This is a genomic window from Comamonas fluminis, assembly GCF_019186805.1.
Lineage (GTDB): Bacteria > Pseudomonadota > Gammaproteobacteria > Burkholderiales > Burkholderiaceae_C > Comamonas > Comamonas fluminis.
Genome location: NZ_CP066783.1, coordinates 942,689 through 998,880 on the forward strand (window position 1 = coordinate 942,689; position 56,192 = coordinate 998,880).

At 60.6% G+C, this 56,192-nt stretch carries 50 protein-coding genes and 2 tRNA genes (2 of these 52 running past the window's edge); 24 read left to right on the forward strand and 28 right to left on the reverse strand.

All coding sequences use genetic code 11. From position 1 onward, the window contains the following. The 3 genes in view from rapZ to JDW18_RS04690 are tightly spaced (at most 4 nt apart) and all read right to left on the reverse strand, a layout consistent with a single transcriptional unit that may run on beyond the window. Positions 1-449, reverse strand: the start of a protein-coding gene (rapZ, locus tag JDW18_RS04680) for an RNase adapter RapZ (RefSeq protein WP_218242554.1). It extends 466 nt beyond the left edge of the window; 449 of the gene's 915 nt are visible here — the first part of the coding sequence; its start codon is at positions 447-449; its stop codon lies beyond the left edge, outside the window. 4 nt (positions 450-453) lie between these two features. Continuing rightward, positions 454-2,196 carry a DNA repair protein RecN gene (gene recN / locus JDW18_RS04685; RefSeq protein WP_218242555.1) on the reverse strand — a complete coding sequence of 581 codons (1,743 nt, stop codon included), beginning with the start codon at positions 2,194-2,196 and terminating at the stop codon, positions 454-456. 2 nt (positions 2,197-2,198) lie between these two features. Then, positions 2,199-3,098, reverse strand: coding sequence for an NAD kinase (locus JDW18_RS04690; protein WP_218242556.1), 900 nt, complete (start codon positions 3,096-3,098; stop codon positions 2,199-2,201). Between the two features lie 29 nt (positions 3,099-3,127). Between JDW18_RS04690 and hrcA the strand changes: the two genes are divergently transcribed. The 4 genes from hrcA (at position 3,128) to JDW18_RS04710 (ending at position 5,396) form a co-directional block, all read left to right on the forward strand. Then, positions 3,128-4,135, forward strand: coding sequence for a heat-inducible transcriptional repressor HrcA (gene hrcA, locus JDW18_RS04695; RefSeq protein ID WP_218242557.1), 1,008 nt, complete (start codon positions 3,128-3,130; stop codon positions 4,133-4,135). A gap of 52 nt (positions 4,136-4,187) precedes the next feature. Then, positions 4,188-4,264, forward strand: a tRNA-Ile gene (locus tag JDW18_RS04700). 204 nt (positions 4,265-4,468) lie between these two features. Then, positions 4,469-5,212, forward strand: coding sequence for a histidine phosphatase family protein (locus JDW18_RS04705; protein ID WP_218242558.1), 744 nt, complete (start codon positions 4,469-4,471; stop codon positions 5,210-5,212). A gap of 107 nt (positions 5,213-5,319) precedes the next feature. Further along, positions 5,320-5,396: transfer RNA gene (locus JDW18_RS04710), tRNA-Arg, on the forward strand. Between the two features lie 98 nt (positions 5,397-5,494). On the opposite strand, the gene JDW18_RS04715 is transcribed toward JDW18_RS04710, so the two are convergent. The 5 genes from JDW18_RS04715 to JDW18_RS04735 form a co-directional block, all read right to left on the reverse strand. Beyond that, positions 5,495-7,828, reverse strand: a complete 2,334-nt coding sequence (locus JDW18_RS04715) for a CHASE2 domain-containing protein (RefSeq protein WP_218242559.1) — start codon at positions 7,826-7,828, stop codon at positions 5,495-5,497. Positions 7,829-7,944: 116 nt separating this feature from the next. Beyond that, the gene (locus JDW18_RS04720) at positions 7,945-9,657 is read right to left on the reverse strand and encodes a FecR family protein (RefSeq protein ID WP_218243768.1); all 1,713 of its coding nucleotides are present in this window, start codon (positions 9,655-9,657) and stop codon (positions 7,945-7,947) included. 110 nt (positions 9,658-9,767) lie between these two features. After that, positions 9,768-10,472, reverse strand: a complete 705-nt coding sequence (locus JDW18_RS04725) for a response regulator transcription factor (RefSeq protein WP_218242560.1) — start codon at positions 10,470-10,472, stop codon at positions 9,768-9,770. Positions 10,473-10,559: 87 nt separating this feature from the next. Beyond that, positions 10,560-11,861 carry a tryptophan--tRNA ligase gene (locus JDW18_RS04730; RefSeq protein ID WP_218242561.1) on the reverse strand — a complete coding sequence of 434 codons (1,302 nt, stop codon included), beginning with the start codon at positions 11,859-11,861 and terminating at the stop codon, positions 10,560-10,562. A gap of 42 nt (positions 11,862-11,903) precedes the next feature. Further along, positions 11,904-12,572 (reverse strand): site-2 protease family protein, encoded by a 669-nt coding sequence (locus JDW18_RS04735; protein WP_218242562.1) that lies wholly within the window; start codon positions 12,570-12,572, stop codon positions 11,904-11,906. 171 nt (positions 12,573-12,743) lie between these two features. Here JDW18_RS04735 and JDW18_RS04740 point away from each other — a divergent pair, with 171 nt between their 5' ends. Further along, a complete protein-coding gene (locus tag JDW18_RS04740; RefSeq protein WP_218243769.1) occupies positions 12,744-14,006 on the forward strand; it encodes a methyl-accepting chemotaxis protein in 1,263 nt (420 codons plus the stop codon). A gap of 1 nt (position 14,007) precedes the next feature. Here JDW18_RS04740 and JDW18_RS04745 read toward each other — a convergent pair whose 3' ends face one another. Genes JDW18_RS04745 through JDW18_RS04755 form a run of 3 tightly spaced genes read right to left on the reverse strand, consistent with a single transcriptional unit; the run spans position 14,008 to position 15,848 of the window. Then, on the reverse strand, positions 14,008-14,325 hold the full coding sequence (locus JDW18_RS04745) for a hypothetical protein (protein ID WP_218242563.1): 318 nt from the start codon (positions 14,323-14,325) through the stop codon (positions 14,008-14,010). Beyond that, the gene (locus tag JDW18_RS04750) at positions 14,322-14,966 is read right to left on the reverse strand and encodes an L-threonylcarbamoyladenylate synthase (protein WP_218242564.1); all 645 of its coding nucleotides are present in this window, start codon (positions 14,964-14,966) and stop codon (positions 14,322-14,324) included. Before JDW18_RS04750 ends, JDW18_RS04745 begins: the two co-directional genes overlap by 4 nt. A gap of 18 nt (positions 14,967-14,984) precedes the next feature. Then, the gene (locus JDW18_RS04755; protein ID WP_218242565.1) at positions 14,985-15,848 is read right to left on the reverse strand and encodes a 3',5'-nucleoside bisphosphate phosphatase; all 864 of its coding nucleotides are present in this window, start codon (positions 15,846-15,848) and stop codon (positions 14,985-14,987) included. A 152-nt stretch (positions 15,849-16,000) separates the two neighbouring features. Between JDW18_RS04755 and JDW18_RS04760 the strand changes: the two genes are divergently transcribed. Continuing rightward, complete coding sequence (locus tag JDW18_RS04760; RefSeq protein ID WP_218242566.1) at positions 16,001-17,734, forward strand: methyl-accepting chemotaxis protein; 1,734 nt, start codon at positions 16,001-16,003, stop codon at positions 17,732-17,734. 45 nt (positions 17,735-17,779) lie between these two features. Here JDW18_RS04760 and JDW18_RS04765 read toward each other — a convergent pair whose 3' ends face one another. From JDW18_RS04765 to JDW18_RS04775, 3 genes are read right to left on the reverse strand one after another with little or no spacing between them, the layout of a single operon-like run. Then, a complete protein-coding gene (locus JDW18_RS04765; protein ID WP_218242567.1) occupies positions 17,780-18,436 on the reverse strand; it encodes a DUF799 domain-containing protein in 657 nt (218 codons plus the stop codon). A 1-nt stretch (position 18,437) separates the two neighbouring features. Next, positions 18,438-18,815 (reverse strand): DUF4810 domain-containing protein, encoded by a 378-nt coding sequence (locus JDW18_RS04770; protein ID WP_218242568.1) that lies wholly within the window; start codon positions 18,813-18,815, stop codon positions 18,438-18,440. Next, entirely contained in the window at positions 18,812-19,447 is a 636-nt protein-coding gene (locus JDW18_RS04775) for a CsgG/HfaB family protein (protein ID WP_218243770.1), read from the reverse strand. Before JDW18_RS04775 ends, JDW18_RS04770 begins: the two co-directional genes overlap by 4 nt. Positions 19,448-19,949: 502 nt before the next feature. Between JDW18_RS04775 and JDW18_RS04780 the strand changes: the two genes are divergently transcribed. Then, positions 19,950-21,743, forward strand: coding sequence for a methyl-accepting chemotaxis protein (locus tag JDW18_RS04780; RefSeq protein ID WP_218242569.1), 1,794 nt, complete (start codon positions 19,950-19,952; stop codon positions 21,741-21,743). Positions 21,744-21,779: 36 nt separating this feature from the next. Here JDW18_RS04780 and JDW18_RS04785 read toward each other — a convergent pair whose 3' ends face one another. From JDW18_RS04785 to JDW18_RS04795, 3 genes are all read right to left on the reverse strand, one after another. Next, entirely contained in the window at positions 21,780-22,580 is an 801-nt protein-coding gene (locus JDW18_RS04785) for a DUF4274 domain-containing protein (protein ID WP_218242570.1), read from the reverse strand. A 59-nt stretch (positions 22,581-22,639) separates the two neighbouring features. Further along, entirely contained in the window at positions 22,640-24,379 is a 1,740-nt protein-coding gene (gene recJ / locus JDW18_RS04790) for a single-stranded-DNA-specific exonuclease RecJ (RefSeq protein ID WP_218242571.1), read from the reverse strand. Between the two features lie 97 nt (positions 24,380-24,476). Further along, complete coding sequence (locus JDW18_RS04795; RefSeq protein WP_218242572.1) at positions 24,477-25,457, reverse strand: phosphoglycerate mutase; 981 nt, start codon at positions 25,455-25,457, stop codon at positions 24,477-24,479. A 164-nt stretch (positions 25,458-25,621) separates the two neighbouring features. Between JDW18_RS04795 and JDW18_RS04800 the strand changes: the two genes are divergently transcribed. Both JDW18_RS04800 and lolD read left to right on the forward strand, forming a co-directional pair. Further along, entirely contained in the window at positions 25,622-26,875 is a 1,254-nt protein-coding gene (locus tag JDW18_RS04800; RefSeq protein WP_218242573.1) for a lipoprotein-releasing ABC transporter permease subunit, read from the forward strand. After that, positions 26,868-27,557 carry a lipoprotein-releasing ABC transporter ATP-binding protein LolD gene (gene lolD, locus JDW18_RS04805; protein WP_218242574.1) on the forward strand — a complete coding sequence of 230 codons (690 nt, stop codon included), beginning with the start codon at positions 26,868-26,870 and terminating at the stop codon, positions 27,555-27,557. The genes JDW18_RS04800 and lolD overlap by 8 nt, the downstream gene beginning before the upstream one ends. A gap of 81 nt (positions 27,558-27,638) precedes the next feature. Here the strand turns inward: lolD and JDW18_RS04810 are convergent, their stop codons facing one another. Then, positions 27,639-29,003, reverse strand: coding sequence for a methyl-accepting chemotaxis protein (locus JDW18_RS04810; RefSeq protein ID WP_425514793.1), 1,365 nt, complete (start codon positions 29,001-29,003; stop codon positions 27,639-27,641). 195 nt (positions 29,004-29,198) lie between these two features. On the opposite strand from JDW18_RS04810, the gene JDW18_RS04815 reads away from it, so the two are divergent. From JDW18_RS04815 to JDW18_RS04855, 9 genes are all read left to right on the forward strand, one after another. Further along, on the forward strand, positions 29,199-30,035 hold the full coding sequence (locus JDW18_RS04815) for a TatD family hydrolase (RefSeq protein WP_218242576.1): 837 nt from the start codon (positions 29,199-29,201) through the stop codon (positions 30,033-30,035). An 83-nt stretch (positions 30,036-30,118) separates the two neighbouring features. Continuing rightward, on the forward strand, positions 30,119-30,658 hold the full coding sequence (locus tag JDW18_RS04820; protein WP_218243771.1) for a DNA-deoxyinosine glycosylase: 540 nt from the start codon (positions 30,119-30,121) through the stop codon (positions 30,656-30,658). Positions 30,659-30,673: 15 nt separating this feature from the next. After that, positions 30,674-31,549, forward strand: a complete 876-nt coding sequence (locus JDW18_RS04825; RefSeq protein ID WP_218242577.1) for a class I SAM-dependent methyltransferase — start codon at positions 30,674-30,676, stop codon at positions 31,547-31,549. Positions 31,550-31,617: 68 nt separating this feature from the next. Next, complete coding sequence (locus tag JDW18_RS04830) at positions 31,618-31,968, forward strand: FlxA-like family protein (RefSeq protein WP_218242578.1); 351 nt, start codon at positions 31,618-31,620, stop codon at positions 31,966-31,968. Positions 31,969-32,074: 106 nt separating this feature from the next. Beyond that, positions 32,075-33,886 (forward strand): type IV pilus assembly ATPase TfpB, encoded by a 1,812-nt coding sequence (gene tfpB / locus JDW18_RS04835; RefSeq protein WP_218242579.1) that lies wholly within the window; start codon positions 32,075-32,077, stop codon positions 33,884-33,886. Positions 33,887-34,122: 236 nt separating this feature from the next. After that, positions 34,123-34,611, forward strand: a complete 489-nt coding sequence (locus JDW18_RS04840) for a tripartite tricarboxylate transporter TctB family protein (RefSeq protein ID WP_218242580.1) — start codon at positions 34,123-34,125, stop codon at positions 34,609-34,611. Positions 34,612-34,626: 15 nt separating this feature from the next. After that, positions 34,627-36,138, forward strand: coding sequence for a tripartite tricarboxylate transporter permease (locus JDW18_RS04845; RefSeq protein ID WP_218242581.1), 1,512 nt, complete (start codon positions 34,627-34,629; stop codon positions 36,136-36,138). A gap of 199 nt (positions 36,139-36,337) precedes the next feature. Next, positions 36,338-37,642, forward strand: a complete 1,305-nt coding sequence (locus JDW18_RS04850; protein WP_218242582.1) for a DUF3422 family protein — start codon at positions 36,338-36,340, stop codon at positions 37,640-37,642. 97 nt (positions 37,643-37,739) lie between these two features. Then, positions 37,740-38,537 (forward strand): SDR family oxidoreductase, encoded by a 798-nt coding sequence (locus tag JDW18_RS04855; RefSeq protein WP_218242583.1) that lies wholly within the window; start codon positions 37,740-37,742, stop codon positions 38,535-38,537. A gap of 43 nt (positions 38,538-38,580) precedes the next feature. On the opposite strand, the gene JDW18_RS04860 is transcribed toward JDW18_RS04855, so the two are convergent. Continuing rightward, on the reverse strand, positions 38,581-39,480 hold the full coding sequence (locus tag JDW18_RS04860) for a DMT family transporter (protein ID WP_218242584.1): 900 nt from the start codon (positions 39,478-39,480) through the stop codon (positions 38,581-38,583). Positions 39,481-39,589: 109 nt separating this feature from the next. Here JDW18_RS04860 and JDW18_RS04865 point away from each other — a divergent pair, with 109 nt between their 5' ends. Beyond that, positions 39,590-40,393 carry an NUDIX hydrolase gene (locus JDW18_RS04865; RefSeq protein ID WP_218242585.1) on the forward strand — a complete coding sequence of 268 codons (804 nt, stop codon included), beginning with the start codon at positions 39,590-39,592 and terminating at the stop codon, positions 40,391-40,393. Between the two features lie 58 nt (positions 40,394-40,451). Further along, the gene (locus JDW18_RS04870; RefSeq protein ID WP_218242586.1) at positions 40,452-41,339 is read left to right on the forward strand and encodes a DUF5672 family protein; all 888 of its coding nucleotides are present in this window, start codon (positions 40,452-40,454) and stop codon (positions 41,337-41,339) included. 6 nt (positions 41,340-41,345) lie between these two features. Here the strand turns inward: JDW18_RS04870 and JDW18_RS04875 are convergent, their stop codons facing one another. The 3 genes from JDW18_RS04875 to phnA form a co-directional block, all read right to left on the reverse strand. Next, positions 41,346-43,013 (reverse strand): Na/Pi cotransporter family protein, encoded by a 1,668-nt coding sequence (locus tag JDW18_RS04875; protein ID WP_218242587.1) that lies wholly within the window; start codon positions 43,011-43,013, stop codon positions 41,346-41,348. 141 nt (positions 43,014-43,154) lie between these two features. Next, entirely contained in the window at positions 43,155-44,150 is a 996-nt protein-coding gene (locus JDW18_RS04880) for a Bug family tripartite tricarboxylate transporter substrate binding protein (protein WP_218242588.1), read from the reverse strand. A 100-nt stretch (positions 44,151-44,250) separates the two neighbouring features. Then, positions 44,251-45,513: a phosphonoacetate hydrolase gene (gene phnA / locus JDW18_RS04885; protein WP_218242589.1), complete on the reverse strand. Its 1,263-nt coding sequence runs from the start codon at positions 45,511-45,513 to the stop codon at positions 44,251-44,253. A 119-nt stretch (positions 45,514-45,632) separates the two neighbouring features. Between phnA and JDW18_RS04890 the strand changes: the two genes are divergently transcribed. Both JDW18_RS04890 and JDW18_RS04895 read left to right on the forward strand, forming a co-directional pair. Beyond that, the gene (locus JDW18_RS04890) at positions 45,633-46,535 is read left to right on the forward strand and encodes a LysR substrate-binding domain-containing protein (protein ID WP_218242590.1); all 903 of its coding nucleotides are present in this window, start codon (positions 45,633-45,635) and stop codon (positions 46,533-46,535) included. Positions 46,536-46,590: 55 nt separating this feature from the next. Then, positions 46,591-47,313: a hypothetical protein gene (locus tag JDW18_RS04895; RefSeq protein ID WP_218242591.1), complete on the forward strand. Its 723-nt coding sequence runs from the start codon at positions 46,591-46,593 to the stop codon at positions 47,311-47,313. A gap of 63 nt (positions 47,314-47,376) precedes the next feature. Here the strand turns inward: JDW18_RS04895 and lspA are convergent, their stop codons facing one another. From lspA to JDW18_RS04910, 3 genes are all read right to left on the reverse strand, one after another. After that, positions 47,377-47,889, reverse strand: coding sequence for a signal peptidase II (gene lspA, locus JDW18_RS04900; protein WP_218242592.1), 513 nt, complete (start codon positions 47,887-47,889; stop codon positions 47,377-47,379). A 119-nt stretch (positions 47,890-48,008) separates the two neighbouring features. Next, positions 48,009-50,864, reverse strand: coding sequence for an isoleucine--tRNA ligase (gene ileS / locus JDW18_RS04905; RefSeq protein ID WP_218242593.1), 2,856 nt, complete (start codon positions 50,862-50,864; stop codon positions 48,009-48,011). 105 nt (positions 50,865-50,969) lie between these two features. Continuing rightward, entirely contained in the window at positions 50,970-52,031 is a 1,062-nt protein-coding gene (locus tag JDW18_RS04910) for a bifunctional riboflavin kinase/FAD synthetase (RefSeq protein ID WP_218242594.1), read from the reverse strand. 202 nt (positions 52,032-52,233) lie between these two features. On the opposite strand from JDW18_RS04910, the gene JDW18_RS04915 reads away from it, so the two are divergent. Together JDW18_RS04915 and JDW18_RS04920 are read left to right on the forward strand one after the other, a co-directional pair. Beyond that, positions 52,234-52,791 (forward strand): HNH endonuclease, encoded by a 558-nt coding sequence (locus tag JDW18_RS04915; RefSeq protein WP_218242595.1) that lies wholly within the window; start codon positions 52,234-52,236, stop codon positions 52,789-52,791. Between the two features lie 121 nt (positions 52,792-52,912). Then, positions 52,913-53,860, forward strand: a complete 948-nt coding sequence (locus JDW18_RS04920; protein ID WP_218242596.1) for a bestrophin family protein — start codon at positions 52,913-52,915, stop codon at positions 53,858-53,860. Between the two features lie 95 nt (positions 53,861-53,955). Here JDW18_RS04920 and JDW18_RS04925 read toward each other — a convergent pair whose 3' ends face one another. The 3 genes from JDW18_RS04925 to JDW18_RS04935 all read right to left on the reverse strand — a co-directional run. Further along, on the reverse strand, positions 53,956-54,450 hold the full coding sequence (locus JDW18_RS04925; RefSeq protein ID WP_218242597.1) for a nucleoside deaminase: 495 nt from the start codon (positions 54,448-54,450) through the stop codon (positions 53,956-53,958). Positions 54,451-54,572: 122 nt separating this feature from the next. Beyond that, positions 54,573-55,688 (reverse strand): acyl-CoA dehydrogenase family protein, encoded by a 1,116-nt coding sequence (locus JDW18_RS04930; RefSeq protein WP_218242598.1) that lies wholly within the window; start codon positions 55,686-55,688, stop codon positions 54,573-54,575. A 130-nt stretch (positions 55,689-55,818) separates the two neighbouring features. Then, positions 55,819-56,192: the 3' portion of an acyl-CoA dehydrogenase family protein gene (locus tag JDW18_RS04935; protein ID WP_218242599.1), read on the reverse strand. Its footprint extends 808 nt past the window's final position; the window shows 374 of its 1,182 coding nt (coding positions 809-1,182); the start codon falls outside the window, past its right edge; it ends in the stop codon at positions 55,819-55,821.

Sequence of the window (56,192 nt, forward strand, 5' to 3'; positions counted from 1 at the left end):
TGTGCGGACTTGAGATCGCTGGTATCTATGACGGTGGATTGATCGCGCAGCGAACCCAGCAGCTCGCGTTCTTTCTCGATGTCCTGCCCCAGAGCCTGACGCTCTGCGGTTACAGCACCGGGAGACAGCGGGTGACGCCTGCGTGTTTCAGAAAAGCGCCGCACCAGCGTGGAGGTGCCAGCATCGAGAAACACCAGCTTGGGGGTGATGCCTTGCTTGCGCAGGCGATCGAGCTGGTCTGGGAGCTGGGGCAGGCCCTGGGCGCTGCGCGCATCCATGGCAATGGCCACTTTGTCATTGCTCTGGCTGAGCTTGAGTTCGACAAAGGATTGCAGCAACTCGGGCGGCAGATTGTCCACGCAGTAATAGCCTGCGTCTTCCAGCGCATGCAGTGCAACGGATTTCCCCGATCCGGACATGCCACTGATCAGAACAAGCTCCATAGACATGATTTCACACTCCTTTGACTTTGCTGCCAGTTTTGCGGGTGGCAGTTGTCGATTTTCTATCCCGGGTGCCGGGTGTATTCGGGTTGGGGCTGGATGCCAATCTTGCCATGCCCAGCATTTCTCGGGCATGTGCCATCGTTGCATCGGATAAGTGTTCGCCGCCCAGCATGCGGGCCATCTCCATCTCGCGCTCCTCTCCCATCAAGGGGTCAACGCTGCTGATGGTGGTGTTGGATTTGGGGCGTTTGGTCACGCGGTAATGCTGATCGGCATAAGCGGCAACCTGCGGCAGGTGGGTGACGGCCAGCACCTGGCGCGAGGCGCCCAGCGAATGCATGAGGCGGCCCACGGTTTCGGCCACTGCACCACCCACGCCGGAGTCCACCTCGTCAAAGATCAGCGTGCCCGCCTGGCCCAGTTCGCTGGTGGTTACGGCAATGGCCAGCGAGATGCGGGATAGCTCGCCACCAGACGCCACCTTGGCGATCGGTTTAGGTGTGGCACCTGTGTGACCGGCGACCAGAAACGTAATGCTGTCTGTACCTGCAGGGCCGGCGTTTTGCCCATGCTCCAGCTGAACCTCAAAGCGTCCGCCCTTCATGCCCAGGGTCTGCATGGACTGGGTAATGGCCCGGGAAAGGCGTGGCGCGGCCAGTGCACGTTGCTGCGAAATCTGGCGAGCCTCGGTTTGAAAGTGCTGGTGTGCAGCTTGCTCTGCAGCGCGCAGACTATCCACATCCACAGCGGCATCCAGCTGACGCAGCTCCTGCTTCCAGCCCTCCAGCAAGGCGGGCAGTTCCTCTGGGGTGCGCTTGTAGCGGCGTGCCAGTTGCATCCATAGCGACAGGCGTTCATCCAGATGTGTCAGAAGTTCCGGGTCCAGATCGGCGCGACGCAGATAGGCCTGCAAAGAGTGGCGTGCATCATGCAACTGAGCCACGCAGGAGCCCAGCACGTCGGCGATGTTTTGAAACTCTGGCTCCAGGTGCTCCTGATCTTGGAGCATATGGTGCGCTCTGCCCAAGGGGTTGGCGGCACCGGCATCATCATCTTCCAGCAGTTGCAGGCAGGTCTGGGCGGAATCCATCAGCGTCTGTGCATGCGACAGGCGCGTGTGCTGGGCGTTGAGTTCATCCCATTCGTCAGCGCGTGGCGAGAGCTTGTCCAGTTCGGAAATCTGCCATTGCAGTCGTTCACGCTCACGCTGCAGATTGTCCTGGGCGGAAAGGGCTTGCTCCAGTATCTGGCTGGCTCCATGCCAGGCGCTCCACAAAGTCTTGAGCGCGCTGGTATCGATGCCGCCATAGGTATCCAGCATGGCGCGGGCCGAATCCGGTCGAGTCAGGCTTTGCCATGCGTGCTGGCCGTGAATATCGATCAGCTGTTCACCCAGATGGCGCAACTGTGTGGCCGTTGCGGGCGAGCCATTGATCCATGCACGGCTGCGGCCCTGGCTGTCTATGACCCGGCGCAGCAGCAGCTCAGGCTCTTGCGCAAAGCCAGATTCTTCAAGCCAGGGCTGCAGGTGCGCGGGGCAGTCAAATTCGGCGCAGATATCGGCTTGGCTACAACCCTCACGCACGACTTGAGCGTCCGCACGGGCGCCCAGCACCAGTTGCAGGGCATCCAGCATGATGGATTTGCCCGCGCCGGTTTCTCCGGTCAGCACGGTGAAGCCCGCCTGCCAGTCCAGATCAAGTGACTGGACGATCACAAAGTCCTGAAGGACGATGCGCTTCAAGGCCATGATCAGGAGCCTCCCTCGTTCCAGCCCAGCTTTTTGCGCAGCGTGGCGAAGTAGTTCCAGCCCTTGGGGTGCAGAAAGTGCACGCTATGGTCGGCACGCTTGACCAAAATGCGGTCGCCATGCTGCAGCGATGCCAGCGACTGCATGTCGAAATTGGCACTGACATCGCCTCGCCCGCCCACGACCTCAATCGTCACTTCCTGAGTGTCTGACAGAACAATGGGGCGGTTTGACAGGTTGTGTGGCGCAATCGGTACCATGACCCAGGCCGGAATCGACGGGTGCAGCATGGGGCCGCCTGCGGACAGGGCATAGGCCGTCGATCCCGTAGGGGTGGCCACAATCAGTCCATCAGCGCGCTGGTTGGAGACGAACTGGCCTCCCACTTCTACGCGAAGCTCCACCATGCCCGAGGTCGATCCACGGTTGACCACCACATCATTCATGGCCTGCGCTTCAAAGACACAGACGCCATCGCGCATGACGCGAGCGTGCATCAGCGGGCGCTCATCCTCTTCGTACTCGCCCTGAAGAATCGAGGTGATGGAGGCTTCGAAGTCCTCCAGCGCAATATCGGTCACAAAGCCCAGGCGCCCCTGGTTGATGCCCACCAGCGGCGTGCCATAGCGTGCCAGATGGCGGCTGACGCCCAGCATGGTGCCGTCACCGCCAACCACCAGACCCAGGTCGCAATACTTGCCCAGACCATCCACATCCATGCTGGGGTAGTCCGTCATGCCCGAATAGATGGCGGACTGGGTATCCAGAATCACTTCGCACCCCAGGCTGCGCACATGGGCCGCAATACGTTGCAACGAGGCGCTGGCCTCGGCAGAAGGGGCAGCCGCAGCCGGGCTGTGGTACTTACCGATCAGGGCAATATGGCGAAACGTGGATGTCATCTGGGAAATTACATCATTAAAATGAAATCATGCTCGACGAACGTGCCAAGTTATTGCTCAAAGCGCTGATCGAGCGTTATATCGCTGACGGTCAACCAGTCGGCTCGCGCACACTCTCACGTGCATCCGGGCTTGAATTGTCGCCTGCCACCATAAGAAATGTGATGGCCGACCTGGAAGAAATGGGGCTGATCATCAGTCCACATACTTCGGCGGGCCGTGTGCCCACAGCCAGAGGCTATCGCCTGTTTGTGGACACCATGCTCACCGTGGACCGGGCTGACCTTGTAACGCCGAATCTGGTGCCTGAGCAGCCGCAAAAAGTCATCGCCAATGCGGCCAATCTGCTCTCCAGCCTCTCCCAGTTTGTGGGCGTGGTCATGGTGCCGCGCCGCAGCTCCGTCTTCAAGCATATCGAGTTTGTGAGATTGTCCGAGCGCCGCTTTCTGGTCATCATCGTCTCGCCCGAAGGCGATGTGCAGAACCGCGTGATCTTTACCGATGTGGATTACGGTGCCTCGCAGCTGATTGAAGCCTCCAACTTTCTGAACCGCCACTATGCGGGGCTGACTATGGAGGAAGTCCGTGTACGCTTGAAGACAGAAGTCGAGCAACTGCGCGGTGAAGTTGCTTCGCTCATGCAAGCTGCAGTCAATGTCGGTGCAGAAGTCATGAGCGGCAACGAGCAGGAAGACGTGGTTATTGCCGGAGAGCGCAATCTACTCTCTGTCAGCGATTTTTCCAGCGATATGGGAAACCTGCGCCGCGCATTCGATCTGTTTGAGCAGAAAACCCAGATTCTGCGCCTGCTGGATTTTTCCAACCAGGCTGACGGTGTGCGCATCTATATTGGAGGCGAAAGCCAGACGGTGCCCTTTGAAGACCTGTCTGTTGTCAGCGCCCCCTATGAGCTCGATGGCCAGATCGTCGGCACACTGGGCGTGATTGGCCCCACGCGCATGCACTATGACAAGATGATCCAGATTGTCGATATCACATCCAAACTGGTGAGCAATGCTCTGAGCCACAAGCGTTAGGCCCTACAATGGCAGAGTTTTTCTGATGGCGGCCATAGCTGTTGTCAGTGCTGGGGCGTTAGCTCAGTTGGTTAGAGCAGAGGACTCATAATCCTTTGGTCGTCGGTTCAAGTCCGCCACGCCCTACCAATAATATCAACGGGTTACGAGAAATCGTAGCCCGTTTTTTATTGCCTTCTGCAAATGTTTGCGTTGACGGTGGACAGGGCTTCAGAAAACAGGCGAAGCAGTCTTTCCGGTGCGGTTCCATGTGTAACCGTGCGGGCTTAAATAGCACTTCCAAATCAGACAGATCTGCCAGACAGGGAAACCGGCAATGGATTAGTCTCATTCATGATTCTGATCTCGGGTTCGAGAGACTTTCTCTGGGGCCGTCTTTGCTGGAATGTTGATTTGATGACTGATATTTACATCGTCCGACACGGACAAAGTGCAGCCAATGCGGGTGAGATTACCCATGATCCGGCCCAGATACCTCTGACTCAGACAGGTGTGCAGCAGGCGGCTGATCTGGCGAGTTTGCTGGAGATTACGCCACGGCAGGTCATTACATCCAACTATGTACGGGCAAAGAATACGGCCCAGCCGTTTTGCCAGCGCTGGGGCTTGAGTTCACGTGAACTGCCTGTGCTTCATGAGTTCGTGACGCTCTCGCCGAGCGTGGTGAATGGGACATCGGTGGATTTTCGAAAACCGTTGATTGATGCCTATTGGGATGCCGCAGAGCCGCAAGTGCAGCATGGCGAAGACGCTGAGTCGTTTGAGCAATTCGCGGCTCGTGTGAATCAGTTTCGTGGTCAGCTTGCTGCACTTGAACACAACACGGTTATTTTTGGGCATGGAATGTGGTTTGCCTTGCTGATCTGGCAACTGCAGGGCTTTGGCTGGCGCGACAGCTTGTCGATGGCTGCTTTCAGGCGCTATCAACTGGCTTTGCCCATGCCGAACTGCGGCGTTTATGTTTTGCGTTCGCAGGGCGGAGATTCGTGGGCCGTGAGCTTTCAGGAGCATTTGTATCGCAAGCTTCAGCATGATTCGTCTTCTGATGCGCGAGGCCAGGTGATGGGGGGAGGCTGAGCCCAAGCCACAGCGGCTGTGGAAAGCCGCTTTTTTTCGCCTGATTGCGAAAAAGTTCGAGATTTGGTCTGAAGGGCATTTTTACGCTGCTAGAATACAACCCTGTTGCGGCTGTAGCTCAGCTGGATAGAGTACTTGGCTACGAACCAAGGGGTCGTGGGTTCGATTCCTGCCAGCCGCACCAAAAAACGTCAATCCTCAGAACTGAAAAGTTCTGGGGATTTTTCGTTTCTGGGCTCTGATGGGGGTGTTTTGAGCTGAGGCAATCAGCTCCCCTGCTTGTCAGGCCTTGGGAATCAGCAAGGTGAAAGTGCTGCCTTTGCCCAGCTCGCTCTGGATTTGCAGCTGCCCGCCATGGCGTTGTGCCACGGTGCGCACAAATGCCAGGCCGAGGCCCACACCATCCATGCGCTGGTGTTGCTGCAGGCGTTCAAAAGGCTGGCTCAGGCGCGCCAGTGAGGCCGCATCCATGCCGGGGCCATGATCGAGGATGGCAAGCCCCCAGAATTCATGGCTGTCAATCACGCTGCACTCCACGGTAGATGTGGCGGTCGTGTCTGAGGGCTTGCCGTATTTGATGGCATTGCTCAGCAGGTTGACTGCGGCGCGGTAGAGCAGGCCGGGGTCGCCTGCAACCATGGTTTCGTTTTCTGGCAGCTCGAAGATCAGCTGTACTTGCTGTTTTTGCGCGGCGGTCCAGCTGTCTGATACGGCCTGATCGGCCAGCAGGCCCAGGTCCAGTGCTTCGTTGCGGTAGCTTTGCTGCTGCGCGCGGGCCAGATGCACAAAGTCGTCTGCCAGCTTCAGTGAGGATTGCGCATAGCCTTCGATGCGTTCAAACAATGCCTCGTCGGCGGAAGGTGCGCGACTGCCGCGCTGCATTTCCAGCAGGGTGATGATGGAGCCGATGGGGCTGCGAATGTCATGCGAGATGAATTGCATGGCCTGATCGCGCTGGGTCTGGGCGCTGCGCAGATCGCTGATATCTACAAGGGTGATGAGCCAGCCTGAGTTGGGTGGCGCCTCGAAGGCTTGACTCAGCAACATGAGGTGGCGGCCCTGGGCATCGCGGCCCTCGCTTTGGCGGGGTAGGGATGCCTGCTGCATGTCGTTGCGCTGCAGCAGCGGGGCTGCAGGTGTCGATGGGGTGCTGTGCCGGCCTGGGGTATTAGCCTGGCCCAAGCCAGCCAGCAGGCTCACCAGATCATCACCCATTTGCAGCTGGATTCCCAGACTGGCGACATAGGCGTGGGCGGCCGTATTGGCCAGCAGCACTTTGCCGCTTCGGTCGCAGACAAAAGTGGCGGATGGGAGCTGGCGCAGGCTTTCACTGACGAAATGGTGCAGAGAGCGCAACTGGCGGGAGGCTTGTTCCACGGCAGCAATGCGCTGATCGAGTGCATCTCCGGTCAGAACATTGGCGCTGCTGATTGGCAGGCCCTGACCTTGCAGGTCGCGCAGCTCCAGTGCCAGAAATTGCGTGGCAGAGCGCAGCCGCAGCCAGCTCCACAGGGGGTAGGCAGAGGCTAGGCCTAGCAAAGCCGCTGCGGGTGCGGTCTGTATGTGACCCCAGCGCGGCGCCAGCCCGGCTGTCAGAAGTGCAAGGATTGCCAGCCCGGCACAGGCCAGCAGCCCGCCAGAAGGGCCAAACCTGGCCAGTGCCAGCAAGGCCAGCAGCACGGCGATGAGATTGAGGGCGCGGTTGAGTTCGGGAGACGCCGGCTCCAGGTGCAGGTCTTGCTGAATGCCGCTGAGCACATGGGCCAGCATTTCCACATTCGAGATCAGTCTGGCGCCAAAGCCGACGGGGGCGGTGAATTTCTCGCCAAGCCCTGCGGCGGTGGCGCCTATCAGCACATATTTGCCGCGAAATGCAGCAGCAGGAATATCGCCGCGCAGCACATCGATATACGAGTACGTGGCAAATGGCGTGTTGCCCTGCTGAGGCGCGGCAAAGGCAATGACCTGAGGCTGCAATTGCAGCCAGGAGGCGCTGGGTGCATCTGCAGGTGCCTGCGCTGGCTGGCATGGCTTGCCCGTCTGGCCTACGCAGTGCAGGCTCAGCGCCATATGCCACTGGGGCGATTCCTTGGGGCCTTCAATGGCGTTGAAGCGGCGCACCACGCCATCGGCATCCACGGGCATCTGTGTATGCCCGAGTGCAATAGCGGCGCTGCGCAGGCTGGACAGGGGCTCGTTGATCTGGGTTTGTGCGCTGCGCGTGATGGGCAAAACGGTGTGGCCATTCCTTTGCAGTGCGGGCTGCAGCAGCAGGTCATCGCCGGGGTAGTCCAGGTCTTCTTCGCTGAAGACAATGTCCATGCCAATGGCGCGTGGCTGACCAGCGGAGATGCGTTCGATGACAGCCGCATGCAGAGCGCGGCGCCAGGGCCAGCGGCCAATGGATTCGATGCTGTGATCGTCAATGGCGACGATGACGACATCCGGCGAGGCTGCGCGCTGGTGCAGCCAGGCCGAGGCGTCCTGTATTGCGCTATTGAAGCGTGTGAGCTGACCGGGGGCGCTGAGGGCATAGACCAGCGTCAGCAGGAAAGCACTGAGCAGCAACCAGCTGTAGCGCAGTTTGGGCGGCTTGCGGCTTGCGGCTTCAGGCATGGGGGCTGGGGTGGTGATTGCTCATGAATGCATAGCTGCTTGCGCCTGCCATGCATTGGTTTGAGTGAGAAAGCGTATGAGGAATCATATTCATCATGCGCAGGCAGCTCACTTTTTTATTGGCGCATCAGACGCACGCCATCGCCGGAGGAAAGGCTTTGGCCATCACCGGTAGTGACCCAGTTGCCCGTCTGAAACTGGCGGGCCGGGGTGAAGTTGCTGCGCAGGCCGTTGCTGTCTTCCACCTGCATCTGCAGGTAATAGCTGCCCGCGGCCAGATCCTGGGTGGACCACTGGGGCTGGGTCAGCCAGGTGTCCACCAGTGGTTTGGAGAATTCCGCATCCTGAGCCACCACGACGTGATAGCGGTGGCCTTCTTCGCCTGCCCAGCGAATATTGCGGCTGCCTTCACCGGCAGAGCCACCCATTTGCAGCTCTGGCGATTTGGGCGCTTCGGCCAGCTTCATGCGCTGGGGCGGGGCAAAGGGACCGGGGTCTTGCTGGCCATTGGTCAGCGTGCGGGTGCTGGCAACGCGCCACTGGTAGTCGCCTACGGGCAGCTTGGCCAGCGCCTGTGCGGCCAGGCTGCACTCCTGCAAGGCACTGACATCAATGAGAGGCTGGGCAAAGTCTGCACCGCTGGCAGCGACTTGAATGCGGTAGGACGAGGCTTGCTCAACCTTGGTGCACTGCAAGCCGCGCTGGCCCAGGCCCACCACGGCATCAGGCTCGGGGGATTCGTACAGCGGCGGCACGGGCGTGGCCTTCACGCGCAGGCTGTGCGTGCTGCGCGCGCCGGGAATGCCGTTGGCATCAATGGCGCGCACGGTGGCCAGATAGTTGCCGTCTGGCACGCCGGTGAGGCGGGCTGGTGATTGCGTAAACAGGCCGCTGCGCACGATCTGGTTCAGGTCTTTGTGCTCGGCCAGTTGAACCTGATAGCGCACTGCACCCGCCATGACGGGCAGCGGCAGGCTAACCCAGCTGGCATCTTCGGCCAGGGCGGGCCACAGAGCGATATCCGGTGCGGGCAGCATGGCCGTGGGTTTGCTCAACTGGCCATTGGCAGAAACAGCCACGCCCTGACCGGGCTTGAGCAGGGCAGAGGGGCGGCCCGACTGTACGGAGACGGAGCCCTCATCCACTGCTGCGGCCGTCTGGCCCTGGGCGTCGGTCAGCACCAGAAACTGGGTGCCGCGCACGCTGGTTGATGCCGATGGGGTGCGAATTTCAAAGCGTCGCTCGGTCTGCACCTGTTTGGAGACAGAGGCTTCAACACCGCCTTCACGCAGGTCCAGCACCGATTGCAGGGTGCCCGCACGGCCTTTGCGGCGCATCTGGCGCAGCTCTACATCAGAGGCAGATTGCACGCGCACCAGCGAACCATCGGCCAGGCGGACCGAGACAAAGCCATTGGCTGGCACCTTGAGCGAATCACCTTCTTCCAGCAACTGACCTTTTTGCACGGGCTGGCTGGCGGCCGCTGTATTGGCGGGCGTGTCGGCCAGGTGGCTGAGCGAGCGAGTGCTGCGCACATCACCCTGCACAAATTCCACCGAGGCCGCCGCAGCGCGCAGCAGGCGTGTGGGAATCCGCAGCACCGAGCCAGGTTGCAGGCGCAGCGGGTCTTGCACGCGGTTATGGCTTTGCAGCGCAGTCCAGCGGGTGTGGTCGCCCAGATAGCGGGAGGCCAGCTGTTCCAGCGTATCGCCCGCAGTCACGCGGTGCTCGATCACATCGCCAGCAGGCGAGGCTGGGCGAATCTGCGCCATTGCCTGACCTGTCAGCGCCAGTCCGGCCACGCCGCTGCAGGCCAGCACCATTTGCATGGAGGGGACGGACTTGCGCGGAAAGGGAATGGACAGGGTTGAGAGGGAAATAGGCATATAGCGTAGATGGGGTGTGCGGTAGTTGCTATGAAAAGTGAAAAAACTCAGTGTCAGGCGACAGAGGTGGTTTCGGTCTCCGGCACATCCAGCCTGTAGCCGTAGCCGTAAATGGCGGAGATGGAATACGGCTGACCAGCGCGCAGATTGAGCAGATTACGCAGACGCGAGACATGGGTGTCCAGAGAGCGGGACTGCACTTCGGAGTTATGGCCCCAGACGACTTCGCGCAGATGATCGCGGGACAGCAGGCGACCCTGGTTCTGGAACAGCGTCAGCGCCAGTGTGTATTCGCGGTGGGTGACTTCCACGGGCTTGCCATCGATTTCGATGCCATTGGTGGCGGTGTGAAAGCGATAGGGGCCGAAGTTCAGCACGCTCTGGGCCGACAGCGGGTAGGCCCGGCGCAGCAGGGCCGACATGCGTGCGCGCAGCTCAGCTGCGCGCACGGGCTTGATCATGAAATCATCTGCCCCGCAGCTCAGGCCTTCAACAATGTCGGCCTCTTCACTGCGGTGGGTGATGAAGATGATGGGCAGCTCTTTGCTGACTTGCTCGCGCACCCAGCGCACTACTTCCGTGCCGGCGATGTCGGGCAACTCCCAGTCCACCAGCAGCAGATCAAAGCTTTCGCGGCGCAGAGCCTGTTGCAAAGCCGTACCTTTGAGAAAGGTGTGGCAGCTGTGGCCTGCTTCTCTTACGACCTGCTCCAGCAGTTGCAGCTGCAGAGCGTCATCATCCAAGGCGGCGATACGCATGTGTCATTCCTTTCGTTCGAAGGACTTGTTCCTCGCAACCAGCACGCATCGGGCATGCTGGCTCCCATCCTCCACTGCAGCAGGAGTTTACTGTTCAGCGGCTTCGCGCAGTTGTTCCAGCGCTTGTACCACTTGCTCGTCCTGCACACCATCTACAGTTTGCAGGCGTGGCTTCAGTGCTGAAAGGGCGCTGGCCCCTTCGCGCTGCAGCTGGGCAATGCTCTGGCCTGCTTCCTTGGGCGCAGCAAAACCCTGGCTTTGCAGCAGCAACTGGCCGTCAGCGGCAACCAGCTTGAAGTAGAACTGGCCATCGGCCTCGCGGTATTGCTTGAACTGGGGCAGCGCAGCCTTGGCAGTCTTGACCTTGGTCTTTTGCGCCTGTGCCAGATTGCGGATGCCCACGGCGCTGCGCAGTTGCTGCAGCAGCGGTGTTGCCAGCTTGCGGGCCTTGATGGCGCCCGCTTGCAGAATTTCTTCCAGCTCGGCGGGGTGGGCAATCAGGTATTCGTAGCGCTCGCGCATGGGCGCGATTTCACGGTCAATGCGCTCGAACAGCATTTGCTTGGCGTCGCCCCATGCAATACCTTCGGCGTACAGCTTGCGCAGGGCAGTGGTTTCTTCTTCGCTGGCAAAAGCCTGGTAAATCTGGAACAGGGCCGAGCCTTCGACTTCCTTGGCTTCGCCGGGCGCGCGCGAGTCAGTGGTGATGCTGTTGATGAGCTTTTTGAGCTGATCGCGTGAAGCGAACAGCGGAATGGTGTTGTTGTAGCTCTTGCTCATCTTGCGGCCATCAAGGCCGGGAAGCGTGGCGACGGACTCTTCCACCACGGCTTCGGGCAGGGTGAAGTACTCGCCGCTGTAGATATGGTTGAAACTGGAGGCCATGTCGCGCGCCATCTCCAGGTGCTGTACCTGGTCGCGGCCCACGGGAACCTTGTGGGCGTTGAAGACCAGAATGTCGGCGCCCATCAGCACGGGGTACATGAACAGGCCGGCAGTCACTCCGTCATCGGGCTCGGTGCCTGCAGCATTGTTCTTGTCCACCGAGGCTTTGTAGGCGTGGGCGCGGTTGAGCAGGCCCTTGCCGGTCACGCAGGTCAGAAACCAGGTCAGCTCGGGAATCTCGGGAATGTCGGACTGGCGGTAGAAGGTGACGTGTTCCGGGTCCAGACCGGCAGCCAGCCAGCTGGCAGCGATTTCAATGGTGGAGCGCTGAACGCGGTCCGGGTCCTGGCATTTGATGAGCGCGTGGTAGTCGGCCAGAAAGTAGAAGTTCTCCACCTTCTTGTCGCGGCTGGCTTCGATGGCAGGGCGCATCATGCCTGCGTAGTTGCCCAGATGTGGCGTGCCGCTGGGGGTAATGCCAGTCAGAAAACGGGTAGTGCTCATAGGATCAACAGCAAATATCAGTAGCGGTCTGTGGCGCCGGTATTAGCGCAGCAAGGCCATGAAGGGGTAGAGAATCAGATCAATGATGGTGTAGCCCAGGCTCATCAGCGGGCGCAGCCAGTAGCTGCCCACCACGCCTGCAATCACCAGCGCCATCACGATGAAAAATCCGTAGGGCTCGATGCGGGCCACGGCTTGTGCCTGCTTCCAGGGCAGCAGGCCGACCAGAATGCGGCCACCATCCAGTGGCGGCAGGGGAAACAGGTTAAAGGCCCACATCACCAAGTTGACGGCAATGCCAGCGCGGCACATTTCGAGGAAAAAGCGTTCGTGCAGGCCCAATCCTGCCATCAGCACCAGAAGCAGTGCCCAGAAAACGGCCTGTACAAAATTCGATGCAGGGCCAGCCAGAGCCACCCAGATCATGTCGCGCTTGGGGTTGCGCAACTGGTCAAAGCGCACGGGCACGGGTTTTGCGTAGCCAAACAGAAAAGCGCCTGAGGTGGCGAAGTACAGCAGCAGCGGCATCAGGATGGTGCCGATGGGGTCGATGTGCTTGATGGGGTTGAGCGTGATGCGCCCCATCATGGCCGCAGTGTTGTCACCAAAGTGGCGCGCGGCATAGCCGTGCGCTGCCTCATGGATGGTGATGGCAAACAGCACGGGCAGTGCGTAGATCAGGACGGTCTGTATGAGTTCTTGGATTTCCACCCTTGAATTGTCTCAGACCGGAGGCCCGAGTGCAGAGGAAGAGCCTGAACGTGAGGCAAGCACTTAGTTGCGCTGTGCATTGGATGTTGCAAAATGCAACAAAACACACCAAAAATCCAGAGACAAGGTTAGGAATTCATCGTGGGAATATTTGCAAGACTGCCCATCAGCATGCGGCTGGTGATCGTATTTGGATCTATCAGCCTGTGGATGCTGATTCTGATGGCCATGACTTGGGGTTCACTGTCATCGGTGGAAGCCGGATTGCAGGCCGGAACCCTGCAGGCCGCGCAGGCCAGGGATTTGCTGGCGGATGTGCACAGCACGCGCTGGTGGGTGCTGGGGCTGGGCAGCGGCGTCTGCGCAGTCTGCGCGCTGGCATGGTTCAGCCTGCGCCGCAGCATCGTGCAGCCGCTGCAGCAAGCCATCTTGATTGCAGAGACGGTGGCGTCTGGCGATTTGAGCCAGGAGTTTTCATCGGATGTGCAGGGTGACTTTGGCCGCTTGCTGACCGCGCTGGGCACCATGGAGGACACCCTGACGGAACTGGTGGGGCGCATCAAGCAGTCCACCGATGCGATTGGCATCTCTGCAGGGGAAATTGATGCGGGCAATGAAAACCTCTCCAGCCGAACCCAGGCCCAGGTCAGCGCGCTGACGGAGACTGCAGCCAGCATGGAGCAGCTGACAGCCACTGTGCGCCAGAACGCAGAGCGGGCTCAGTCAGCCAGCTCGCTGGCGGTATCGGCATCAGAGCGGGCTGAACGTGGCGGCAAAGTGGTGGGGCAGGTGGTGCACACCATGGATGCCATCAGCAGCAGCTCTCACAAGATTGTGGACATCATTCAGGTGATTGAGGGGATTGCTTTCCAGACCAATATCCTGGCGCTCAATGCGGCGGTGGAGGCCGCTCGGGCTGGCGATCAAGGGCGTGGTTTTGCGGTGGTGGCCAGTGAAGTGCGCTCTCTGGCCCAGCGCAGCGGTGAAGCCGCCAAGCAGATCAAGGAGCTGATTCACGCCAGCGTCAGCCAGGTGCAGAACGGCGCGGGGCTGGTGAGCCAGGCGGGCAGCTCCATGCAGGACATCATGCAGGCGGCAGGCCAGGTCAGTGGGTTGCTGGGCGAGATATCGCACGCGCTGCAGGAGCAGAGCGAGGGCATTGCCCACGTGAACATGGCGGTGGCGCATATGGACAGCACCAATCAGGAAAATGCCGTGCTGGTGCAGCAGGCCACGCAGGCGGCAGGCGCGCTTAATGCCCGCACGCAGGATTTGCAGCAGGCCGTGGGTGCTTTCAGGCTGGATGATGAAGAAGCATCGGCGCATGTGCCGTTTCTGGCGCCGGCTGCTGCTGCGCCACGCACCTTCATGGCGGCGGTGCCAGCCAAATCTGCCGTGCATGCAGGCAGGGCTCTGGAGTACGACGAGCGTTGAATCAGCTTGCTGCTGGCAGCAAACGGCTGAGCATCAGCGCGGTAAAACCGAGCTGTATGCACAGGGAAATGCCCAGCATGATGCGGCGATGTTTTGGGCTGTCATTGGCGGCGGCATGGAGGCCTGGCGCTACCTGGAAGCGCTTGCCTGTGGCGTGCGCGTGAGTGTTCCAGGCAGTCCAGGCCGTCGCAATGGTGTAGACCATCGCGAAATGCCAGGTGGGCTGGGCCACCAAGGCTGCCACCACTGACAGCGCGCACAGGCCCGCAATCCACAGCGGCCAGCGGGCCTGCGCAAAGTCTTTGGCGGTTTCGCTCATTGCGCTTGCAGGCCAATGGAGTCCAGACTTCCCAACCCCTGGCGCACCAGCGTTGGCGGGTTGTTGGCTGCCATGGGCGTCAGGTCCAATACCGTGGTGGGTTCGCTAGGGCAGGCGCCGGAATCGACCACAGCATCCAGTTCATGCGGGAAGCGCTCCAGAATTGACTCGGCATCGTTGAGGGGTTCCGTCTCTCCGGGGGCAATCAGCGTGGTGGCCAGCAAAGGCTCGCCCAGCTCTTCCAGCAGCAACTGCAGGCCCTTGCGGTCTGGCACGCGCAGGCCAATTGTCTTGCGTGAAGGGTGGCTCAGGCGTTTGGGGACTTCCTTGCTGGCTTCCAGAATGAAGGTGTAGGGGCCGGGTGTGGCCAGTTTCAGCAAACGGTACTGGCGGTTGTCCACACGTGCATAGTTGGCCAGTTCCGACAGGTCGCGGCACAGCAAGGTCAGGTGGTGCTTGTCGTTGATCTGGCGAATGCGGCGCAGGCGATCTACGGCGTTCTTATCGTCCAGATGGCAGACCAGTGCATAGCTTGAATCGGTGGGCACGGCCAGAATGGCGCCCTTGCGCAGCATGTCTGCCGCCTGCTTGATGATGCGGGGCTGAGGGTTCTCTGGATAAACTTCAAAGAGGGTTGTCATGCAATTCCTTTGGGGACTTCAGGGGCGCTGAATGCGCTCATGCAGCAACTCCCAGACGGGTGTGAGCTGGCTTGGCAGAGGTGGCAGCTCGCCAAGGTCGATCTGAGATTCCTCGGGGCTGTGAAAGTCGCTGCCGCGCGATGCAGCCAGACCGAATTCCTTGGCAATGCCTGCATAGGTCTGGTATTCATGAGGACGGTGGCTGCCGGTGACGACTTCTACGCCTTCACCGCCCAGTTGCTTGAACTCGGAAAACAGCGCGTACTCCAGATTGGCGCTGAAGTCGTAGCGCGCAGGGTGGGCAATCACGGCAAGGCCACCGGCACCCGTAATCCACTGCATGGCATCTTTCAGGCTGGCCCAGGTGTGGCCCACATAGCCGGGTTTGCCTTCGGTCAGGTAGTGGCGAAACACATCATAGGTATCGCTGCAGACGCCTGCTTCCACCAGATAGCGGGCAAAGTGCGTGCGTGAAATCAGCTCCGGGTTGCCTGCATAGCGCAATGCGCCTTCGTATGCGCCACCGATTCCAGCCTGCTCCAGCTGTCTGGCCATTTCGCGGGCCCTGGGGCCGCGGCCATGGCGGGTGTCATACAGGCCCTGTGTCAGTGCGGCATTGTCTGCATCGAAACCCAGACCCACGATATGCACGGTGCTGTCTGCGAAGGTGACGGAAATCTCGGTGCCCGTCAGGTAAGCGATGCCCGCCGCATTGGCTGCGGCCGCTGCGCGGTGCTGGCCGCCCACTTCGTCATGATCTGTCAGTGCCCACAAATCCACACCCCGTGCAGCTGCGCGCTGGGCCAGTTGTTCAGGAGTCAGCGTTCCGTCGGAGACGACAGAGTGGCAGTGCAGATCGGCATTGAGATAGTTTTGAGGCACCACTTCATTGTAGGCGGCACCTTGAATTCACCGCACTGGCGAAAAGACTCAATTTCCGCCAGAACTGGCCGAAAAGCGAAGGGCGCGCACAGGCTGTTTGTTGGATGGCTGACAGAAGAGGCCCGTGTCGATGTCGATGAGGTCAAATTTTGATGAGATTGAATCAGTTCACGGTCGCCCAGAAGCTGTGGTCCTTGGTGGGGTGTCTGCTGGTGGGGTTGCTGCTGGTGACGGCGGGAAGCTTGCTGTATCTGAATGGCGTCAGCGCCACCATTGCCCAGCAGGTGCAGCATGCGCAGGCGGCGGCCAGCCTTGCCAATGAATGGCGTCACCTGACAGAACTCAGCAGCGATCGCTCCATCGTGGCCGCTATTTCTTCTGAAGAAAACCTGGTGGAGCAGCAGCGCAAGCTGATGAGCGAGGGCATTGCCCGCATCAATGATCTGCAAAAGCAGGTGGCAGAACTGGCTGGCGATGAGCTGTCTCGCAAGTCTCTGGAACAGGTCGCGCAGGCTCGCAAAAAGACGCTGGAGATCAACAGCACTGTGCAGAAGGCGCGCAGCGACGGCGACTTCGCAACGGCTTACGACATTGTGGAAAAGCAGTTGCGGCCAGTCACGCAGGAATACATGGCAGCGCAGCAGGCGTTTGTGAAACTGCAGGAGCAACGCCGCAGCCAGGCCATTGTTGACGGCGAACGCAGCCAGAACAACGCCTATATCGTGATTGCCGCCGTGTGCGGCGTGATTGTGCTGCTGGGCCTTGTGACTGCCAGCCTGATTTTGCGCACCATTACTCGCCCCCTGCATGATGCGGTAACGCTGGCAGATCGCATTGCCGATGGTGACCTGACGGTGAATGTGCAGATCGACCGCCATGACGAACTGGGCCGCTTGCTCAAATCACTCAATGCCATGGCCGAGCGCCTTCGCTCTGTTGTTGGGCAGGTGCGCTCGGGTGTGGAATCTGTCTCCTCGGCTTCTGGGCAGATCGCATCTGGCAATCAGGACTTGTCTGCCAGAACCGAACAAACTGCCGCTAACCTGGAAGAAACAGCCGCCAGCATGGAAGAGCTGACGGCCACCGTCACGCAGTCTGCTGATACGGCACGTCAGGCCAATCAGCTGGCATCCACCGCAGCGCAGGCCGCAGAACAGGGCGGTCAGGTTGTGCATCAGGTGGTGCAGAGCATGGGCCAGATCACCGACAGCAGCCGCAAGATTGCCGACATCATTGGCGTTATCGACTCCATTGCCTTTCAGACGAATATCCTGGCCTTGAACGCCGCCGTGGAAGCTGCCCGTGCAGGCGAGCAAGGCCGTGGCTTTGCCGTGGTTGCAGGCGAGGTGCGCAGTCTGGCTCAGCGCAGTGCCGAGGCAGCCAAGGAAATCAAGCAACTCATCACCACCAGCGTGGACAACGTGCAGTCCGGCTCCGAGCAGGTAGAGCGGGCTGGGCAGAGCATGGCCGAGATCGTCGCCAGTGTGCGCCGCGTCAGCGACCTGATCGGTGAGATCACCGCTTCTTCCACTGAGCAGCGTGATGGCATAAACCAGGTTAATCAGGCTGTGAGCAACCTCGATCAGATGACGCAGCAAAACGCCGCGCTGGTCGAAGAATCCAGCGCAGCCGCGCAGTCCATGCAAGAGCAGGCGCGACGTCTGTCTGATGTGGTTGCGGTGTTCAGGCTGGGGCAGGATTCGATTGGCTTCAAAGTCAGCCCGGCTTCGGCTTTCAAACCTGCGATGGCTCCTTCAAAGCCACTGGCGAGTCTTCGCAAACCATCGATCAAGGCTGCGGTTGCAGTGCCTGCGACGGCATTGGCGAATAAGTCTGGTGCCAAGGCTGCAGCGGATGCCGATAGTGGGGATTGGGAAACGTTTTAAAAGAAATGGGCCCTTCGCGGGCCCAAGATTTTTTTTGAGTGGCAGTTATTTGCTGTAATTCGCAGAACGAGGGCCTGCAAGAAGTCCTCGTGGCTGGTTGGGGGATGCAATCAGGCGCTGGCTGGCAATTGCAGAGACTTGAACGCTGCGCTCACTGATTGTGTTGGCAATCTGATTGACCAGCGCTGTGACCAGCATGCCGACCAAGCCGCCACCTGAGTTCTGTCCTTCCGAGCTAGAGGCCGATGCCTGGCCGTCCCAGAGTTGAGTGCCTGTGCGCAAATCTACAAGCCTTGCCTGTAGTGTGACTACAGTTGCACTGCTGATGACTGCATAGCTGGTTCCATAGCTTTTGATGTCCAGGTAGAGACCCGTGTCTGCGCCAAAGATTTCTTTTAGCTTGGCAACTGGAAGGCTTTGCGCATCCTCTGCACTGACGATTCCATTTTCGCGGAACATTTCCTCGGTAACTGCCACTGGCAGCACGTAATATCCAGCTTCTGCCAGTGGCAGAGTGATCTGGGAAAGCACCCCTGCAGGAGCAGTTACCTCGGGGGAGTGGTTGACAGGTGGCAGTACCAGAATCGACGCGGGCTTGGCACTGCGAAGCGCGGAGTAGTCGTATGGGGCGGTACTCGCGCATCCGGTCAGCGCTGCAACGGCAAACAGAGCAAGTGCTTTGATGTAGGTGGTCAGTTGCATATCAGTTCTTTTTGCCGGTAAAGGTTTTCAGAAGCAGATCCATGAATGCGACAGATTCAGGGAAATTTTCTTTTTCGGCAGTGAGCTGCTGAAGCGTTTTTTCGTTGTTACCTGTCTTGGAATAAAGCAGGGCCATATGCGCGCGATAGCCTGGTGGGAAAGCTGCGCCAGAGGCGCGAATTTTTTCCTGGGCCTCTTCCAGTTTCAGAAGTTGATCTTCGGGTGAGCTGCTTCCATCATTTTTCAGATACTGATATACCTGCGGCTGGTATTCATTCCAGGCATATAGAGGTTTGCGGGGGCTGGCGCAGCCTGTAACCAAGGTGCAGGTTGCAATTGCCAGCAATGCGCTGAAGCGGAACATGGTCTGTGTGCTCATTCAGGCCTCCATGCTCCGCCGTCAATACCAGCGGCGAGTTTGTCCACTGCCTCGCGGATAGCTAGATCCAGAACCTTGCCATTAAGCGTGGAGTCGTATCCAGCAGTGCTTCCAAAGCCGACGACTTCACGGTTGGAGAGACTGTATTCACCTGCGCCTTGCACTGCATACACCACTTCAGATGTTTGAACCTTGACAATATTCAAGCTGACTTTGGCGTATGCGACTTGCTCTTTACCGCGGCCCAGAACGCCGAAGAGTTGGCGATCGCCAGTGACTTTGCGACCGAACTCCGTGACATCTCCGGTGACAACATAGCTTGCACCCTTAATGGATTGAGCTTGTTTGTTGAAGCCCGCTTCCTGACGGGTCTCCGTCATGTTGTCGCGATCGAGAACGCTGAAACGACCGCTTTGCTGCAGATGGGATACAAGAATAGTCCGGGCCTGACCGCCCAGTCGGTCCACACCATCGGAAAACATGCCGCGCTGAAAGCTGGATCGATTGTCAAACTTCCCAACCGATATAGGGCTGCGTGGCCCTTGATATGCAACGTTGGCGGAGGCCGGTTTTGCAGTCTCGACTGAACGAGATTGCTCGGTGGTCGCGCAACCCATCAAGCTTGCAGTCATCACAATGGCTGCTGTAGACCCTGCTAAAAATCCTGAAATCTTCCTCATGAATTCTCCTGCTTTGATTTGTGTTGATTTTTACAAATTGAAACATTAATTTTAGCCGTGAGAAGCTAGCGGCAAAAGAATTGTTTTCTTCGTCATTTGTTCTGGATGATTTTGACTATCGACGCCAAAGATGGAGCATGAAAATAGGTTTTTTTGCATTGTTTCGGGAGAAATTCGGGAAAGTCCTCCCTCTGCCTCGCTCAATTTATTGAAAATTATTTGTAACAATAATTAAAATTAATTTCTGAGAAATCCATGTATCTGGGTTTCTATGGAGGGAGGAGCGTCAAGGCCAGGAATTGACCGTCAGAGTCATGCCAACCAGCCTGAAAGACACGATGCGGGCGCACCAGTTGTGGCTTTGAGCCGCCGATTTGCTTTTGCCATGCAGCGCTGAATGCTGCAGCAGAAGCGGGATTCGTGCGTCTCGCAAATTGTGTGAATGGGTTGGTTCATGAAGTTGTTTCAATTCACCGTAGCCCAGAAGCTGTGGGCATTGGTGATCGGCCTTCTGGCTGGCATGCTGGTTGTGGTTGCAGGCAGCCTGGCTTATTCAAATCAGGTCAGCGAAGGCACTTTGGCCGAGGTTGCGCGTGCGCAGACCGCAGCGGCACAGGCGCGGGAGTGGCGCATCCTGACGCAGATGAGCATGGACCGCTTTACGGCGGCGGCCATGTCCACCGAAGAAAATCTGGTCGAGCATCAATACAAGCTGATGGCGGGGCTGATTGCCAGCATCAACACCTTGCGCGACAAGGTGCTGGCGCAGATCACCACGGATGAGGCCAAGCGCCTGATGGCCGAGGTCAATGTGCACCGCGACAAGCTGTTTTCTGTCAACAAGGAGGTCGATCAGGCTCGCCGGGCCAAGGAGTTCGAGCTTTCGCAGCAGCTGATTGCGGAAAAGCTCAACCCGCTGGCCGAAAAATACTATGCGGCGCTGGATGCCTATGTGCAGCTGCAAGAGCACTACAAGACGCAGGCGGTTGAGCAGGGCGCTGCCAATCGTTCTCAGTCCTATGTGCTGATTGCTGCGGCCTGCGCATTCATCACGCTGCTGGGGCTGGTGACGGGGCTGATCATCATGCGCTCCATTACCCACCCGCTGGCGCAGGCGGTGCAACTGGCGGATGCCATTGCGGATGGTGATCTCAGTGCCAGCACCATGCACCAGCGCGATGATGAACTGGGGCATCTGCACAAATCCCTCAACGCCATGACGGCGCGGCTGCGCACCGTGGTGGGGCAGGTGCGTTCAGGGGTGGAGTCGGTGTCGTCGGCCTCAGGCCAGATTGCCAGCGGCAATCAGGACCTGTCTGCCCGTACCGAGCAAACCGCCGCCAACCTGGAGGAAACCGCAGCCAGCATGGAAGAGCTGACGGCGACGGTCACGCAATCTGCAGACACCGCACGCCAGGCCAACCAGCTGGCATCGAACGCTGCCCAGGCAGCCGAGCTGGGCGGCCGCGTGGTGCAGCAAGTGGTGCAGAGCATGGGGCAGATTACCGATAGCAGCCGCAAGATTTCCGACATCATTGGCGTGATTGATTCGATTGCGTTTCAAACGAATATTCTGGCGTTGAATGCCGCGGTGGAAGCCGCCCGCGCAGGCGAGCAAGGCCGTGGCTTTGCCGTGGTTGCGGGCGAGGTGCGCAGTCTGGCCCAGCGCAGCGCAGAGGCCGCCAAGGAAATCAAGCAGCTCATCAATACCAGCGTGGAAAACGTGCAGTCTGGCTCGGAGCAGGTAGAGCTGGCGGGCAAGAGCATGACCGAGATCGTGGGCAGTGTGCGCCGCGTCAGCGATTTGATTGGCGAGATCACAGCTTCATCGACCGAGCAGCGTGACGGCATCAACCAGGTCAATCAGGCAGTGAGCAATCTCGATCAGATGACGCAGCAAAACGCGGCGCTGGTTGAAGAATCCAGCGCTGCAGCCTTGTCCATGCAAGAGCAGGCAAGGCGGCTTTCGGGGGTGGTGGCGGTGTTCAAGCTGGGCAGCACTGCAACCCATCGCCCGGCATCGGCAATGGCTCCGGCTTTGGCTCCAGCACTGGCTTCCGATTTTGCGTCGCGCCCAAGCACTGCGCGGGCACAGTCGGCGCAGATGCCGGTGCCGCGAAAGACGGCATCAAAAGCCTATCAAGCCCAGGCAGAAGAAGCGGTGGCTGCTCCTAAAAAAGTATCGCTGCCTGCAGCCAGGCCACAGCTGGTGACCGCTGTGGATGAGGACAATTGGGAGCAGTTTTAAGAGGCGCTTCAGAGCAGCGGCTTCATACCGCCTGCCTCATACCGCCTGCTTCAGTGCAGGCGGTATGTGCCACTTGGCTGCTTTGGGCAGCTCAATTGCGTCGTCTTCAGCGGGCACATAGGCAATTGTGGGCGCATAGCTGCCGCTGTCGATGTTGTGCAAAAGATCGCGTAGCAGGGCCGGGGTTGTCACGTCCAGGCTGCAGCGGCTGTAAAGCCGCCAGAACACCAGTGTGGCAATGCCCAAGTCGCACAGCGGGTGGGCCAGGATGGCGCGGGCTTGCTCAGGTTCATGCATGAACCAGGCGATGTTGAACAGCTCGATAGCGGAGCTGGCCTGCTCGATCTGGATCAGCCAGTCCTGCGCAAACCAGTGAGAGACATCGTCGCTGGTGTAGTAGACATAGCTGGGGTCGCCAGGCGTGGGCTGATACAGCGCAGCGGGAATGTCCAGCGAGTTTTGCAGCATGGGGACGGGGTCGAAGTGCAAGTCTGCGGCTGCCACATAGTCTTGTGGAAAGCGCTGCAGCACTGTCTGTATCAACGTGAAGACTTGCTGCTTTTGTGCAGACTTGAGCTTTTGCCCCAGCTTGTATTTCTGATATTCCTGCGGCTGGCTGAGCCAGAAAATCTCAGCCGCCGTGGCGCGGCTGCACAGCGGGCTCTGGGCAATCCAGAGCATGCGCTGCACGCCGTTGTCCCAGTTGTGCCGCTCTGCCAGATAGGCCAGTTCCTGCGGCGTTCGTAGCTGCTCAAAAACCTCGCGGCTCAGGTCTTGTTCGGCGATGTTTTCATGGAAATGCGCGTCGATAAAGTCTTTGCGATCTTGCGGGAGCATGAAACATCCTTTATCAATTTTGATAGCTGTATGCGCATGGCCTTCAAGCGCTTGAGGCTTTAAAGACCCATGTTTCCAGCGCCACCTTCAAAGCCTTGCACCGCCTCGATCAGAAACTGCACCTTGCGCTCGCCACGCCACTCGTTGATATCCAGGCGATAGGCCAGCGTGGTGCGGGCGGGCAGCGGCTCGGTATGGTTGAACCAGATGCCGTCGATTTTTGAGCCGTGGTGCAGCAGCTCCAGCTTCAGATGCTTTTCGCCCACCAGACGCTGCGAGGTGATTTCCATCTCTTCGCTGAAGGTGGGTGCGGCAAAGCCCTGGCCCCAGACGGCTAGCTGCATCTGCTCGATCAGCGCGGTGTTCAGCCATTGCGGCGACAGCGGGCCATCGGTTTCCATGCGGCGCGTCAGCGTGGCGGCGTCCAGCCATTCCTGGGCGACCTGGGCCAGCGCCTGCTCGAACTCGTCAAAGCGGGCTTCTTCAATCGTGCAGCCCGCCGCCATGGCGTGGCCGCCAAAGCGCAGCAGCAAGCCGGGGTGGCGCTTGCTGACCAGATCCAGCGCATCGCGCAGATGAAAACCGGGAATGCTGCGGCCCGAGCCTTTGAGTTCATGCTCTTTGCCCGGTGCGCCGCTGGCGGCGAAGACAAAGGTGGGGCGGTGCAGCTTGTCCTTGATGCGTGAGGCCACAATGCCGACCACGCCTTCATGAAAGTCGGGGTCAAACACGCTGACGGCGGCGGGCGGCGTGATGCCGTCTTCGCACAGACCTTCGGCCATGAGGAAGGCGTGCTCACGCATGCCGACTTCAATCTCGCGGCGTTCGCGGTTGATGCTGTCCAGCATGCGTGCCAGATTGTCGGCGCGGCTGGCGTCTTCGGTGGTCAGGCATTCGATGCCGATGGTCATGTCAGCCAATCGGCCCGCAGCGTTGATACGCGGGCCCAGCGCAAAACCAAAGTCGAAGGTGGTCGCCATATCAAAACGGCGGCCCGCCGCGTCGTACAGCGCACGGATGCCGGGTTGCATCTGGCCTTTGCGCACTTGCTTGAGACCCAGCGCCACCAGACGGCGGTTGTTGGCATCGAGCTTGACCACATCGGCCACCGTGCCCAGGGCGACGAGGGGCAGCAGCACTTCCAGGCGCGGCTGCGTGTGCTTGTCGAAGCGGCCCCGGTTGCGCAGCTCGGTGCGCAGGGCCAGCAGCACATAGAACATCACGCCCACACCGGCCATGGACTTGCTCTCAAACGTGCAGCCGGGCTGGTTGGGGTTGACGATGGCGTCCGCCAGCGGCAGATGCGAGCCGGGCAGGTGATGATCGGTGACGACCACACTCAGGCCCAGCTCCTTGGCCACGGCCACGCCTTCCACGCTGGCAATGCCGTTGTCCACGGTAATCAGCATGTCGGCGCCGGTCTCTTTGACGCGGCGCGAAATGGGCGCTGTCAGGCCGTAGCCGTCCACCACGCGGTCGGGCACCAGATAGTCCACATGGGTAGCGCCCAGCATGCGCAGGCCGCGCAGGCCCACGGCGCAGGCGGTGGCGCCGTCGCAGTCGTAGTCGGCCACGATGCACAAACGCTTTTGCTGGGCAATCGCATCGGCCAGCAACTGCACTGCGGTGTCGATGCCGCGCAGGCCAGCAGGGGCCAGCAGCCGTGCGGGCGCTTCGTCCAGTTCATCGGGTGAGCACACGCCGCGTGCGGCATACAACTGGGCCAGCAGCGGGTGAACACCTGCCTGCTGAAGCGCAGAGACGCTGGCGTTGGGAATATCGCGGGGGATGATTTTCATCGCTGGGCCGCCCCAAGATGAAAATGCGGCCCCCTTGGGGGGCGCCCGGCATAGGGGAAGCGATCTACGCGAAGCGAGAGAGCGTGGGGGTCAATTTTCATAGCATGTCCCGCAGATCAGGCAATGACTTGCTGCCAAAAAGACTCTTGATCTTGTCCATGAGGCCCTGAGGCTTGCTTTGCCAGGTCACTGCATTGCGTTCGCCGCAAAGCGTGAGCTTGATGGACTCTCCCTTGGCAGCACGCTGCTGCAGCACGGCGATCAGGCTTTGATCGAGTGCCTTCCATGCCTCGCGCCAGCCTTGGGGGTTGCCTTGCAGGGCTGCCTCGCTCAAATCGCCTACGCAGACGGTTTGCGGCGCAGTTACTGGCAGCTTGGGCAACTGGGCCAAGTCACCCGTGCCGTGCACCCAGAAGGAGTTGATGGGCGCCAGGCCCCGCTCGGCACGCTGGTCGTTGAAGACATTGGTGTAGAGCAGCATTTGCAGCTCGGTCTGCAGGCGCTGGATGACGGCGCCCTGAATCGGATCGGGGAACCAGGGGCGCACATCGCGGCCCATGGCGCGGTCCATGGAGGCGGTGGCCAGGTTTCGCAGTGGCTCGCCTCGCGCCAGCCAGGTGTCGGGGCGCAGGTATTCGAGGGTGATGCCGTCGTCGCTGAACCAGGGTGCAATCAGCGCCAGTAACTGGCGCGATTCTTCTTCGCCCAGTGGTGCACTGGCCGGGTCGGTCTGGTGCACCTGATCGGGCGTGACATGCCAGTGGCAGGGCGTGATGAAGGCGCAGGCTGCCGTGCTGTCCTGCGCTGCCAGCGCAGCCCAGGGAATCAGGCCGGGGGTATCGGGCAGTTGCATGGCGCGGGCCAGCATGCGCTCATGGGGGGGCGAGAAATCCATCTCGTCGCCCTGAACAGTAGTGCTGGGCGACATGGTGGCCAGCAAGGCCTGCAGATGGGGGAGCTCCAGCCCATCCCAGGCCTTGGGAATGTCGGCAGGACCGCCGGCGTAGGCCACGATGATTTCGGAATTTCCTGCAGCCAGGGCGCGGGCGGCAGAAAGCAAAGGCGCGGTCAAAGACATGGGGCTATTGTCGTGCATGGCCTGAATGGCACGGGGCGTGGGGTGGTTTGTCTATCCCGCCGTGCGGCAAAACAGCGCAGGAATGCTGCAGCTTTGGCATCTGTGCGACAGAAGTCTGGCGCTGACGACAGGGCATTGCAGGCAATGCCACAATGCATGCCAACATGCAATTCCCCTACGAACTGGCCGTTGGCTGGCGCTATACCCGGGCGGGGCGCGCCACACGCCGAAATGGCTTTATCTCCTTTATCTCCGGTGTTTCCATGCTTGGCATTGCGCTGGGCGTGGCGGCCTTGATCATTGTGCTGAGCGTGATGAACGGCTTCCAGAAGGAAGTGCGCGATCGCATGCTCAGCGTGGTTTCCCATGTGGAAATCTTTGCACCGCAGGGCGCGCCATTGCCCGATGTGGAGCGCACCATGCGCGAGGCCAGAGCCAACCCTGATGTGGTGGGCGCAGCGCCTTTTGTCTCGGCACAGGCGCTGCTGGCGCGTGGTGAGGACATGAAGGGTGCGTTGGTGCGTGGCATAGACCCTGCGCGTGAGGGCGAGGTGACCGATCTGGCCGCCACCAGTGGTGAAGTGCTGCAGCGCCTGCATGCGGGCGAGTTCAAGGTGGTGCTGGGCATTGAGCTGGCTCGCTCTCTGGGCGTGACGGAGGGTGATGTGATCACGCTGATCGCCCCCAGCGGCCAGGTTACGCCAGCGGGCGTGCTGCCACGCATGAAGCAGATGGAAGTGGCGGGCACGTTTGACTCCGGCCACTATGAATACGACTCTACGCTGGTGATGATGCATTACGAGGATGCGCAGCGTATCTTCCGCCTGGAAGGGCCGACCGGCATACGCCTGAAGCTCAAGGACTTGCATGAAGCGCCGCGCGTGGCCCATGAACTGGCCGACACGCTGACAGACCGCCTCTTCATCCGCGATTGGACGCAGCAGAACAAGACTTGGTTTGCCGCCGTGCAGCTGGAAAAACGCATGATGTTCATCATCCTCACGCTGATCGTGGCGGTGGCGGCCTTCAATCTGGTGTCCACCCTGGTGATGAGCGTTCAGGACAAGCGCGCTGACATTGCCATTCTGCGCACGCTGGGTGCGTCGCCATCTTCCATCATGGGCATTTTCATGGTGCAGGGCGCCATGGTGGGCGTGATAGGCACCCTGGCCGGGCTGGCGCTGGGCCTGCTGATTGCCGTGAATGTTGACGTCATCGTGCCCGCCATTGAGCACGCGCTGCACGCCAGCTTCCTGCCCAAGGACATTTACCTCATCAGCAAGATGCCCAGCGAGCCGCAAAGCGCCGACATTGTGCCGATTGCCGTGATTTCTCTGATTCTTTCTTTTGTGGCGACGATTTACCCCAGCTGGCGTGCCAGCCGCGTGAACCCAGCGGAGGCACTGCGCTATGAGTAATGTTGTGATGGGCCAGACCGTGCTGCAGGCACATGGCCTGACCAAGCGCTTTGCCGAAGGCAAGCTGGATGTGACCGTGCTCAAGGGCGTGGATTTGCAGGTGCATGCGGGCGAGACGCTGGCGATTGTGGGTGCTTCGGGTTCGGGTAAATCCACCATGCTGCATTTGCTGGGCGGGCTGGATGCGCCCACCAGCGGCAGCGTGACCCTGATGGGCCAGCAGTTGCATCAGCTCAGCCCGCAAAAGCAGGGTGCGCTGCGCAACCAGCATCTGGGTTTTATCTACCAGTTTCACCACCTGCTGGCCGAGTTTTCAGCGCAGGAAAACGTGGCCATGCCGCTGCGTATTCGCCGTGATGACTATCAGGACTGCATGGACCGCGCTGGCGAGATGCTGCGTGCCGTGGGCCTGGGTGAGCGCATGACGCACAGGCCCGCAGAGCTGTCTGGCGGTGAGCGCCAGCGTGTGGCCATTGCCCGCGCACTGGTCACCCGTCCTGCCTGTGTGCTGGCCGATGAACCCACCGGCAATCTGGACAGAGGCACGGCAGACTCCGTCTTCGCTCTGATGCTGGAGCTGGCGCGCAGTAATGGCACGGCGTTTGTGATGGTGACGCACGACGAGGCACTGGCCGCACGCTGCGACCGCATGGTGCGCCTGGTGCGCGGCCAGCTGGCCTGATGAATCTGGCCGGGTACCGGCTGATCTCGAAAAAGGCTCCTTCAAGGAGCCTTTTTAATGAAATGGGGTTGCAGCCATTTATCAATAAGCGCCTGCAGCTGCATTTTTGATAGCGATATGGGCCTGCTCCCGTGCCAGTTCCTGGGCGGAATAGTCCGAAGGTGCGAAGGATTCATGATCCTGAGCGCTGACCGTGTCCTGCGCAGTCAGATCATCGGTCACCTCCCGCAGCCTGGCGGACTGCGCCAGCGAGGTCTGCACCACATCCCCCATGATCTGCGTGACCTGGCGTGAGGAGGTCACGATTTCTTCCATGGTCTTGCCCGCATCACGCACCTGATTTACGCCCTGAGTGACTTGCTGCGAAGAGGCCTGTATCAGCTGTTTGATCTCCTTGGCTGCCTCGGCGCTGTGCTGGGCCAGCTGGCGCACTTCACTGGCCACCACGGCAAAGCCCCGGCCCTGTTCGCCGGCTCTTGCGGCTTCCACGGCCGCGTTGAGCGCCAGCAGATTGGTCTGAAAGGCGATGGAGTCCATCATGCCGACAATGTCGCCAATCTTGCGGGAGCTGGCGCTGATCGACTCCATGGTTGCCACCACGCTTTGCACCGTGCGCCCTCCGGCTTCGGCCACCCGGCAGGCGTCCTGAGCCAGTTCATTGGCCTGACGGGCATGGCTGGCGCTGGCGGTGAGGCCTTGCACGGTCTGGCGCAAAGTCTGTGCGGCCATGACGCGGCGGGTAATGTTGGTGGCGAATTTGACGACCTTGAAGGGGCGACCGTCGGCATCCAGAATCGGGTTGTAGCTGGCTTCAATCCATACGGGGCGGCCATTTTTGCCAATGCGCAGGTACTGCCCCGCATCGTGATAGCCCAGTCCCAGCTTGTGCCAGAACTGCTGATAGACCGCGCTTTGCCGCTCCTGCGGCTGCACAAACATGCTGTGGTGCTTGCCCACGATTTCGTGCAAGGCATAGCCCATGGTCTGCAGAAACAGGGCGTTGGCGTCCAGGATGGTGCCGTCCAGATCAAACTCGATGGTGGCCTGCACCTTGGCAATCGCATCCAGCTGGCCGCGTGCATCGTCTTCGCGCAGTTGCTGATCGGTGATGTCGGTGGCGTACTTGACCACCTTGCAGGGCTTGCCCTGGCTGTTGAGGATGGGGTTGTAGCTGGCCTGCAGCCACACATCCTGGCCCTGGCTGTTGATGCGGCGGTAGCGGCCGCTGTCGTGCATGCCGGCGGCCAGTTGCTGCCAGAACAGCGCGTATTCAGGCGATTCGCTGGTTTGCTCATCCACAAACATGCGGTGATGCCGGCCGATGATGTCTTCTGCTGCGTAACCCATGGTTTGCAGGAAGTTGTCATTGGCCGCCAGAACATGGCCTTGCAGATCGAACTCGATCACGGCCTGCACTTCGTTGAGCGCGTCCAGCTTGCCTTGCATGTCGGCATATTGCTGGCGACGGCTTTGAGAGCCCCAGAGAAAACCGGTCATGACAAACTCCCGTTGCGGATAGAAAAGTTTGCTAATGTTTTATTTGTTTCAATTTGTTTTGTGTAGGACAAAGCAGCTTCTTGAGCCTTGTGGAATCCAGAGCGCCGACTGAGTCGCTTACCAGACGGATGGCATGATGTCCCCATGTCTTGCTGGATCGATACCCACTGTCATCTGGATGCGGCTGAATTCGCTCCAGACCGCGATGAAGTGCGCGCTGCTGCCCGCGCTGAGGGGGTGGCGCACCTTGTCATTCCTGCGGTAGAGCGCGCCCATTGGCAGGAGGTGGTGCAGCTGGCGCACCGCCATGGCGACAGCTATGCGCTGGGCATCCACCCGCTCTACACCCCCAGAGCCGATGAAAGCGATATTGGCGCGCTGCGCGAAATGCTGACCCGGCAGCGCAGCGATCCGCACCTCGTGGCGGTGGGCGAAATAGGGCTGGACTTTTTTGTGCCGGGCCTGAATGCGGAACGCCAGATCTGGTTTTATGAGCAGCAGATCAAGCTGGCGCGTGAGTTCGAGTTGCCCGTCATCCTGCATGTGCGTAAAAGCAGTGACCGGCTGCTCAAGACCCTGCGCCAGCACAAGGTGGTGGGCGGCATTGCCCATGCTTTCAATGGCAGCGCCCAGCAGGCGCAGGCCTTCATGGATCTGGGCTTCAAGCTGGGCTTTGGTGGTGCCATCACCTATGACCGTGCGCTCAAGCTGCGCGAGATGGCGGCCAGCCTGCCGCTGAATGCCCTGGTCATGGAAACCGATGCGCCCGATATTCCGCCGCACTGGCTCTACACCACGGCAGAGCAGCGTGCCGAAGGTCAGAGCCAGGGCCGCAACAGCCCGGCGGAGTTGCCGCGCATTGCCGCGCAGGTGGCGCAGTTGCGTGGCATCAGCGTCGATACGCTGGCCCAAGCCAGCACAGCCAATGCACAGCAGGTTCTGGGCTTGTCTGCGCTGAATATGCAAGAAATTGGCCGCTAGCCTAAGTCCGATAAGCGCAAGCAGCTATTGTTTTGAATAGCGCTGCATGGCGCAGGCTGATGGCAGCTGGGCGACAATCGGGCATGCCCAAGAAGTCTTCCACATCCGTTGCCGAGAATGCTCCTGCCCGCTGGCAGGGGCTGGCTGCGGTGGCCGATGCGCGAACCCGGGCGCTGGTGCTGGGCAGCTTTCCCGGTGTGCGTTCGCTGCAGTTGCAGCAGTACTATGCCCATCCGCAAAACCAGTTTTGGCGCTTGCTGCAAGCAATGTGGCCCCAGCACCCGCAGCCTGCGCGGGAGGATTACGCAGGCCGCTGCGAATGGCTGCTGGCACGCGGATTGGGGCTGTGGGATGTGTATGACAGCTGCGAGCGTGAAGGCAGTCTGGACAGCGCCATTCGCGCAGCCCAGGTCAACGATTTTGGCGCACTGCGCCAGCGCTGCCCGGACCTGAAACTGGCGCTGCACAACGGTGGCGAAAGCTTCAAACATGCGCGCCAGACCGAGGCGCTGGGCCTGACGGCGATCAAGCTGCCATCGACCAGCCCGGCCCATGCCAGCTGGTCATTCGAGAAAAAACTGCAGGCATGGCGCGAGGCTCTGGCCGCCCAGGGCTTGCTCTGAATATTGGTGAGAAACGTGATTCGTAAAACCCGTGGCGGCGCCAAGCCGGCGCAAGACAAAAACGCACAGGTTGCGCCTGAGCTGCCCGAAGTCAGCGTCTCTGACGATGGTGACGTGCGCTATCTGCACCTGGGAACGCCCTGGGTGCAGGGCTCCATGCGCATTCGCGACCCTTTTGATATCGACCTGGAATATGTGCAGCGCATGATGGGCTGGCTGCTGTTTGCCGACCCCACTGAAGTGCCCAGAATGCACGCCATGCAGCTGGGCCTGGGTGCGGCGGCCATCACCAAGTTCTGCCACAAAAAGCTGCGCACCAAGACCACGGCCATTGAGCTCAACCCGCAAGTCCTGGCCGTGTGCCGCAGCTGGTTCAAGCTGCCGCCCGACAGCAGCACGCTGCAGGTGGTGCTGGCCGATGCGGCCGCCGAGATCAAAAAGCCCGAATGGCATGGCACGGTGGATGCGCTGGCGGTGGATCTGTACGACCACGAAGCTGCCGCGCCGGTGCTGGACAGTGCCGAGTTCTATGCCGATTGCCGCAATCTGCTGACCGAAGACGGCATCATGACCGTCAACCTGTTTGGCCGCTCGTCCAGCTTTGACAAGAGTCTGAACCAGATGGCCGAAGCGTTTGGCGAAGAGGCACTCTGGGCCTTTCGCCCCACGCGCGAAGGCAACACCGTGGTGCTGGCCCAGCGCACACCACGCGTGCTGCAAGGGGCAGAACTGGAAGCGGCCTGCGACCAGGTGCAGGCACGCTGGGACTTGAACACCACCCGCTGGGCCAAGATGTTTGTGCCCGCGCGGGATGCCGAGGCGGGCACCAGATCCACCGGCAAGGCCGCCAGGGCCAAGGTCAGCCGAATCAGCAAGGGCGCAGCCGAGTAATTGCAAAGTCTGGGTAAAGCTGGTGGCGCCGGCATTGATTGCGGCCGTTTTCTGCCGATGATGAAGGTATGACAATCTCAGCCATCTCCTCCAGCTCTGCCAGCACGGCGTCCTCCGGCGCCAGCGCGGCGTCGCGCATTCAGCAGCTGCAAAAGCAGATCAAAGACGCGACTAACGAGCTCAAAGAAGTTGCCAACAGCGACTCTGACGCCGAAACCAAGCAGCAGCAGACGCAGCTGCTGCAGGCCAAGATTCAGATGCTGCAGGCGCAGATCGAGGCCTTGCAGAGCCAGCAGGCTCAGCAAGCCCAGCGCAGCGCCGAGGCAGCCCAGCAAAAGACCGAAGACACTCAGCAGACCAAGACACGCAGTCCAGCAAGTCAGGGCAGCCTGGGCGGGCTGGTGGACGAATATGCCTGAGCTGCATCAGCCCAGTGCCATCCGGCAGGGCTGACGGGCAGCTCAGAGCACCATCGCGGGCCTTGAACGGGGTACAGTCAGGCCCATCTTTCTGCCCAAGTTCACCATGCCACTGACTGAATCTACTCCGGCCAAGTCCAAGCAGTCCATCAAGCCTGTTCCTTATCACGGGCCGCTGGACTGGCGCATGCTGGTGCAGTGGCTGCAGGATGATGGCGTCATCACGGCGCAGGAAGCCGAGCGCACGGTGGCGCGCTGCTCATCCGCCGAAAGCGTGCAGCTGCCGCTGGTGCGTCTGGCCAATGTGGGCGTGGTCAGTGCGCAATCGGGCAGGCCACTGGATATAGAGACACTGACGCAGTATCTGGCGCAGCGCAGCGGCCTGGCTTATCTGCGCATTGACCCGTTGCGGGTGGACGTGGGCCGGGTGGGCGAGGTCATGAGCGCCAGCTACGCCGAGCGCCACAAGGTGCTGCCCGTGCAGGTGACAGCCAAGGAAGTGGTAATTGCCACGGCCGAGCCTTTTATTACCGACTGGGTGAGCGAGGTGGAGCGCCAGGCGCGGCGCAGCGTGCGCTGTGTGGTGGCCAATCCGCTCGATATCAAGCGCTTTACCGCCGAGTTCTTTGCGCTGGCCAAGTCTGTGCGTGCAGCAGAAAAAGCCGGTGGTGCAGCCAGTTCAGCCAGCTTTGAGCAACTGGTGGAGCTGGGCAAGAGCAACAAGCAGCTGGACGCTAACGACCAGGGCGTGGTCAAGGTGGTGGACTGGCTGTGGCAGTACGCTTTTGACCAGCGCGCCAGCGATATTCACCTGGAGCCAAGGCGCGAGCAGGGCGTGATCCGCTTTCGCATCGACGGCGTGCTGCATCCCGTCTATCAGATGCCCATGGGCGTGCTGAACGCCATGGTGGCGCGTATCAAGCTGCTGGGCCGCATGGATGTGGTGGAAAAGCGCCGCCCGCTGGATGGCCGCATCAAGACGCGCAACCCGCGTGGCGAAGAAGTGGAAATGCGCTTGTCCACGCTGCCCACGGCCTTTGGCGAGAAGATGGTGATGCGTATCTTCGACCCCGAAAATACGGTCAAGAACCTCGATGCGCTGGGCTTCAGCGCCCATGATGCGCAGCGCTGGGAGGAGCTCGTAAAGCGCCCGCACGGCATTATTTTGGTGACGGGTCCTACGGGTTCGGGCAAGACCACCACGCTGTACTCCACCCTGAAGCGCGTGGCGACCGAAGAGGTCAATGTCAGCACGGTGGAAGACCCCATCGAAATGATTGAGGCCAGTTTCAATCAGACGCAAGTGCAGCCGCAGCTGGATTTCAACTTCACCGAAGGCCTGCGCGCGCTGATGCGCCAGGACCCGGACATCATCATGGTGGGCGAAATCCGCGATCTGGCCACGGCTGAAATGGCGGTGCAGGCTGCACTGACCGGGCACCTGGTGTTCTCAACCTTGCACACCAACGATGCGCCCAGCGCTGTCAGCCGCCTGATGGAGCTGGGGGTGCCCGCCTATCTGATCAACGCGACCTTGCTGGGCGTGCTGGCGCAGCGCCTGGTGCGCACGCTGTGCGTGAACTGCAAGGAGCGTGACGAGGCTGCCAAGCCCGAGGAGCTGGCCGAGACCGTCAAGCCCTGGAAGCTCAGCGGCAGCTACCAGCCTTACAAGCCTGTGGGCTGTGAAGATTGCCGCATGACGGGCTATCGCGGACGCATGGGGCTGTATGAGCTGCTGATGGTTAGCGAAGCTCTCAAGAAGCAGATTCACGATGCGCCATCGATGGATGCGCTGCGCCGCCAGGCTGTTCAGGACGGCATGCGCCCGCTGCGACTTGCGGGGGCGCTGCGCGTGGCCGAAGGTGTCACCACATTGACCGAAGTGCTGGCCTGCACACCGCTGCTGAGCGAAATGTAGTTCGCACCAGCGACGGGTAAAGCTGGCTGGAGGCGCCGAAAGCAGCTCTTGAATGTGAGTGTGTGCTTGGGCTTTGACGCAGAGGCGCAAAGGCGTATCTCAGGAACGCTTGCGCACGAGAGATGTGTACAAAACGTCGGCATTAGGGAATGCCCTCTGTAGGTGGAATCCACATCAATTCGGCATACCTATGAAACGAGAATCGCCAAGTCGTGATTTCCGTAAGGAGACGTTTTGTGAAAATCAAGAGCCAAAAAGACTTTTTCTCCGGTCTGATGTTCTTGGTTGTCGGCCTCGCTTTTGCGATCGGCGCAACCAACTACACCATTGGCACCGGCGCCCGCATGGGTCCTGGTTACTTTCCGTTGATCCTGGGTGTGCTGATGGCCATCCTGGGTGCTGCTATCTGCATCGGTGGTCTGACCAAAGGCCCCTCTGGAGGTGACAAGATCGGCAAGTGGGCCTGGAAGCAGGTGTTCTTCATCCTTGCTGCCAACTTCGCCTTCGGCATTTTGCTGGTCGGTGTTCCTGCTCTGGGCATTCCCCAGTTCGGCCTGATCATCGCCATTTATGCCTTGGTCTTTATCGCAAGCATGGCTGGCGATAAGTTCAACTTCAAGGAAACAGCAATTCTGTCCACCATCCTCGCGGTGGGTAGCTACATTGCTTTCGTGTGGGCGCTGAACCTCCAGTTCCCCGTGTGGCCTAGCTTCATCGCTGGCTAATCAGGAGCATCGTCCATGGATCTGATTCAGAACTTGTCGACGGGTTTTGGCGTGGCTTTCACGTTCCAGAACCTGATCTACTGCTTTGTGGGCTGTCTGCTCGGTACGCTGATTGGCGTGCTGCCAGGTATTGGCCCAGTGGCGACCATCGCCATGTTGCTGCCCGCCACTTACGCACTGCCTCCCGTGGCGGCGCTGATCATGCTGGCCGGTATTTACTACGGTGCCCAGTACGGCGGCTCCACCACCGCCATTCTGGTGAATCTGCCAGGTGAATCCTCGTCCGTTGTGACGGTGATTGACGGCTACCAGATGGCGCGAAAAGGACGGGCAGGCCCTGCGCTGGCAGCGGCTGGTATCGGCTCCTTCTTCGCTGGCTGCGTGGGCACCATCATTCTGGCGGCCTTCGCTCCTCCTCTGACGGAAGTGGCTTTCAAGTTCGGTCCTGCCGAGTACTTCTCGCTGATGACCCTGGGTCTGATCGGTGCTGTGGTGCTGGCTTCCGGCTCGCTGCTCAAGGCGATCGCGATGATCGTGCTGGGTCTGCTGCTGGGCATGGTCGGTACTGACGTGAACTCCGGCGTGGCACGTTACAGCTTTGATATTCCTGAACTGACCGACGGTATCGACTTCGTGGTGATCGCCATGGGTGTGTTCGGTTACGGTGAAATCATTGCCAACCTGGCACAGCCTGAAGACGAGCGCGAAGTGTTTGCTGCCAAGGTGACTGGCCTGATGCCCACCAAGGAAGACTTCAAGCGCATGCTGCCCGCCATGCTGCGCGGCACGGCTCTGGGTTCGGCTCTGGGCATCTTGCCTGGTGGCGGTGCCATGCTGTCGGCCTTTGCTGCTTACACCATCGAAAAGAAGACCAAGCTCAAGCCCGGTGAAGTTCCTTTCGGTCAAGGCAATATCCGCGGCGTGTGCGCTCCTGAATCGGCCAACAACGCTGGCTCTCAGACATCGTTCATTCCTCTGCTGACTCTGGGTATTCCTCCTAACGCCGTGATGGCGCTGATGGTGGGGGCCATGACGATTCACAACATTCAGCCCGGCCCTCAGGTGATGACCAGCAACCCGGAACTGTTCTGGGGTCTGATCGCCTCCATGTGGATTGGTAACCTGATGCTGATCATCTTGAACCTGCCGCTGATCGGCGTCTGGATCAAGCTGCTGACAGTGCCTTACCGCTGGCTGTTCCCGTCCATTGTGTTGTTCTGTGCTATCGGCGTGTACGGTACCAACAACAACGCATGGGACGTGTGGATGGTGGGTATCTTCGGTTTCGTCGGCTATGTGTTCCACAAGCTGGGAACAGAGCCTGCACCTTTGCTGCTGGGCTTCATTCTGGGCCCGATGATGGAAGAAAACCTGCGCCGTGCTCTGCTGCTGTCGCGTGGTGACTGGTCGGTGTTTGTGACCCGCCCCATCTCCGCTGGTCTGCTGCTGGCCGCCGTGGTGCTGCTGGTGGTGGTGCTGATGCCCGCAGTGAAGAACAAGCGTGAAGAAGCCTTCGTGGAAGAGTAAATCTCTTGCCTGATTGCTGACCAAGCTTGAAGCGGCCCGAAAGGGCCGCTTTTTTTATGGCTGCTGCGCTGCCAGAAGCGCCTAAGTCGCCCGGCGGGTGACATTCCGGCGGGCAGGTGCGGGGCTTTTAATATCGGGACTTTTGCAGCTGCGGGTACTGATGACGGCGTCACAATAGCTGCAGTTACCTGAGGATTGCATGGCTTTGTCTCTATTGCCCGCGCAGCACCCCGAGCGGGTTTTGCTGCATAACGAAATTCACGCTCGCCCGGCCGAGATCATTGAAGCACCGCTGGCCATCACGCATATCGTGATGCTGACCGATGCGGCCCAGCGAGAGGCCAGCCGCGCCCATGTGGCGGCGCTGCTGCGCGACCATCACCGCCCCTTGCCCGATGCGGCAACGACCCATGTGCTGATTGACCTGGGCGCCTTCCGTCTGCGCTGGGAGCAGCACACCGAGTTTGTTGCCTGGACGTTTGCCACGCCCATGGAGCAATCCTCCCTGGGCGATGCTCGAGAGCTGGAGACGGCGATTGACGCCGTGCCCCAGAGCTGGCTGAAAGCGCTGCCCGGCCAGTGCCTGAGCAGCCTGCACCTGTGGGCGCTGAGCGAAAGCGCTGTCGATGTGCCGCAACTGGTGCGTCATCTGCTGCATGCGGACACCTTGGTCGGCTCGCGTGTGGCTGGCGATGCAGGCAGCGTCTATACCGACTTTGCCATTCACGCCGATGGCTTCTCGCGCATGCTGCTGCTGGCGGGGGCGGACCTCTCGCCGCGTCGTCTGGGCCGGCTGGTGCAGCGACTGCTGGAGATTGAAACTTACCGCATGGCGGCCTTGCTGGGCCTGCCTGCAGCGCGCAAGGCTGCGGCTGTGCTGGCCACAGCAGAGCGCGAACTGGCGGAGCTGGCCAATGCCATTCGCGCGGCCGACCGGGATGCCGAACCCGCGCTGCTGGACAGGCTGACCCGCCTGGCAGGGCAGGTGGAGAGTGAATACGCTGCCACGCACTCGCGTTTTTCGGCCAGCTCTGCCTACTTTGAGCTGGTGGACAAACGCATTCAGGAGATTCAGGAGTCGCGCCTGGATGGCATTCAAACCATTCGCGAGTTCATGGACCGGCGGCTGTCGCCTGCACGCGCAACCTGCGAATGGGCCACGCGCCGCCAGAATGCATTGTCAGAGCGCGTATCCCGTGTCAGCAGCCTGCTGCGCACGCGTGTGGAAATCGAGCAGCAGCAAAGCAGCCAGCAACTGCTGGGCACCATGAACGACCGCCAGGGCATGCAGCTCAAGCTGCAGTCCACGGTGGAAGGCCTGTCGGTTGCTGCCATCACTTACTACATTACCGGCCTCATCAGCTATCTGGCCAAGGGCGCGCAGAAGCTGGGCTGGCCCTGGTCGCCGGAATCGACGGCGGCCGTGGCCATTCCCATCGTGGCCTTCAGCGTCTGGTGGTCGCTGCGCAGGTTGCACCACAAGCTGTTTGGTCGTCATGACTGAAATATGCCGCTAGCGCTGATATATAAAGCGCTAGCTGCTATGTATTTTGATTTTCTAGGCGCAAGCGCCTGGATGGAAACCGTGAAAGGACTCTGAAATGGACTTTGGTATCGCCGGGCGCTGGGCTCTGGTCTGTGGCGCCAGCAAGGGGCTGGGTTTTGGCTGCGCCAAGGCGCTGGCTGAAGAGGGCGTGAATCTGGTCATCAACGCCAGAAGTGCAGACTCTCTGCAAGCAGCTGTGCAGAAACTGCAAGCCATTGCCCCGCAAATCAAGGTGATTGGTGTGGCTGCAGACATCACCACGCCCGAAGGCCGTACAGCTGTGTTTGAAGCCGCTGGTGGCCCGGGCAAGGATTACGATATTGTGGTGACCAATGCCGGTGGCCCGCCTCCCGGCGACTTCCGCACTTGGGACCGCGAAGCCTGGATCAAGGCGGTGGATGCCAATATGCTCACCCCCATCGAGCTCATCAAGGCCACGGTGGACGGCATGGCAGAGCGCGGTTTTGGCCGCATCGTCAACATCACTTCCAGTGCAGTGAAGGCGCCCATTGACATTCTGGGTCTGTCCAACGGCGCACGCAGCGGCCTGACAGGTTTCGTGGCAGGTCTGGCACGTTCCGGCATTGCAGCCAAGGGCGTGACCATCAACAGCATCCTGCCCGGCAAGTTCGATACCGATCGTCTGGTGGCCACCCACAAAGCCACGGCCAGCAAGACGGGCCAGGAACTGGATGCCGTGCGTCAGGCACAGGCCGATCAGATTCCTGCCAAACGCTTTGGTACGGCCGAAGAGTTCGGTGCTATCTGCGCCTTCCTGTGCAGCCGCCAGGCCGGCTATATGACAGGCCAGAACATCCTGCCTGATGGCGGCCTGTACCCTGGCACTTATTGATCGCCAGGCGATGAATACCTAAGCCCCGCACTGCGGGGCTTTGTTATTTGCGCGATGACACCACAATGCCTGCCACGATCAGCGCAAAGGCAATGGCGTGGTACAGATGCGGTGTCTCGCCCAGCACGGGAATGGACAGCAGGGCCGTAAACAGCGGAATCAGATTGCCGAAGAAGCCCGCAATGGCAGGCGTTGCGCGCTGCACGCCCATGCCCCAGAAGCGGTAGGCCAGAATGGCCGGGCCAACGGCAATGAACAACAGGGCTGCCAGCAGCGGCCAGCCTGGCACAAACTGGAATTGGCCCAGCAGGATTTCGCCACCCGTAAACAGGCCAGACCAGATCAGACCAAACACGATCTGCGCAAGGAGAAAGCTGGCCCAGTGTGCCTTGACATCCTGCGGCCCGGTGCTGCGCGACAGCAGCCAGGTGTAGAAAGCCCAGGCAATCGTGGCCAGCACCATGAACAGGTCACCCGCCACAAAGCGCAGGCTCAGCAAGGTGTGAAGATCGCCCCGAGACATCACCACGGCAACGCCCAGCACCGACAGCACTGCGCCGCAAAGCTGGCGGCGGCTGACGCCAATGCCCCAGCACACGCGGCCTATGAGCAGCATCCACACCGGCATGCTGGAGCCAACCAGCGTCACATTCAGCGGTGTTGACGTTTTCAGGGCCAGATACAGCAGCGCGTTGTAGCAGCCAATGCCCAGCAGCCCCAGCAACATGTACTGGCGCCACAGGGGCCAGATGGGGCTGTCTTTGCGCAGCACTTTCCAGGCCAGCGGAAGCAGCAGCACAAAGGCAATGCACCAGCGAAAGAAGTTCAGCGCGAAGGGTGAGATCAGATCATGAGCCAGTCGGCCCACGATGGCATTGCCCGCCCATAGCAGCGGTGCCAGAGCCAGCATGGCTGCAGTGGAGGGCTTGAGCGAGGAATTCATGGGGTGCAACTTTACTGCGCAGGATGGGGACACCATTGCGCAGTCCCTGCTGCTGATTCGCAATTCGTGATGCAAGGCATAGCGTTTGGAGAGGCGCGACAATGCTTTCATGAAGAAGGACACACGCATATGGCTGCAGGCGCAGCGCAACGAACTCTATCAAGAACCGGTTCGCCCGCGCCGCAGCCTGTGTGTGCAAGGGCATGTGGTTGGCTCGCTGGATGAGCTGCTGGTGCAGCAGCTGGAGGGTGAGGCGCTGGCGACTCATGGCTTGCAACTGCAGTGGAGCGAAGGCCAGTGGCTGCTGCTGGGTGAGGGTACGGCCAGCGAAAAACTCAATCGCCTGGCACTGGCGCTGCGGCAAGCAGGGCTGGCTGGAGCCTGGCGCAACGAGCAGCTGGCGGTCTATAACAGCAGCGATCAGGTGGTGGCCACTGTGGAGCGTGGCGCGGTGAGGCCGCTGGGCATTGCAACGCGCGCCGTGCATCTGGTGGGGTTCAGCCCTGATGGTTTGATCTGGGTCCAGCAACGAGCCAGCAACAAGTCCAACAACCCGGATATGTGGGATACCTTGATGGGCGGCATGGTGTCGGCTGCAGACAGCCTGCCCGATGCACTGGCACGTGAAACCTGGGAGGAAGCAGGGCTGCACGTTCATGCGCTGCAAAACCTCAGGCACGGTGGCTATGTGGATTTTTCGCGCCCCAGTGATGAAGCGGAAGGCCAGGGCTATATGCGGGAGCGCATTGACTGGTTCTCTGCAACCGTGCCCGCAGCCATGAAGCCGAGCAACCAGGATGGCGAAGTGCAGCGCTTTGAGCTGCTGACACTGGATGTGATGGAGGAGTGGCTGGTGCAGGGCCGCTTCACGCAAGAAGCGGCCATGGTGCTGGCAGCCTGCATGGGCTGGTAGCTGCAGGCGGTGGCTGAAGGCTATCGAATTCGGAGCTAAATCGGCACAATGTCTGCTCATGTCTGAGCGCTCCTATATCTCCGCTGCATCCGCCCGCCGCATCACGCTGGTTTCCGTCTCAGGCTTGTCTGATGCGCAGGCTGCAGGCTGGGCTCTGGTGCTGAGCCAGTCGCAAATGCCTGGTTGCAAAGCTGTGCTGTGCAGCCCCGTGAGGCCTGCCGATCTGCCAGATTCTGTTGAGCATGTGGCCATTGGGCCGCTGGACTATCAGGGCTACAGCTGGTTCATGCTGTTCATGCTGTGGCGCGTGGTGCACACCGAGTTTGCGCTGGTCGTGCAGGACGACGGCTGGGTGCTGGATGGCCGCCTGTGGCGTGATGAATGGCTGCAGTATGACTACCTTGGTGCACCGGTTCACCTGGCCCATGTTTCTGCCCCCGAAGGGGATTACTGGAGCCGGGGCTTTGGCTGGTGCAATGACTTGCCGCAGGGGCACCATGCAGTGCCTGTGCTCAACGGTGGTTTCAGCCTGCGCAGCCAGCGCCTGATGCGGGTGTTTGCCGACCACCCTCAGCTACGGGTGGAAGTGCCTGCGCCAGACCTTGTGGCCCCGCAGCCGCTGCAGTTTGCCTGGGGGCAGGATGCCTTGAATGAAGACGTGCAGCTCACAGGCATTCTGCGTGAGCGGCTGCAAGCGCTGGGCATGCGCTTTGCCCCGCTGGAGGTTGCCATCCACTTTGCCATTGAGTACGCAGGGCCGCTTCACAAGGGTGTAGATGCCCTGGGGCTGTTCGGTCACCATGCGCGAACCCGCAAGCTGGCAGGTCTGCAGCCTCTGGCCGTGCGCACCTCTTTGCCTCCCCAGGAAGTGGCCGCCATCTTTGGTGAAGCCGAGATGCTCAGAATGCTGGAGCAGCGCGGCTACCGCATTGACTACGCGGCCTGAGCTGCTTCAAACCTTGGGCAAATCCTGGCGTGGCTGGCGCAGGCGGCTGGGTGCCAGTGCACCTGCCTGCTCCAGAATCGGATAGGCCACCGAGCACAGCAGAGAGTTGATGCGCTTCAAGTCGCTGATCATGTCGATATGCAGCGAACTGGTTTCGATGCTCGACACCGTGTGCTGCGACAGGCGCGCCAGATGGGTGGCGGAATAGGCCAGCTCCAGATCACGAAAGCGCGCTTTTTCCTCCAGCAGCTTTTGCGCCTCGCGCACATTGCCATTGAGGAAGACGCTCATGGCCAGGCGCAAGTTGTCCAGCAGGTGCTGCGTCAGCTCGTGAATTTCCTGCATGCCAGCTTCAGAGAACTGACGCCCCTTCTTGATCTTCTTGTCTTCCAGATCCAGCAGCACGCGCTCGATGATGTCGCCGATCTGCTCCATATTGATGGTGAAGCTGATGATTTCCGTCCAGCGCTGACCTTCGCGTTCGTCCAGTTCGGCGCGGGAAATCTTGGTCATGTAGTACTTGATGGCCGAATACAGATCGTCCACCGTGCCTTCCAGATGGCGCACCTCTTCGGACAGCTTGGCGTCATCGGTCTCGGCCACTTTCTGCAAGCCGATCAGCATGGACTCGATCACATCAGCCTGATGCAGCGACTCGCGCACAGCGCAACTGATGGCCAGTGAGGGTGTGGATAGCGCAGAGGGGTCAAGGTGTCGCGGGCGCAGCAGCTTGGCAGCGCTTTCCTCTTCGGGTTTGGGCAGCAGTGTGGTCACCCAGCGCGCCACGATCTGCGTCAGTCCAATAAAGCACAGGCTGTTGAAAATGTTGAAAGCCAGGTGGAACATGACCACGTTCTGGCCCGGGTCCTGCAGATACGGCCGCACATAGTGCGACCACAGCCCGATGAAGGGCGCCACAATGGCCACGCCCATGACCTTGAACAGCAGGTTGCCGATGGTGACCTGTCGCTCTTCCACCGCAGACTTGGCCGTGGTGATGGCTGCCACCAGGCCGCTGCCCAGATTTGCACCCAAAGTCAGGCCCAGTGCCACATCCAGAGGAATGGCTCCCGAGCTGGCCATAGCTGCAATCAGCAGCACCACGGCCAGACTGGAATAGGCCACCACGGCCAGCACGGCGCCCAGCAGCAATTCCATGAACATATCGCTGCTGACCGAAGCCAGCAGGGTGCGCACGGCTTCTGCCTGCAGCAAAGGCTCGGTGGCCTCTACCACCAGGCGCAGCGCCAGCAGCATCAGCCCAAGGCCAATCAGCACGCGGCCAATACGCCCGGGCTTGGAGTCCTTGCGGGTGATGTAGAGCACCACGCCGATAAAGATGAACAGCGGCGATAGCCAGGAAAGATCGGTGGAGAAAAGCACGGCCATCATCGCCGTGCCCACATCGGCACCGCGCATCACGGCCAGTGCAGAGGGCAGGGTGATCAGACCCTGGCCCACAAAGGACGAGGTCATCAGCGATGTGGCGGTGCTGGACTGAACCAGTGCTGTAACGCCCATGCCCGAAAGAGCCGCCGAAAAGCGGTTGCTCATGCTGCGGGCAAGAATGTTGCGCAGGTTGGCGCCAAAGACCTGCAGGACGCCGGTGCGAACCATCTGAGAGCCCCAGACCAACAGGGCGATGGCAGCTAAAAGATTCAGTAGATGCTTCATGTGCTATAGGCGAAGAAGCAATCAAATATACCTCTGACTGATGAGCCATGCAGGCTGCGCAGTTTCCAACAGGTACATATCAGTGCGATTTAAGGGTAAATGTGGGCGCGAAAGTGTGCGCTTTTTTGCAGAGGGGCGAGTTCAGTCCAGCTTGATCTGAGCGGTGCGCACCACATCGCCCCATGACTTGAATTCCTGCGCAAGAAAACGCGCAAATTCCGCGCTGCCGCCGCCTGCCGGTTCAGCCCCATCGGCCACCAGCGCCGCGTGGACAGCGGGCGTGTTCAGCGCCTGCTGGGTGGTTTGGTTGAGCTTGTCCAGCACATCGCGGGGCGTGCCGGCAGGCGCAACCAGCCCGGCCCAGGATGTGACCACGAATTGCTGCAGGCCTTCTTCTTGCAGCGTGGGCAGTTCCGGCGCTGCACCGGAGCGCTTTTCCGAAGAGACCGCCAGAGGCTTGAGCTTGCCGCCTTTGGTCTGACCGATAGCGCTGGGAATGGTCTCGAAGGCAAGCTGGGCCTCGTTGGACATCACGGCCAGCAAGGCCGGGCTGCCGCCCTTGTAGGGCACATGCTGCAGATTGCCGCCTGTGCGGGCCTTGAACATCTCACCGGCCAGATGGGCGGGTGACCCGGTGCCCGCCGAGCTGAAGAAGATCTGCTGATCGCTTTTCTTCACATAGGCAATCAAGTCATGCACGGAGTTGAGCTTGAGCTGCGGCGCCACTACCAGCAGCAGCGGATATTTGGCAACCAGAGAGATGGGCTCGAAGCTTTTGGCGGGGTCGAAGCGCAGCTTGGAGTAGATATGCGGGTTGATGGCCTGGCTGCTGAGCGTGGTCATGAACAAGGTGTAGCCATCTGCTGGCGCGCCAGCGACCTGCTCGGCAGCCAGATTGCCTGCGGCACCGGGGCGGTTTTCCACCACGACGGACTGGCCCAGCAATTCGCCCATGCGCTTGCCAAGCACGCGGGCCAGCTTGTCAGTGGAGCCGCCAGGTGCAAAGCCCACGACCAGTCGAATGGGCTTGCTCGGAAAATTCTGGGCCTGCACCCCCAGCGCTGAAAACAGCAGCAAAGCACCCAACAGTGGTGTGTGCAGGCGCATGGAGGGGTTGAAAGTAGTGGGACGGTTCATTGTGGGCTCCGGACTGTTTTGATGGAAAAAAGGGCGAGCGAAGCCACGCCGCACCAGCCGGTGGGCTGGTACTGCGGGTGTGGCAAGAAAGGGGGAAGGCTTAGATCAGCGCAGCGTGCGGCTGCGTTGCGGCGCTGGCCGCGGGCACTGGCGTGTGATTGAGAGCCAGTTGCAGGACATCGAAATTGCGCAGGCGGCGTGCGGGGATGTCCTTGAGGGGGCGATTGAACAGCAGGGGCACGGCTTGCTCGGACAAGCCGCCATGTGAGCGCAGCGGCACCGTCAGGCCTGACAAGTCGTGCTTGCTGGCGCTGGTGCCCAGCACGGCCAGGCGGTGGGCCAGCACCACCAGATCGCCAATGCGGTCAGGCGGCAGCTCAAAACGGGCGGCAGCGGTGGCGCGGTCCAGCACTTCTTCTACCTCGGGGATGGCCTTGAGTGCGTCAACTACCGCCTGCTGCGTCGTGCCATTTTTCAGATAGACGGTGGCATAGGAGCCCAGAGCGCCGTGGTGCACCACATAGGGGTCGGTAATGGGCAGCAGCACGCGGGTGCTGTCATGGCCCAGAGCCTGGTCCAGCGCATCTTGCAGAAATGCCACCTGCGGGCGGCCCAGCGCATCGGTCTTGGCGTTCATGCCGTGGTCGGCCGTGATGCCGATCACCGCGCCCATGGCGTCCAGCTGGCCCAGGTAACGATCCATCATGGCGTAGAAGGCATTGGCATCGGCCGTGCCCGGCGCGTGTTTGTGCTGCACATAGTCGGTGGTGGACAGATACATCAGGTCAGGCCGCTGGCTGCGCATCAGCATCACGCCAGCGGCAAACACGAATTCCGACAGGTCGGCGCTATAGACCGAAGGAAGCGGCAAGCCCACCTGCGCCAGCACATCGGTGATGCCGTTCGCTTCCAGGCTGGCCTTGTCTGCGTGCTCTGCCGAAAAGCAGATGCCTTTGAGCTGGTGGCCCAGCAGGGCGCGCAGCTTGTCTTTGGCCGTCACCACGGCCACTTTCAGTCCTTGCTCGGCCATGGCGGCCAGCACGGTGGGGGCGCGCAGATAGCGGGCGTCGTTCATCAGCACTTCGGCGTTTTGCTCGGTGTCGTAGAAGTAGTTGCCGCAGATGCCATGCACGCTGGGCGGTGCGCCGGTCACGATGGACAGGTTGTTGGGATTGGTGAAGGAGGGCATCACGCAGTCGCCAGAGAGCACTGCGCCTTTGCTGAGCAGGCTTTTGAAGAAGGGGGCCACGCCGGCCTGCACGGCCTGGTTGATGTATTCCTGCTCGCAGCCGTCAATGCAGACGATCACGACAGGGGCGCTGGGCAGCTGGTAGCTGCGCTGGTTGATGGTGATGTTTGTCATGCCCTGCAGCTTAGGCAGTGCGCTTTGTGAACACTATCGACAAATAATGCGATAGGCGTGATGAAAAATCACAGATAAAGTCACCGAGCCGTCATTGAAAAACTGTCCACTCGCCAGCCATGCCGCATCAGCTCCCCCCACTGCACGCCCTGCGCGTGTTTGAAGTCGCCGCCCGTGCAGCCAGCTTTACCGAGGCCGCCAAAGAGCTGCACCTGACCCACGGTGCCGTCAGCCGCCAGATTGCGCTGCTGGAGGCATCGCTAGGCCAGTCGCTGTTTCGCAAGGAAGGCCAGCGCATGGTGGCCACGCCTCATGCCAAGGCCTTTGCGCGTGAGATCAGTCAGGCCTTTGACCACATTGGCGATGCCGCCCAGCGCTATGGCAAGCGCGCCAGCCAGAAGGTCATTCGCGTCAATGCGCCCGCCACCATGGCCATGCGCTGGCTGATTCCGCGGCTGGCGGCTTTTCACGCGCTGTATCGCGGCATAGAGGTGCGGGTGTCCACGGCCTTCAGCACCGAGCCTGCGCTCAAGGGCAGCTTTGATGTGGCCATTCGACGTGGCTCCATTGAAGCCGGGCAATACGAGGTGCTGCCGCTGTACACCGAGTTCAACACCGTCATCGTCAGCCCCCAGCTATGGCAGCAAAAGCCGCTGAAATCCATCAAAGACCTGGGCAAAGCCATCTGGCTGGCGGCTGAGACGCGGCCCGGCGACTGGGAGAGCTGGCTGCAGATGGCGGGCCAGCCCGACTTGCGACCCGTGCAGGTGCTGCGGTTTGACCACTTTTTTGTCTGCCAGCAGGCGGTGATGGATGGTCTGGGCTATGCCGTGGGGCCGCTACCTACGCTGAGTAACGATATTCAGCAGCAGCGCCTGTACGCGCCTTTCCCGGATGTGACACTGCACGGCAGCAGCTTTCAGGCGCTGGTGCCGCTGGATTCGGACAAGCCGCGCCATCTGCGCCAGTTTCTGGATTGGTTGCAGGCGCAGGCTGGACAGGAGTCTGCGAAGGGCATGTAAAGTGCTTTCTGCACTGGACTGTCAAGCGCCAGCGGCTAACAAAAAAAGGTATTTCATGATTTTTGGTGCTGGTGGTGCTGCCGCCGCGGGAATGCTGTTGATTCTGTTGGCCATGTTTCAGGGCCTGCTGCTGCTGGCGTGGTGGGGCTGGCGCTGGTGGAATGCGCATCGTGGCGCGCCACGCCCAGCGCTGCAGGCGTGGCAATGGGTAGCGGCCGTGTTGCTGTCTGTGCTGCCTATCTGGACTGCGCTGCTGTGGGGGCTGGATGCGCTGAGTTCCTATATGCGGCAGCAGTATCTGGTGCAGCAGGACAGGCAGCGATATTTCACCGTGTCGAGGGCGACGGCCTGGGGCGAGCTCGTGATTCCGGCTGGCAGCCATGCGGAGCGTGAGTTGCTGGAGGGCGAGAAACCTCTGAAGGGCGACGCATCGGATTTGCAGACGCTGACCGGTTTGCGTTTTACCAAAGCGGTGCCGCTGGGCGACCTGTCCATCAACGCTCTGGGTTTGAATGGCCAGTGGTTGCTGCTGGAATTGGCGCGGCCGCATCGCTTTGCAACGGAGGATTGCCCCGCCGGGTACATCGCGCAGTTCAAGGCGCTCAAGCCCAGAACGGTGCTGCGGGATGTGCCGCTTACCGTGCTGCAAGCCCAGCCGTTGCATCTGGCCGACTGGTCGTTTGACAGTTGCTACGACTCCCCGCAGGCCATCTTGATGCAGTACTGGAAGGGCAGCGAGCTGGTCTGGATGGATTTGCCTGATTACGGCCTGAATTGAAATAAAAAAACCGCTGCACAAATCGGGCAGTGGTTCATCAATTTTGATAGCGTCTAGCGCTTATCAAGATTGGGCTTTGGCGCGTTTTGCTCTTAAAACCTCATCCAGAATCAGCAAGATGGCACCCAGGGTGATGCCCATGTCCGCCACGTTGAAGGCCGGGAAGTGGCTGGTGCCCCAGTAAAAGTCCAGAAAGTCCACCACATAGCCGTGCTGCAAACGGTCGACCACGTTGCCAATGGCGCCGCCCAGAATGCTGGACAGCGACAGGCAGAACATTTTTTGCTCGGGGTGTTTGCGCAACTGCCAGACGATAAGAATGGTCGCCACCACGGCAATGGCTACAAAGAACCAGCGCTGCCAGCCGCTGCCGTCTGCCAGAAAGGAGAAGGCCGCGCCCGTGTTGTGCGCGCGCACGATGTTGAAGAAGCTGGTGATGGGTGTCCAGTCGCCGTACTGGTAGTGGCTCAGGATCATCTGCTTGGTGATCTGATCCACGCCGATGATGACCACGGCCCACAGCAGCCAGGGCCAGATGCGACCAAAACCTGCGGGAGATGTCTGGGTGTTGCTCATTACGACTCTTTGCTTCAGCTATTTTTGATAGCGGCTTGTGCTTGATTCCATTAGGCTTCAGGCTGATTTGAGCTAGAAACAGGCTGCCAGTTGTTGCTGGCAGCCCATGGGCTCAAAGCTCAGGCCTTGCTGCGCACTTCGCCCGTGCCGTGCAGATTGCTGTCGCAACGGCCGCACAGTGTGGGGTGCTCGGGGTTCACGCCCACGTCGTCACGGTAGTGCCAGCAGCGTTCGCACTTGGCGGCTTCGGAAGGCTTGACTTCCACAGCCAGCGCGTCGCCAGCGACCGCCTTGGCGGCCGAGGTGATGAGCACAAACTTCAGGTCGTCGGCCAGTGTTTGCAGCAGGGCCAGGTCTTCGTGCTGGGCGCTGATGGTGACTTCGGCCTGCAGCGATGCACCGACCAAGCCTGAACCGCGCACGGTTTCGATGTCCTTGTTGACCACGTCGCGGATTTCGCGGATGCGGCTCCACTTGGCCAGCAGGGCGTCGTCGCCTTCGGACAGATCCAGGAACTTCTCCAGGAAGATGGTTTCGCTGTTGCCCACGATCTTCCAGGCTTCTTCGGCCGTGAAGGACAGGAACGGTGCCATCCAGCGCAGCAGCGCCTGGGTGATCTGGTGCAGCGCGGTCTGGGCGCTGCGGCGGGCCAGGCTCTTGGGTGCGGTGGTGTAGAGGCGGTCTTTCAACACGTCCAGGTAGAAGCCGCCCAGGTCTTCGGAGCAGAACAGCTGCAGCTTGGCGACCACGGGGTGGAATTCATAGACCTGGTAGTGGGCAATGATTTCTTTTTGCAGCTGGGCCGCGCGCGCCAGGGCGTACTGGTCGATCTCCAGCATGTCCTGGTATGCAACGCTGTCTGTGGCGGCGTCAAAGTCGCTGGTGTTGGCCAGCAAGAAGCGCAGCGTGTTGCGGATGCGGCGGTACGCATCCACCACGCGGGCCAGGATCTTGTCGTCGATGCCAAGGTCGCCCGAGTAATCGGTCGAAGCCACCCACAGGCGGATGATTTCGGCGCCCATCTTGTTGGACACATCTTGCGGTGCCACGGTGTTGCCGACCGACTTGGACATCTTTTTGCCCTGGCCGTCCACGGTGAAGCCGTGGGTCAGCAGGCCCTTGTACGGGGCACGGCCAAAGATGGCGCTGGCCAGCAGCAGCGAGCTGTGGAACCAGCCGCGGTGCTGGTCGTGGCCTTCCAGGTACAGATCCGCCTCGGGGCCTTGGTCGTGGTGCATGTCGGCATGGGTGCCGCGCATCACGTGCCAGAAGGTGGAACCCGAGTCGAACCAGACTTCCAGAATGTCGGTGCTCTTGGTGTAGAGCTTGGCTTCTTCGGCGCCCAGGATGTCTTCGGTGGTCACGCGGCTCCAGGCCTCGATACCGCCTTGCTCGATCATGTCGGCCGCCTGGTCGATGATCTCCATGGTGCGCGGGTGCAGTGCGCCCGTGTCCACATGCAGGAAGAAGGGGATGGGCACGCCCCACGAACGCTGGCGCGAGATGCACCAGTCGGGACGGCCGGCGATCATGGCGCGCAGGCGGTCTTGGCCGTTTTGCGGGTAGAAGCTGGTGTGGTCGATGGCTTCCAGTGCCAGCTGGCGCAGCGTCTGCTTGGGCTTTTGGGCGGGGTCGGTGAACACGCCTTCGCCTTCGTCCATGCGGATGAACCACTGGGCGGCAGCGCGGTAGATCACAGGCGTCTTGTGGCGCCAGCAGTGCGGGTAGCTGTGCTCGATGGACTTGGTGCCGATCAGGCGATTGGCCACCTTCAGTGCGTCGAGGATGACGGGCACGGCCTTCCAGATGTACTGGCCGCCGAACAAAGGCAGATCGGCTGCGTACACGCCGTTGCCTTGCACGGGGTTCAGGATGTCCTTGTACTCCATGCCATTGCTGATGCAGGAGTTGAAGTCATCCACGCCGTAAGCAGGGGCCGAGTGCACGATACCGGTACCGTCTTCGGCCGTGGCGTATTCGGCCAGGTAGACGGGCGAGATGCGGTCGTAACCCTTGTCCACATGGGCCAGCGGGTGCTTGAAGGGCATGTGGTCGAGCTTTTCACCCTTGGCCGTGGCCACCACGGTGCCGGTGATGCCCCAGCGCTCCATGCACTTGTCCACCAGGGCAGAGGCCAGAACCAGCAGGCCGCGCTCGGTATCCACCAGGCTGTATTCCAGATCGGGGTTGACGTTGAGCGCCTGGTTGGCGGGGATGGTCCAGGCGGTGGTGGTCCAGATCACCACAAACGCATCCTTGGCCAGCGCGGGCAGGCCAAAGGCGGCAGCCAGCTTGGCCGGGTCGGCAGCGGGGAACATCACGTCCAGCGTGTTGGACGACTTGTCCTGGTATTCGATCTCGAACTCGGCCAGCGACGAGGCGCAGTCAAAGCACCAGTACACGGGCTTCAAGCCACGGTAGACAAAACCACGCTCCATCACCTTCTTCAAGGCGCGCAGCTCCAGCGCCTCGTTGGCGTAGTTCATGGTTTTGTAGGGGTGGTCCCAGTCGCCCAGCACGCCCAGGCGCTTGAAGTCCACCATCTGCTGCGCGATCTGCTCGGTAGCAAAGGCGCGGCTCTTGGCCTGCATCTCGTCGCGGGGCAGGTTGCGGCCATAAAGCTTTTCGATGGCGTTTTCGATGGGCAGACCGTGGCAGTCCCAGCCCGGCACGTAGCGCGCGTCAAAGCCTTCGAGCTGGCGGCTCTTGACGATCATGTCCTTGAGGATCTTGTTGACGGCGTGGCCGATGTGGATCTTGCCGTTGGCGTAGGGGGGGCCGTCATGCAGGATGAACATGGGCGCGCCCTTGCGTGCCACGCGCAGCTTCTGGTAGGTGCCTTGCTCGTCCCATTCCTTGGCCCATGCCGGCTCGCGCTTGGGCAGATCGCCGCGCATGGGGAAAGGGGTGTCGGGCATGTTCAGCGTGCTGCGGTAGACAGACGCTTCGGGCTTGTTGGACTTCGAGTCAGACATGAGGAACCTTGAAAGCAATGCAATGCCCGGGCAGGTCTGCCTGGGCGTGAATGGAGAGATGAGCGCCAGTGCGCAGCAGCGCCGGTGGCGTGCAGGCGGTGAGCGTCAAATTCGGTCGCGCGTGGTCTGGCGACGGGTCTCGGTATAAGACGGCAGATGAGACGGCGTGTGGGCGGACGTGAAGAACGCGCGCGCATCAGCGCAGTCCTTGGCGATGCCGGCCGTCAGGGCATCGAGACTGTCGTACTTCAACTCGTCGTGCAATTTGTGCAGAAGTTCCACGTGGATGATTTTACCGTAGGCTCCTTCACCACCCAGCTGGGCGGGCCAATCAAAACAGTGGGTCTCCAGCAGCACGCGGCCCCCGTTGACGTCGTTAGGGTCCAGCGATGGGCGTACGCCCAGGTTGGCCACGCCGCGCAGCGGCTCCTCAGCCAGGCCATGCACCAGCACGGCAAAAATGCCGCTGGCCGCAGGCTTCCAGTGGTCAAAGCGCAGATTTAATGTGCGAAAGCCGTCATCCGCCCCTGCTTGCGACTCCGCGAGCTTTCTTCCTAGTTTCCGGCCATGTACCACATGGCCCGAAATCGTATAAGGGTGGCCCAGCAGCTTGGCCGCCTGCTGCATATCGCCCGCAGCCAGGGATTCGCGTACGGCGGTGCTGGATACGCGCAGGCCGTGCACTTCGTAGCTGTTCATGCGCGCCACGTCAAAGCCCAGCGCCTGCCCCGAGGTGTCGAGCAGCGCATAGTCGCCCGCCCGCTTGCGGCCAAAGCGGAAGTCGTCGCCCACCAGCACGTAGCGGGCGCCCAGGCCGGAAATCAGTACATCCTGAATGAAGTCTTCGGGGCTTTGGTTGGCCAGCGTGTCGTTGAAGGGCACGATGACCACCTGATCGACGCCGCAGATCTCCAGCTGACTGAGCTTGTCCCGCAGCGTGCCCACGCGGGCCGGGGCCAGCTCGGGCTTGCCCAGCTTCTGCGCGAAGTAGTCGCGTGGGTGGGGCTCGAAGGTCATGGCACAGCTGGGAATGCCGCGCTGGGCCGCTTCCGCCTTCAAAAGGCCAAGCATGGCCTGGTGTCCCCGGTGCACGCCATCAAAGTTGCCAATGGTCACAGCACAGGCTGGGGCCAGGCCAGGATGATTGATTCCGCGAAAAATCTTCATGGGCTGCTTTGTTTTTAGTAGCAGCTAGCGCCGATGCATGCGGCACAAGCCGTCAATTTGACATAATTTCAGAGTATATTGCTTCCATTCACGCAGCTGGGGAGGCTGCGCTGGAACAGGTGATTGAACGCCTGCGCCCAAAGAGCGCCAAGACGCTCTGCCGTTTCTGATGTCGAACTTTTTGACTGACTGGAGGCGTGTTGTGAAAGTCTTGAAGCTGACAGCCCAGGGGCTGCCGCAGTCCTGGGTAACGCTGGAGCAAGCGGCGCTGCACTATGCAGCAGATGAGGTGCGCTGGGAAGCGGGCGCTGAAATTGCCGTCTTTCGCGGAGGCCACAATGCGGCGACCGGCAAGCAGTCCGTCATTCACATCAACTCCATCATCGGCACCAAGGGTGTTCCCAATATCAACCCGCACGAGCTGGCACCGGGGCTTACCAACAGCAAGCTCTTTGCGCGTGACCGCTGCCTGTGCGCCTATTGCGGGCGCCAGTTCTATGAAGGCGACCTCACCCGTGAGCACATCAAGCCTGTGAGTGCGGGCGGCGAGCACACCTGGATGAATCTGGTCACCGCCTGCCGTGCCTGCAATCACCGCAAGGGCGCCAGAACGCCCGAGCAGGCCCGCATGCCGCTGCTGTACACGCCTTACACGCCCACGCTGTGGGAAGACTTTATTTTGCGCAACCGCCGCATTCTGGCTGACCAGATGGAGTTTCTGGTGGCCCATGTGCCGCGCAATTCACGCTGGCATGGCTGAGGCAAGGGCCTGAGGAGCGCAGCGAAGTCCACCGACTGCGGTAGTGGGAGTTTTCGGAAAAGTCTGAAAACTCTTGACGCCTGTGATTGAATCCGGGTTTCTACCAAAATTTCCGTTTTTCATGATCGTCAGGGATCGCCCGTCGGGCTTCAAGCTGCTTTGGATTGTCCGGGGCTCGGTGCTGCAGCGCATCAAGGGTGTTTTGGCCGTCAACATCGTGCTGGCCATCATCGTCACCGTGGCGCACGGCAATCTGTTTCACACCAAGATCCCGATCACGCCGATTCCGTTCACCCTGATCGGTCTGCCGCTGGCCATCTTTCTGGGCTTTCGCAACAACACCGCCTATGCGCGCTACTGGGAAGGGCGCAAGCTCTGGGGCGAGATCGTGATCTACGCCCGCACCCTCTCGCGCCAGTGCCTGAGCCTGATTGAAGTCGGTCACCCCGTGGACCCGCGCCAGCGCGCCAACGATGTGCGGGTGCGCATGGTGCACCGCACCGTGGCTTTTTCGCATGCGCTGCGCGCCCAGTTGCGTGGCCTGAAAAACGATGTGGCAGCCGAGCAATGGCTGACCCATGCCGAGTGGCAAAGACTGCAGCTGCTGCCCCTGGGCCAGCGCACTGACACCCTGATGCAAGCCATGGGAAAGGACCTGGGCCAGTGCGTGCGCGAAAAGCGTATTGACCCCTGTCTGGCCGTGGAGCTGGACCGCACGCTGAACGGTCTGACGGCGGCGGCCGCCTCGTGCGAGCGCATTCACAACACGCCCATCCCCTTTTCCTACACCCTGCTGCTGCACCGCACGGCCCACCTGTATTGCTTTTTGCTGCCCTTCGGCCTGGTGGACATCACAGGCTTCATGACCCCGTTTGTGGTGGCCATCGTGGCCTATACCTTCTACGGCCTTGATGTGCTGGGTGATGAGCTGGAAGAGCCGTTTGGCGTGGAGAGCAACGATCTGGCACTGGATGCCATCTGCCGCGGCATCGAGATCAGCATGTGCCATTCGCTGGGTGACCCGCAGATTCCCGCGCCGCTCAAGCCTGTGGACTATCTGCTGACCTGAGCAGCACCGCTGCTCCACCGAAGCTCCATCGAAAACAAAGCCCTGAACTCACCATTCGGGGCTTTGTTTTTGATAGCAGCTAGCGCAGGCGCAGCTTAGACAGTGGCGCGATCTTCATCGACCGCTTTTTGCCAAGCCTCGTACAGATCTTCACCTGCATCGCGCACGCGCTGGTTGATGACGGGCAGCTCGCGGCGCTCTGCGGGGCGGGCCAGTTCCTCGTAGCCGCGCGAGGCAGACAGGTCGTAGGGCTCGCCGTCTTCGTTGGAATAGGCCACAAAGACCTTCTTCACGCCCGACAGCAGCATGGCCGTGTGGCACATGGTGCAGGGGTAGCCGCTGGCATACATGACGGAGCCGGACAAATCGGTGCTGCCCTGCGCCCTGGCGGCAATGCGCAGCGCCTGCATTTCGGCGTGGGCGGAGGGGTCGCACAGATCTTCCACCTGATTCACCGCACGGGCCAGCACCTTGCCATCCCTGACCAGCACGGCGCCAAAAGGCCAGGTGGCACGCTCGCGGCCCTTGACGTTGCCCATGGCCAGGCGAATGGATTCCAGCAGGTATTTTTCGGTGTCTTGATTGCTCATTGTTGTCTCCTTCTGCGCAGATCATAGGAAGCCCACCCGTCTTCATAGCGCACCCGGAAAGCAAAACAGCACGCCGTGGCGTGCTGTTGACTTGTTGAAAGTTGGCGGATTGTTGCAGTAATTTAGGCAAAAACGCCTGCGGAATCCTGCATATTGGCCGACACAACGCCCAGGTGGTGCAGCGTGTCGCCACCGGTCATTTCCATCTGCGTCAGGCGCTTGAAGTAGTGGCTGCCCACGTATTCATCCGTCACGCCAATGCCGCCATGCATCTGCACCGACTGCTGGCCCACATAGCGCATGGCCTGCCCCAGTTGAACCTTGGCGCGGGAAATGGCCACATGGCGCTCCTCGGCCGGTGCCACCAGCTTCAGGGTGCCGTAGTAGCTCATGGAGCGGGCCAGCTCCAGCTGCATCTTCATGTCTGCCACGCGGTGGCGCAGGGCCTGAAAGCTGGCAATGGCCACGCCGAACTGCTTGCGCTGGTTCAGGTACTCGGCAGTCAGCTTGAGCGTTTGCTCCATCACGCCCACACCTTCGGCGCAAAGTGCGGCGTTGGCCACATCCTGCGCCAGCGTCAGGGCGGGCAGGCCGTTGGAGGTGATCAGGGTGGCAGCGGCGGCCTGGCAGATCAGATCGGCGGCGCGAGATTCATCTTGCGTGGCATAGCTGCGGGTGCTGACGCCCTGGGCGCCGTTTTCCACCAGGAAGATGGCCATCTTGCCGTCCAGCAGCGCGGGCACGATGTAGGCATCGGCCTGATCGCCTGCGGGGACTATGTTTTTCGTAGCGTCCAGCGCATATCCATCGGCGGTTTTTGTCGCTTTGGCCGCGCAAACGTCAATGCGGTAGCGCGCTTTATGCTCCTGCGATGCGAGCACGACCAGCTTTTCGCCGCTGGCGATCTGGGGCAGCCACTTCTGCTTGATGGCATCGTCACCAAACTGGGCCAGAACGGCAGAGGCGGCAAAAGCCTGCGCCAGCGGCTCCATCACCAGGCCACGGCCCAGTTCTTCCATCACCACCATCACGTCAACGGCGCTCTGGCCCAGGCCACCGTACTGCTCGGGAACGGTGAGAGCCGTCAGTCCCAGCTCGGCCAGCTCGTTCCAGACTTCGCGTGAAAAGCCGCCTTGCTTGGCGATGCTCTGGCGGCGCTCGAAGGTGTAGCCCTTTTCCACCCAGCGGGCCACGGCGTCACGCAGTTGTTGTTGGTCGTCGGAAAAATCGAAATCCATATTTGTCTCCTGCTGCCAAAAGCGAGTGCGCTTTGCGCACCATCACATTCAGCGAAGCTCTTGCAAGAACCCCCTCCCGGAGGGGGCACGGGGGAGCAGAACGTGAAATCTGTGCCAGACAGTGCTCGGCTTAGCCGAGCACTGTCTGAGCAACGATGTTTCGCTGCACCTCGTTGGAGCCACCGTAAATCGTGGTCTTGCGCATATTGAAATAGGTCGCGGCCAGCGGGGCATTGCCCAGCGCATCGCCGGGGAAGTTGCCCTGGTAGCCTGCTTCCATGGCTTCCTGGATATAGGGCAGCGAATAGGGACCAGCGGCCAGCATCATCAGCTCGGCATAGCGCTGCTGAATCTCGCTGCCCTTGATCTTGAGCAGGCCCGCAATCTCCAGCGGGTTCTTGCCCGACTTCATGGCCGAGAGCACGCGCAGCACCAGCATTTCCAGCGCAATCACATCGACCTCCAGCAGCGCGATCTGGTCACGGAAACGCTGGTCGTCCCACA

What these genes read in the sequence shown, in the direction of transcription:
- ileS (WP_218242593.1), bottom strand. Translation starts at nt 50,864, where the DNA reads ATGTCTGACTCGAAGTCCAACAAGCCCGAAGCGTCTGTCTACCGCAGC.
- JDW18_RS04870 (WP_218242586.1), top strand. Translation starts at nt 40,452, where the DNA reads ATGTCTGAGCGCTCCTATATCTCCGCTGCATCCGCCCGCCGCATCACG.
- JDW18_RS04845 (WP_218242581.1), top strand. Translation starts at nt 34,627, where the DNA reads ATGGATCTGATTCAGAACTTGTCGACGGGTTTTGGCGTGGCTTTCACG.
- recN (WP_218242555.1), bottom strand. Translation starts at nt 2,196, where the DNA reads ATGGCCTTGAAGCGCATCGTCCTTCAGGACTTTGTGATCGTCCAGTCA.
- recJ (WP_218242571.1), bottom strand. Translation starts at nt 24,379, where the DNA reads ATGAAAATCATCCCCCGCGATATTCCCAACGCCAGCGTCTCTGCGCTT.
- JDW18_RS04810 (WP_425514793.1), bottom strand. Translation starts at nt 29,003, where the DNA reads ATGCAAGGCAAGCTGGACGCGCTCAACGAAGTGCAGGCCGTGATCGAG.
- JDW18_RS04770 (WP_218242568.1), bottom strand. Translation starts at nt 18,815, where the DNA reads ATGAGCACACAGACCATGTTCCGCTTCAGCGCATTGCTGGCAATTGCA.
- JDW18_RS04920 (WP_218242596.1), top strand. Translation starts at nt 52,913, where the DNA reads ATGATCGTCAGGGATCGCCCGTCGGGCTTCAAGCTGCTTTGGATTGTC.
- JDW18_RS04850 (WP_218242582.1), top strand. Translation starts at nt 36,338, where the DNA reads ATGGCTTTGTCTCTATTGCCCGCGCAGCACCCCGAGCGGGTTTTGCTG.
- JDW18_RS04855 (WP_218242583.1), top strand. Translation starts at nt 37,740, where the DNA reads ATGGACTTTGGTATCGCCGGGCGCTGGGCTCTGGTCTGTGGCGCCAGC.
- JDW18_RS04765 (WP_218242567.1), bottom strand. Translation starts at nt 18,436, where the DNA reads ATGCAACTGACCACCTACATCAAAGCACTTGCTCTGTTTGCCGTTGCA.
- JDW18_RS04875 (WP_218242587.1), bottom strand. Translation starts at nt 43,013, where the DNA reads ATGAAGCATCTACTGAATCTTTTAGCTGCCATCGCCCTGTTGGTCTGG.
- JDW18_RS04925 (WP_218242597.1), bottom strand. Translation starts at nt 54,450, where the DNA reads ATGAGCAATCAAGACACCGAAAAATACCTGCTGGAATCCATTCGCCTG.
- JDW18_RS04910 (WP_218242594.1), bottom strand. Translation starts at nt 52,031, where the DNA reads ATGAAGATTTTTCGCGGAATCAATCATCCTGGCCTGGCCCCAGCCTGT.
- lspA (WP_218242592.1), bottom strand. Translation starts at nt 47,889, where the DNA reads ATGAGCAACACCCAGACATCTCCCGCAGGTTTTGGTCGCATCTGGCCC.
- JDW18_RS04890 (WP_218242590.1), top strand. Translation starts at nt 45,633, where the DNA reads ATGCCGCATCAGCTCCCCCCACTGCACGCCCTGCGCGTGTTTGAAGTC.
- JDW18_RS04785 (WP_218242570.1), bottom strand. Translation starts at nt 22,580, where the DNA reads ATGCTCCCGCAAGATCGCAAAGACTTTATCGACGCGCATTTCCATGAA.
- JDW18_RS04760 (WP_218242566.1), top strand. Translation starts at nt 16,001, where the DNA reads ATGAGATTGAATCAGTTCACGGTCGCCCAGAAGCTGTGGTCCTTGGTG.
- JDW18_RS04720 (WP_218243768.1), bottom strand. Translation starts at nt 9,657, where the DNA reads ATGCAAATGGTGCTGGCCTGCAGCGGCGTGGCCGGACTGGCGCTGACA.
- JDW18_RS04750 (WP_218242564.1), bottom strand. Translation starts at nt 14,966, where the DNA reads ATGACAACCCTCTTTGAAGTTTATCCAGAGAACCCTCAGCCCCGCATC.
- JDW18_RS04705 (WP_218242558.1), top strand. Translation starts at nt 4,469, where the DNA reads ATGATTCTGATCTCGGGTTCGAGAGACTTTCTCTGGGGCCGTCTTTGC.
- hrcA (WP_218242557.1), top strand. Translation starts at nt 3,128, where the DNA reads ATGCTCGACGAACGTGCCAAGTTATTGCTCAAAGCGCTGATCGAGCGT.
- JDW18_RS04865 (WP_218242585.1), top strand. Translation starts at nt 39,590, where the DNA reads ATGAAGAAGGACACACGCATATGGCTGCAGGCGCAGCGCAACGAACTC.
- JDW18_RS04730 (WP_218242561.1), bottom strand. Translation starts at nt 11,861, where the DNA reads ATGAGCACTACCCGTTTTCTGACTGGCATTACCCCCAGCGGCACGCCA.
- JDW18_RS04830 (WP_218242578.1), top strand. Translation starts at nt 31,618, where the DNA reads ATGACAATCTCAGCCATCTCCTCCAGCTCTGCCAGCACGGCGTCCTCC.
- lolD (WP_218242574.1), top strand. Translation starts at nt 26,868, where the DNA reads ATGAGTAATGTTGTGATGGGCCAGACCGTGCTGCAGGCACATGGCCTG.
- phnA (WP_218242589.1), bottom strand. Translation starts at nt 45,513, where the DNA reads ATGACAAACATCACCATCAACCAGCGCAGCTACCAGCTGCCCAGCGCC.
- JDW18_RS04780 (WP_218242569.1), top strand. Translation starts at nt 19,950, where the DNA reads ATGAAGTTGTTTCAATTCACCGTAGCCCAGAAGCTGTGGGCATTGGTG.
- JDW18_RS04880 (WP_218242588.1), bottom strand. Translation starts at nt 44,150, where the DNA reads ATGAACCGTCCCACTACTTTCAACCCCTCCATGCGCCTGCACACACCA.
- JDW18_RS04745 (WP_218242563.1), bottom strand. Translation starts at nt 14,325, where the DNA reads ATGAGCGAAACCGCCAAAGACTTTGCGCAGGCCCGCTGGCCGCTGTGG.
- JDW18_RS04820 (WP_218243771.1), top strand. Translation starts at nt 30,119, where the DNA reads ATGCCCAAGAAGTCTTCCACATCCGTTGCCGAGAATGCTCCTGCCCGC.
- JDW18_RS04740 (WP_218243769.1), top strand. Translation starts at nt 12,744, where the DNA reads ATGCGGCTGGTGATCGTATTTGGATCTATCAGCCTGTGGATGCTGATT.
- JDW18_RS04815 (WP_218242576.1), top strand. Translation starts at nt 29,199, where the DNA reads ATGTCTTGCTGGATCGATACCCACTGTCATCTGGATGCGGCTGAATTC.
- JDW18_RS04930 (WP_218242598.1), bottom strand. Translation starts at nt 55,688, where the DNA reads ATGGATTTCGATTTTTCCGACGACCAACAACAACTGCGTGACGCCGTG.
- JDW18_RS04725 (WP_218242560.1), bottom strand. Translation starts at nt 10,472, where the DNA reads ATGCGTATCGCCGCCTTGGATGATGACGCTCTGCAGCTGCAACTGCTG.
- JDW18_RS04715 (WP_218242559.1), bottom strand. Translation starts at nt 7,828, where the DNA reads ATGCCTGAAGCCGCAAGCCGCAAGCCGCCCAAACTGCGCTACAGCTGG.
- JDW18_RS04860 (WP_218242584.1), bottom strand. Translation starts at nt 39,480, where the DNA reads ATGAATTCCTCGCTCAAGCCCTCCACTGCAGCCATGCTGGCTCTGGCA.
- JDW18_RS04775 (WP_218243770.1), bottom strand. Translation starts at nt 19,447, where the DNA reads ATGACTGCAAGCTTGATGGGTTGCGCGACCACCGAGCAATCTCGTTCA.
- JDW18_RS04800 (WP_218242573.1), top strand. Translation starts at nt 25,622, where the DNA reads ATGCAATTCCCCTACGAACTGGCCGTTGGCTGGCGCTATACCCGGGCG.
- JDW18_RS04795 (WP_218242572.1), bottom strand. Translation starts at nt 25,457, where the DNA reads ATGTCTTTGACCGCGCCTTTGCTTTCTGCCGCCCGCGCCCTGGCTGCA.
- JDW18_RS04895 (WP_218242591.1), top strand. Translation starts at nt 46,591, where the DNA reads ATGATTTTTGGTGCTGGTGGTGCTGCCGCCGCGGGAATGCTGTTGATT.
- tfpB (WP_218242579.1), top strand. Translation starts at nt 32,075, where the DNA reads ATGCCACTGACTGAATCTACTCCGGCCAAGTCCAAGCAGTCCATCAAG.
- JDW18_RS04690 (WP_218242556.1), bottom strand. Translation starts at nt 3,098, where the DNA reads ATGACATCCACGTTTCGCCATATTGCCCTGATCGGTAAGTACCACAGC.